59 protein-coding genes and 1 tRNA gene (1 of these 60 cut by a window edge) are annotated in these 54,874 nt (G+C 62.8%); 25 read left to right on the top strand and 35 right to left on the bottom strand.

Annotated features, from left to right (window positions below):
• The 3 genes in view from purB to AC0L2H_RS19430 are tightly spaced (at most 59 nt apart) and all read right to left on the bottom strand, a layout consistent with a single transcriptional unit that may run on beyond the window.
• On the bottom strand, window positions 1–617 hold the beginning of the coding sequence (purB, locus tag AC0L2H_RS19440; protein WP_473591725.1) for an adenylosuccinate lyase. The gene continues 691 nt to the left of window position 1, outside the view; the window shows 617 of its 1,308 coding nt (coding positions 1–617); it begins with the start codon at window positions 615–617; the stop codon falls past the left edge of the window.
• Window positions 618–676: 59 nt separating this feature from the next.
• Window positions 677–1,195, bottom strand: a complete 519-nt coding sequence (locus AC0L2H_RS19435; RefSeq protein ID WP_473591724.1) for a hypothetical protein — start codon at window positions 1,193–1,195, stop codon at window positions 677–679.
• Window positions 1,192–1,917: a DUF2259 domain-containing protein gene (locus AC0L2H_RS19430; protein ID WP_473591723.1), complete on the bottom strand. Its 726-nt coding sequence runs from the start codon at window positions 1,915–1,917 to the stop codon at window positions 1,192–1,194. Before AC0L2H_RS19430 ends, AC0L2H_RS19435 begins: the two co-directional genes overlap by 4 nt.
• Window positions 1,918–2,052: 135 nt before the next feature.
• On the opposite strand from AC0L2H_RS19430, the gene AC0L2H_RS19425 reads away from it, so the two are divergent.
• A complete protein-coding gene (locus tag AC0L2H_RS19425; protein WP_107647485.1) occupies window positions 2,053–2,307 on the top strand; it encodes a DUF2171 domain-containing protein in 255 nt (84 codons plus the stop codon).
• A gap of 16 nt (window positions 2,308–2,323) precedes the next feature.
• Here AC0L2H_RS19425 and AC0L2H_RS19420 read toward each other — a convergent pair whose 3' ends face one another.
• Window positions 2,324–3,331: a P1 family peptidase gene (locus AC0L2H_RS19420; RefSeq protein WP_473591722.1), complete on the bottom strand. Its 1,008-nt coding sequence runs from the start codon at window positions 3,329–3,331 to the stop codon at window positions 2,324–2,326.
• Window positions 3,331–4,404, bottom strand: a complete 1,074-nt coding sequence (locus tag AC0L2H_RS19415) for a branched-chain amino acid ABC transporter substrate-binding protein (protein ID WP_473591721.1) — start codon at window positions 4,402–4,404, stop codon at window positions 3,331–3,333. Before AC0L2H_RS19415 ends, AC0L2H_RS19420 begins: the two co-directional genes overlap by 1 nt.
• Window positions 4,405–4,581: 177 nt before the next feature.
• On the opposite strand from AC0L2H_RS19415, the gene AC0L2H_RS19410 reads away from it, so the two are divergent.
• The 7 genes from AC0L2H_RS19410 (at window position 4,582) to AC0L2H_RS19380 (ending at window position 10,968) form a co-directional block, all read left to right on the top strand.
• The gene (locus AC0L2H_RS19410) at window positions 4,582–5,076 is read left to right on the top strand and encodes a flavin reductase (RefSeq protein ID WP_473591720.1); all 495 of its coding nucleotides are present in this window, start codon (window positions 4,582–4,584) and stop codon (window positions 5,074–5,076) included.
• Between the two features lie 27 nt (window positions 5,077–5,103).
• A complete protein-coding gene (locus AC0L2H_RS19405; protein ID WP_473591719.1) occupies window positions 5,104–6,033 on the top strand; it encodes an AAA family ATPase in 930 nt (309 codons plus the stop codon).
• Window positions 6,034–6,036: 3 nt separating this feature from the next.
• A complete protein-coding gene (locus AC0L2H_RS19400; RefSeq protein ID WP_473591718.1) occupies window positions 6,037–7,284 on the top strand; it encodes a vWA domain-containing protein in 1,248 nt (415 codons plus the stop codon).
• Between the two features lie 59 nt (window positions 7,285–7,343).
• Window positions 7,344–7,682, top strand: a complete 339-nt coding sequence (locus tag AC0L2H_RS19395; RefSeq protein WP_006206050.1) for an XdhC family protein — start codon at window positions 7,344–7,346, stop codon at window positions 7,680–7,682.
• A gap of 6 nt (window positions 7,683–7,688) precedes the next feature.
• Window positions 7,689–8,393, top strand: a complete 705-nt coding sequence (locus AC0L2H_RS19390) for an XdhC family protein (RefSeq protein ID WP_473591717.1) — start codon at window positions 7,689–7,691, stop codon at window positions 8,391–8,393.
• On the top strand, window positions 8,390–10,000 hold the full coding sequence (locus AC0L2H_RS19385) for an NTP transferase domain-containing protein (RefSeq protein ID WP_473591716.1): 1,611 nt from the start codon (window positions 8,390–8,392) through the stop codon (window positions 9,998–10,000). The genes AC0L2H_RS19390 and AC0L2H_RS19385 overlap by 4 nt, the downstream gene beginning before the upstream one ends.
• A 116-nt stretch (window positions 10,001–10,116) precedes the next feature.
• Entirely contained in the window at window positions 10,117–10,968 is an 852-nt protein-coding gene (locus tag AC0L2H_RS19380) for an alpha/beta hydrolase (protein ID WP_473591715.1), read from the top strand.
• A 12-nt stretch (window positions 10,969–10,980) separates the two neighbouring features.
• On the opposite strand, the gene AC0L2H_RS19375 is transcribed toward AC0L2H_RS19380, so the two are convergent.
• On the bottom strand, window positions 10,981–12,030 hold the full coding sequence (locus tag AC0L2H_RS19375) for a DUF1176 domain-containing protein (RefSeq protein WP_473591714.1): 1,050 nt from the start codon (window positions 12,028–12,030) through the stop codon (window positions 10,981–10,983).
• A 125-nt stretch (window positions 12,031–12,155) separates the two neighbouring features.
• On the opposite strand from AC0L2H_RS19375, the gene AC0L2H_RS19370 reads away from it, so the two are divergent.
• Window positions 12,156–12,662, top strand: a complete 507-nt coding sequence (locus AC0L2H_RS19370; RefSeq protein ID WP_473591713.1) for a DUF1993 domain-containing protein — start codon at window positions 12,156–12,158, stop codon at window positions 12,660–12,662.
• Between the two features lie 48 nt (window positions 12,663–12,710).
• Here the strand turns inward: AC0L2H_RS19370 and AC0L2H_RS19365 are convergent, their stop codons facing one another.
• Window positions 12,711–12,875 carry a DUF1127 domain-containing protein gene (locus AC0L2H_RS19365; protein ID WP_097575216.1) on the bottom strand — a complete coding sequence of 55 codons (165 nt, stop codon included), beginning with the start codon at window positions 12,873–12,875 and terminating at the stop codon, window positions 12,711–12,713.
• A 165-nt stretch (window positions 12,876–13,040) separates the two neighbouring features.
• Window positions 13,041–13,223, bottom strand: coding sequence for a hypothetical protein (locus AC0L2H_RS19360; protein ID WP_473591712.1), 183 nt, complete (start codon window positions 13,221–13,223; stop codon window positions 13,041–13,043).
• Between AC0L2H_RS19360 and AC0L2H_RS19355 the strand changes: the two genes are divergently transcribed.
• Window positions 13,222–14,289: an aldo/keto reductase gene (locus AC0L2H_RS19355; protein ID WP_473591711.1), complete on the top strand. Its 1,068-nt coding sequence runs from the start codon at window positions 13,222–13,224 to the stop codon at window positions 14,287–14,289. The genes AC0L2H_RS19360 and AC0L2H_RS19355 overlap by 2 nt on opposite strands.
• A 48-nt stretch (window positions 14,290–14,337) precedes the next feature.
• The gene (locus AC0L2H_RS19350) at window positions 14,338–15,603 is read left to right on the top strand and encodes a cysteine desulfurase-like protein (RefSeq protein WP_473591710.1); all 1,266 of its coding nucleotides are present in this window, start codon (window positions 14,338–14,340) and stop codon (window positions 15,601–15,603) included.
• A gap of 12 nt (window positions 15,604–15,615) precedes the next feature.
• On the opposite strand, the gene AC0L2H_RS19345 is transcribed toward AC0L2H_RS19350, so the two are convergent.
• The 4 genes from AC0L2H_RS19345 to AC0L2H_RS19330 form a co-directional block, all read right to left on the bottom strand.
• Window positions 15,616–16,638: a histone deacetylase family protein gene (locus AC0L2H_RS19345; protein ID WP_473591709.1), complete on the bottom strand. Its 1,023-nt coding sequence runs from the start codon at window positions 16,636–16,638 to the stop codon at window positions 15,616–15,618.
• Window positions 16,635–17,150 carry a GNAT family N-acetyltransferase gene (locus AC0L2H_RS19340; protein WP_473591708.1) on the bottom strand — a complete coding sequence of 172 codons (516 nt, stop codon included), beginning with the start codon at window positions 17,148–17,150 and terminating at the stop codon, window positions 16,635–16,637. Before AC0L2H_RS19340 ends, AC0L2H_RS19345 begins: the two co-directional genes overlap by 4 nt.
• A 199-nt stretch (window positions 17,151–17,349) precedes the next feature.
• Window positions 17,350–18,729, bottom strand: a complete 1,380-nt coding sequence (locus AC0L2H_RS19335) for an aminotransferase family protein (protein WP_473591707.1) — start codon at window positions 18,727–18,729, stop codon at window positions 17,350–17,352.
• A gap of 1 nt (window position 18,730) precedes the next feature.
• Window positions 18,731–20,371 (bottom strand): N,N-dimethylformamidase beta subunit family domain-containing protein, encoded by a 1,641-nt coding sequence (locus tag AC0L2H_RS19330; RefSeq protein WP_473591706.1) that lies wholly within the window; start codon window positions 20,369–20,371, stop codon window positions 18,731–18,733.
• 156 nt (window positions 20,372–20,527) lie between these two features.
• Between AC0L2H_RS19330 and AC0L2H_RS19325 the strand changes: the two genes are divergently transcribed.
• Window positions 20,528–20,776, top strand: coding sequence for a ParB N-terminal domain-containing protein (locus tag AC0L2H_RS19325; protein WP_352481155.1), 249 nt, complete (start codon window positions 20,528–20,530; stop codon window positions 20,774–20,776).
• A gap of 247 nt (window positions 20,777–21,023) precedes the next feature.
• A complete protein-coding gene (locus AC0L2H_RS19320; RefSeq protein WP_473591705.1) occupies window positions 21,024–21,980 on the top strand; it encodes an alpha/beta fold hydrolase in 957 nt (318 codons plus the stop codon).
• 69 nt (window positions 21,981–22,049) lie between these two features.
• Here the strand turns inward: AC0L2H_RS19320 and AC0L2H_RS19315 are convergent, their stop codons facing one another.
• Complete coding sequence (locus tag AC0L2H_RS19315; protein WP_473591704.1) at window positions 22,050–23,078, bottom strand: isopenicillin N synthase family dioxygenase; 1,029 nt, start codon at window positions 23,076–23,078, stop codon at window positions 22,050–22,052.
• Window positions 23,079–23,264: 186 nt separating this feature from the next.
• Between AC0L2H_RS19315 and AC0L2H_RS19310 the strand changes: the two genes are divergently transcribed.
• From AC0L2H_RS19310 to AC0L2H_RS19300, 3 genes are all read left to right on the top strand, one after another.
• Entirely contained in the window at window positions 23,265–23,663 is a 399-nt protein-coding gene (locus AC0L2H_RS19310; RefSeq protein WP_473591703.1) for a GFA family protein, read from the top strand.
• A gap of 122 nt (window positions 23,664–23,785) precedes the next feature.
• Complete coding sequence (locus tag AC0L2H_RS19305; protein ID WP_473591702.1) at window positions 23,786–23,998, top strand: hypothetical protein; 213 nt, start codon at window positions 23,786–23,788, stop codon at window positions 23,996–23,998.
• Window positions 23,999–24,188: 190 nt separating this feature from the next.
• Window positions 24,189–25,268 (top strand): glycoside hydrolase family 25 protein, encoded by a 1,080-nt coding sequence (locus AC0L2H_RS19300; protein WP_473591701.1) that lies wholly within the window; start codon window positions 24,189–24,191, stop codon window positions 25,266–25,268.
• A 147-nt stretch (window positions 25,269–25,415) separates the two neighbouring features.
• Here the strand turns inward: AC0L2H_RS19300 and AC0L2H_RS19295 are convergent, their stop codons facing one another.
• The 8 genes from AC0L2H_RS19295 to AC0L2H_RS19260 form a co-directional block, all read right to left on the bottom strand.
• The gene (locus tag AC0L2H_RS19295) at window positions 25,416–25,868 is read right to left on the bottom strand and encodes a pyridoxamine 5'-phosphate oxidase family protein (RefSeq protein WP_473591700.1); all 453 of its coding nucleotides are present in this window, start codon (window positions 25,866–25,868) and stop codon (window positions 25,416–25,418) included.
• A 347-nt stretch (window positions 25,869–26,215) separates the two neighbouring features.
• On the bottom strand, window positions 26,216–26,422 hold the full coding sequence (locus AC0L2H_RS19290) for a type II toxin-antitoxin system HicB family antitoxin (RefSeq protein ID WP_024504399.1): 207 nt from the start codon (window positions 26,420–26,422) through the stop codon (window positions 26,216–26,218).
• A gap of 1 nt (window position 26,423) precedes the next feature.
• The gene (locus AC0L2H_RS19285; RefSeq protein WP_097575231.1) at window positions 26,424–26,627 is read right to left on the bottom strand and encodes a type II toxin-antitoxin system HicA family toxin; all 204 of its coding nucleotides are present in this window, start codon (window positions 26,625–26,627) and stop codon (window positions 26,424–26,426) included.
• Between the two features lie 6 nt (window positions 26,628–26,633).
• The gene (locus AC0L2H_RS19280; protein WP_473591699.1) at window positions 26,634–30,401 is read right to left on the bottom strand and encodes a vitamin B12-dependent ribonucleotide reductase; all 3,768 of its coding nucleotides are present in this window, start codon (window positions 30,399–30,401) and stop codon (window positions 26,634–26,636) included.
• A 623-nt stretch (window positions 30,402–31,024) separates the two neighbouring features.
• Entirely contained in the window at window positions 31,025–31,513 is a 489-nt protein-coding gene (locus AC0L2H_RS19275; RefSeq protein WP_473591698.1) for an NUDIX hydrolase, read from the bottom strand.
• 207 nt (window positions 31,514–31,720) lie between these two features.
• A complete protein-coding gene (gene gpt / locus AC0L2H_RS19270; RefSeq protein ID WP_006200882.1) occupies window positions 31,721–32,221 on the bottom strand; it encodes a xanthine phosphoribosyltransferase in 501 nt (166 codons plus the stop codon).
• A gap of 114 nt (window positions 32,222–32,335) precedes the next feature.
• Window positions 32,336–33,169, bottom strand: a complete 834-nt coding sequence (locus AC0L2H_RS19265; RefSeq protein WP_473591697.1) for a universal stress protein — start codon at window positions 33,167–33,169, stop codon at window positions 32,336–32,338.
• Between the two features lie 80 nt (window positions 33,170–33,249).
• Window positions 33,250–33,993, bottom strand: coding sequence for a competence/damage-inducible protein A (locus AC0L2H_RS19260; RefSeq protein ID WP_473591696.1), 744 nt, complete (start codon window positions 33,991–33,993; stop codon window positions 33,250–33,252).
• Between the two features lie 245 nt (window positions 33,994–34,238).
• Between AC0L2H_RS19260 and AC0L2H_RS19255 the strand changes: the two genes are divergently transcribed.
• Window positions 34,239–34,520: a hypothetical protein gene (locus tag AC0L2H_RS19255; RefSeq protein WP_473591695.1), complete on the top strand. Its 282-nt coding sequence runs from the start codon at window positions 34,239–34,241 to the stop codon at window positions 34,518–34,520.
• A 79-nt stretch (window positions 34,521–34,599) separates the two neighbouring features.
• Here the strand turns inward: AC0L2H_RS19255 and AC0L2H_RS19250 are convergent, their stop codons facing one another.
• From AC0L2H_RS19250 to AC0L2H_RS19220, 7 genes are all read right to left on the bottom strand, one after another.
• Window positions 34,600–35,508 (bottom strand): carbohydrate ABC transporter permease, encoded by a 909-nt coding sequence (locus AC0L2H_RS19250; RefSeq protein ID WP_473591694.1) that lies wholly within the window; start codon window positions 35,506–35,508, stop codon window positions 34,600–34,602.
• A 1-nt stretch (window position 35,509) separates the two neighbouring features.
• Window positions 35,510–36,361 carry a carbohydrate ABC transporter permease gene (locus AC0L2H_RS19245; RefSeq protein ID WP_425351625.1) on the bottom strand — a complete coding sequence of 284 codons (852 nt, stop codon included), beginning with the start codon at window positions 36,359–36,361 and terminating at the stop codon, window positions 35,510–35,512.
• Between the two features lie 205 nt (window positions 36,362–36,566).
• Window positions 36,567–37,892 (bottom strand): ABC transporter substrate-binding protein, encoded by a 1,326-nt coding sequence (locus AC0L2H_RS19240; protein WP_473591693.1) that lies wholly within the window; start codon window positions 37,890–37,892, stop codon window positions 36,567–36,569.
• A 34-nt stretch (window positions 37,893–37,926) separates the two neighbouring features.
• Window positions 37,927–39,012, bottom strand: coding sequence for an ABC transporter ATP-binding protein (locus AC0L2H_RS19235; RefSeq protein ID WP_473591692.1), 1,086 nt, complete (start codon window positions 39,010–39,012; stop codon window positions 37,927–37,929).
• Between the two features lie 284 nt (window positions 39,013–39,296).
• Complete coding sequence (locus AC0L2H_RS19230; protein WP_006333070.1) at window positions 39,297–39,536, bottom strand: DUF2188 domain-containing protein; 240 nt, start codon at window positions 39,534–39,536, stop codon at window positions 39,297–39,299.
• A gap of 30 nt (window positions 39,537–39,566) precedes the next feature.
• The gene (locus AC0L2H_RS19225; RefSeq protein WP_473591691.1) at window positions 39,567–40,052 is read right to left on the bottom strand and encodes a DUF982 domain-containing protein; all 486 of its coding nucleotides are present in this window, start codon (window positions 40,050–40,052) and stop codon (window positions 39,567–39,569) included.
• Between the two features lie 154 nt (window positions 40,053–40,206).
• Window positions 40,207–41,310: an NADH:flavin oxidoreductase/NADH oxidase gene (locus AC0L2H_RS19220; RefSeq protein ID WP_473591690.1), complete on the bottom strand. Its 1,104-nt coding sequence runs from the start codon at window positions 41,308–41,310 to the stop codon at window positions 40,207–40,209.
• 215 nt (window positions 41,311–41,525) lie between these two features.
• Here AC0L2H_RS19220 and AC0L2H_RS19215 point away from each other — a divergent pair, with 215 nt between their 5' ends.
• From AC0L2H_RS19215 to AC0L2H_RS19200, 4 genes are all read left to right on the top strand, one after another.
• A complete protein-coding gene (locus AC0L2H_RS19215) occupies window positions 41,526–42,104 on the top strand; it encodes an NUDIX domain-containing protein (protein ID WP_473591689.1) in 579 nt (192 codons plus the stop codon).
• A gap of 30 nt (window positions 42,105–42,134) precedes the next feature.
• Window positions 42,135–43,097, top strand: a complete 963-nt coding sequence (locus AC0L2H_RS19210; protein ID WP_473591688.1) for an ATP-grasp fold amidoligase family protein — start codon at window positions 42,135–42,137, stop codon at window positions 43,095–43,097.
• A gap of 136 nt (window positions 43,098–43,233) precedes the next feature.
• Window positions 43,234–43,512: a hypothetical protein gene (locus tag AC0L2H_RS19205; protein ID WP_473591687.1), complete on the top strand. Its 279-nt coding sequence runs from the start codon at window positions 43,234–43,236 to the stop codon at window positions 43,510–43,512.
• A gap of 221 nt (window positions 43,513–43,733) precedes the next feature.
• The gene (locus tag AC0L2H_RS19200; protein ID WP_473591686.1) at window positions 43,734–43,919 is read left to right on the top strand and encodes a hypothetical protein; all 186 of its coding nucleotides are present in this window, start codon (window positions 43,734–43,736) and stop codon (window positions 43,917–43,919) included.
• 127 nt (window positions 43,920–44,046) lie between these two features.
• On the opposite strand, the gene AC0L2H_RS19195 is transcribed toward AC0L2H_RS19200, so the two are convergent.
• A complete protein-coding gene (locus AC0L2H_RS19195; protein ID WP_473591685.1) occupies window positions 44,047–44,550 on the bottom strand; it encodes a DUF6790 family protein in 504 nt (167 codons plus the stop codon).
• A 288-nt stretch (window positions 44,551–44,838) separates the two neighbouring features.
• Window positions 44,839–44,924, bottom strand: a tRNA-Leu gene (locus AC0L2H_RS19190).
• A gap of 474 nt (window positions 44,925–45,398) precedes the next feature.
• On the opposite strand from AC0L2H_RS19190, the gene AC0L2H_RS19185 reads away from it, so the two are divergent.
• Window positions 45,399–45,719: a hypothetical protein gene (locus tag AC0L2H_RS19185; protein ID WP_473591684.1), complete on the top strand. Its 321-nt coding sequence runs from the start codon at window positions 45,399–45,401 to the stop codon at window positions 45,717–45,719.
• Between the two features lie 358 nt (window positions 45,720–46,077).
• Here the strand turns inward: AC0L2H_RS19185 and AC0L2H_RS19180 are convergent, their stop codons facing one another.
• On the bottom strand, window positions 46,078–46,743 hold the full coding sequence (locus AC0L2H_RS19180) for an outer membrane protein (protein ID WP_473591683.1): 666 nt from the start codon (window positions 46,741–46,743) through the stop codon (window positions 46,078–46,080).
• Window positions 46,744–46,869: 126 nt separating this feature from the next.
• Window positions 46,870–47,721, bottom strand: coding sequence for an alpha/beta fold hydrolase (locus tag AC0L2H_RS19175; protein WP_473591682.1), 852 nt, complete (start codon window positions 47,719–47,721; stop codon window positions 46,870–46,872).
• A gap of 300 nt (window positions 47,722–48,021) precedes the next feature.
• On the opposite strand from AC0L2H_RS19175, the gene ade reads away from it, so the two are divergent.
• Window positions 48,022–49,827 carry an adenine deaminase gene (ade, locus tag AC0L2H_RS19170; protein WP_473591681.1) on the top strand — a complete coding sequence of 602 codons (1,806 nt, stop codon included), beginning with the start codon at window positions 48,022–48,024 and terminating at the stop codon, window positions 49,825–49,827.
• Window positions 49,828–49,841: 14 nt separating this feature from the next.
• On the opposite strand, the gene AC0L2H_RS19165 is transcribed toward ade, so the two are convergent.
• Window positions 49,842–50,999 carry an alpha/beta hydrolase gene (locus AC0L2H_RS19165; RefSeq protein ID WP_473591680.1) on the bottom strand — a complete coding sequence of 386 codons (1,158 nt, stop codon included), beginning with the start codon at window positions 50,997–50,999 and terminating at the stop codon, window positions 49,842–49,844.
• A 120-nt stretch (window positions 51,000–51,119) separates the two neighbouring features.
• Entirely contained in the window at window positions 51,120–52,151 is a 1,032-nt protein-coding gene (locus AC0L2H_RS19160) for an alpha/beta hydrolase (protein WP_473591902.1), read from the bottom strand.
• Window positions 52,152–52,506: 355 nt separating this feature from the next.
• Between AC0L2H_RS19160 and ilvA the strand changes: the two genes are divergently transcribed.
• Complete coding sequence (gene ilvA, locus AC0L2H_RS19155; protein ID WP_473591679.1) at window positions 52,507–53,763, top strand: threonine ammonia-lyase IlvA; 1,257 nt, start codon at window positions 52,507–52,509, stop codon at window positions 53,761–53,763.
• Between the two features lie 13 nt (window positions 53,764–53,776).
• Window positions 53,777–54,337 (top strand): DUF1697 domain-containing protein, encoded by a 561-nt coding sequence (locus AC0L2H_RS19150; protein ID WP_473591678.1) that lies wholly within the window; start codon window positions 53,777–53,779, stop codon window positions 54,335–54,337.
• Between the two features lie 56 nt (window positions 54,338–54,393).
• Here AC0L2H_RS19150 and gloA read toward each other — a convergent pair whose 3' ends face one another.
• Window positions 54,394–54,834, bottom strand: a complete 441-nt coding sequence (gene gloA, locus AC0L2H_RS19145) for a lactoylglutathione lyase (RefSeq protein WP_473591677.1) — start codon at window positions 54,832–54,834, stop codon at window positions 54,394–54,396.
• Between the last annotated feature and the right edge of the window lie 40 nt (window positions 54,835–54,874).

The raw sequence follows: 54,874 nt of genomic DNA, 5'->3' as shown, positions 1-54,874 counted from the left end.
CCCAGCTTCTTCGCCACATGCTCTTCGACATAGGGGTCGATGTTGGCAAACGTGCCGACAGCACCGGAGATGGCGCATGTGGCAATGTCCTCACGCGCATGCACCAGGCGCTCGCGGCAGCGTGAGAATTCGGCATAGGCCTGCGCCAGCTTGACGCCGAAAGTGGTCGGCTCGGCATGGATGCCATGGCTGCGGCCGATGGTGACGGTGTCCTTGTGCTCGAAAGCGCGGCGCTTGAGCGCCGCGAGCAGGCCGTCGATGTCGGCGAGAAGAATGTCGCTGGCGCGGGTCAATTGCACGGCAAAGCAGGTGTCGAGAACGTCCGAGGAGGTCATGCCCTGGTGGATGAAGCGGGCGTCAGGCCCGACGAATTCACCGAGATGGGTCAGGAAGGCGATGACATCGTGCTTGGTGACGCGCTCGATCTCGTCGATGGCCTCGACGTCGAACTTAGCAGCCCCGCCCTTTTCCCAGATGGTCTTCGCGGCCTCTTTCGGGATCACGTCGAGTTCGGCCAGCGCGTCACAAGCGTAGGCCTCGATCTCGAACCAGATGCGGAACCGGGTCTCGGACGACCAGATGGCCACCATTTCCGGCCGGGAGTAGCGAGGGATCATCGGTCAGTCCTGAATTGCGAGAGCGTTTGCCCGCGTCCTAACAGAGGCCGACAGAATGCTCAACGCTGCTGCCGTGCAAACCAGAAGCTGGCGGCAAACAGCGCGATGAAACCGAGCGGAAAATAAAGCCGGATGCCCAGAACGATGAACTGGTAAAGCGCCGTCGCCATCGTGAACACGAACTGGATGGACCAGGCGATGGTCAATGCCTGTGCATGCCACTGGACATAGTAGGAGCGGTATTGCAGCGCAAAGAGCCCGCCGGTCAAGGCGATCGTCGCGGTAAGAAGGCAGATAAAGGCGGCGGCAAAGGCAACTTCCCAATGCCGGCCAAGCGAAACCAGCCGCGCCAGGAACAGGCCAGCCGGAAAGGCGAGCGCACCACCGGCGGCATAGAGCAGCGAGACGAAGCGGATCTTGCCCGGGGTCTCCCAGTCATCCAGCAACAGATTGACGAGTGCGCTGGCGCCCATCGCCACACCCCACAACAAAGCGCCGCAAAGAGCAGTGCCCGGCGACGGCAAGGCGCGCCGGACAAGACTCAAGACGCGGTTGCGGATGACGGGGAGCGGCGTCACAGGCGGCCGGTCACCGCGATCCAGCGATAGTCCGGCCCTTCGAAGCCGTATTGGCGTATCGCGATCAGTACGGCATAGGCGCTGAGGCCTTGCGGCGAAAACGTCTGCACCGCACCGATCCTATAACCATTCGGACAGCCTCTGCTTTTTGGGATCGACTTGTCTTCATGCAGCAGATGGGTCTGGCCGCCGGCTTTCGCCTCGATGCGCAGCAGGCGAAAGCCGTTGATCTCGCCCTGGCTCTCGCAACCTTCGGTACTATTCATGCCGATCTCGTCGAGCCGGAATTCGAGCGGATCGTCGACCGGAAAGAAGATCGGGCGCGGGTTCACCACCATGCGGAACGGATCGGCCGAAAGCTCCGTCACCGGATTGAACCCGGCGGTGATGCCGCGGTTGGCGGCCAACTCGTCCTGCTTGATGATGGCTTCGCCCTTTTGCCGAGCTTGCAGGCGCGCCGCTTCGAGCGTGGCGTTCTCGTCGTCGAGACGGACCTTGATCGGCGTGCCCTGGAGAAAGCTGTCGTCGGCGGTGTTGATGTAGTAGCGATTGGCATAGGGAAATCCCGATCCGTCCTGGACGCCATATTCCTCGAAGGCGAACACGCTTCCATCCCGGCTGAAGCCGAGGATTTCAAGCTCGGCGACGTCGCCAGCGTGAGCGGCGAGGGGCGCTGCCAATTGGGCGAGCAGGAGAAAGGCAGAAAGGACGAGAATTCGCATCATTTTTTCTCTTCAGCCGCCAAGGTCGAGTGGTTCCCTACCACGACGAGATCAAAACGTCGTGCAGTCTGAAGGCCGATGCATCCAATTCGGTCGGCGTTTGTTATTGTCCGCAGCTTTAAAAGGAGACCCACCATGACCGACGCCAGCAAAATTCGCGAGCATATGGAAGTGATCGGCGCCGATGGCGTTCATGTCGGCACGGTCGACAAAGTCGAGGGGCAGCGGATCAAGCTGACCAAGGCCGACAGCGGCATGGGCGCGCACAAGGGCCATCACCACTATATCCCGCTCAGCCTCGTCGCTGAAGTCGACGGCAAGAAGGTCTGGCTGTCGGCAAATTCGGACGTCGCGGTCACCTTCGAGGAAGAAAAATCCGATCCCACCTGATTACAACGTCGCGCATTCAGCGCGACGACCAGACCGGGAAGAGATCGCCCTCAGCCGGCGTCGCGGCAAAGACGCCGCGGCTGATGGCGCGCGCCATGGTGGCGCCGGCTGCGGCGTAGAGGTCGATCGCATCGTTGGGCGCAAGCGCGATGCCGCTTTTGCCTGTCGCCAACGCGAACACCAGATCGCCGTCGGCGGGCGTGTGCGTCGGCCAAATGGCGCGCACGAAGCCGTCGTGCGCTGCTATGGCAAGGCGTTTCGCGGCGGCCTTGGTAAGAACGGCATCGGTGGCGATGACGGCGATGGTGGTGTTGCCGCCGGGCTCTATGGTCTTGTCGCGGAATTTCAGCAGGATCCGTCTCGCGTCGGCCGGCATCGGCGAGGGATAGCCGAGCCCGCCAAACTCGTCGCCGATTTCGAACGGTGCCGCCCAGAAGTGCCTGCCGCGACCAACCGTCACCGAGCCGGTCGGGTTGACGGCGGCCAACGCGCCGATGGTGACGCCGCTGTCGAGCAGCGTCGAGGCCGACCCGAGGCCGCCCTTGAGGCCTGCACTCAGCGCGCCGGTGCCGGCGCCGACCGTACCGAGTGGAAAGTCGACGCCGGCTGCCTGCGCAGCCTCATGGCCGAGGTCGCGGTAAGGCGGATAGCGGCCCCAATCCTTGTCGCCGCCGTTGCGCAGGTCGAACAGGATCGCCGCCGGCACGATCGGCACGCGAAAGCCGCCGACCTCGACGCCGATATCCCTCTCGCGCAAGGCCGCCTGCACGCCCGACGCGGCGTCGAGGCCAAAGGCGGAGCCACCGGAAAGCACGACGGCGTGGATCGCTTCGATGGAATTATGCGGCTCCAGCAGGTCCGTTTCGCGCGTGCCCGGCGCGCCGCCCAGCACTTGGACGCCAGCCACCGCCGGTTCATCGCAAAGCAGCGCAGTCACGCCCGACTTCAGCCTGGCGTCGGCGGCGTTGCCGACGCGCAGGCCGACGACATCGGTGATCAGATTGCGCGGCCCGGTGCGAAACATCACTTCACCTCGAAAGGCGTGAAACGCACACCGTCGAAACGGAACGCGCGGTAGGGGTTCTGGCTGAGATCGCCCTTTTCGTCGAAACGGACCGGCCCGATCACGGTGGTGAAATCATGTGCTGTGAGCGCTTCGGCAAGCGGCTTGCCGGAGGTTGCCACGAGCGCCGCGGCCGCCTTGGCGGTCTCGACCGCCGCATAGGCCGGCAGCGCGTAGCCTTCCGGCGCGATCCCGCGTGCGGCAAAAGCCTCCAGCACCTTGGGGTCGGCGACATCGGACCATTCGGGCTGCGCGATCATCAGCGTGCCGGTGGCATAGGGCACGTCGCCGGGCGGCGTGCGCAGCGTTTCGCCGCCGGCAAAAATCATCCCGGCATCGAGCTGGCCGGCGTCGCGGCCCATGATGGCGATGTCGTCGCCGTCGCCGCCGGCGAAGATGTTCGTCGCGCCGGCTTTCTTCAGCCGCCCGATCAGGCCGATCTGGTTGTCGAGCTGTGGCCGGAACGTGTCGACGAACACCGGTTTCAACGCCGCCTGCTCGGCGGCTGCCCGAAACGTCTCGGCGATTTCGCGGCCATAGATCGTGCCGTCGTCGATGATGGCGAACAGCTCGTTCCGCCAGAGCCCTGTGAGGATGGTGGCGACGGCGTTGCGCTCGTCGTCGCCGCGCGGTCCGAGACGAAACACCGGCCAGCCGGTCTTGGCGCGCTGGTCGGTCAGGCTTTCGGTGCGCACGCCGACGGTGATGACCGGAATGTTGGCGTCCTTCAGGATGGGCAGTGCCGCTTCGATCGCTTCGGTGCAGAGAAAGCCGACGACCACGGTGACCTTTGCTGCCGCGAATTCCCTGGCTGCGGCGGTGCCGCCATCGGCCGTACAAGCGTCGTCGACCGTCTTGAACTCGATGCCGCTCGCCTCTGCCGCCAGCCCGGCGCCCGCCTCGATCTGCTTGCCGAGGATCGCCGACGGTCCGGACAAAGGTGCCGCGACGCCGACGAGCAGCGTCTCGGCACTCGCAGTGCCGCAGAGCGACAGCCAGGCCAGCAGCGCTATTGTCGTTGTCCCGAGTCGCATGCGTGCGAAGAATTCCTCCGTGCCGGCCAAGCGTTTCCCGGCACTATGTCCCACAAAGACCTAAAGGCTGCCTAGTCCCGGTGCAACACGCGAATTCAGGATGCAAGTCAAGCACTTCGCTTGTGGCAGGCACTATGTGGCCATATATAACGGTTGGGTTCCAAGGGAAAATCATCGGTGCTGAAGAAGAACGACATTGGGCCGCAGGCCTATCGCGACGCGATGAGCCATTTTGCCGGCCACGTCCATGTGGTCACCACCGATGGTCCCGGTGGCAAGCGCGGCGCGACCGTGATCGCGGCCTGTTCGGTGTCGGACACGCCGCCGACCATTCTGGTCTGCCTCAATCGTGAAAATCCCAAGAACGAGCCATTCGTGAAAAATGGCAAATTCGCCTTGAACACATTGGCTTCGCATCAGGAGGCGCTGTCGGTTGGCTTTTCCGGTCTCACCGGCCTGCCGGCTGCGGAGCGCTTTGCGCTGGGCGAATGGGATGTCATCTCGACCGGCGCACCGACACTGAAGGACGCGCTCGTGGTGTTCGACTGCGAGTTGATCGACACCAAGGATCTGGCCACCCATCGTGTGCTTTTTGGCAAGGTGACAGGCCTGCGCATCGGCGATAATTTGCGGCCGCTGATCTATCATGATCGCGGCTACCAAGCTTTGTAGCGCCATGGTTGCACCCACGGAGAGAGAATGACCGAGTTGAAACCGCGCCCGGCGCCGCGGACCATCGACGAGACCCTCGCTCTGCTGACCGGTGCGGACTATGTGGCGGACCGGTCGCTGGCGACCGTACTGTTTTTATCCCTGCGCATGCAGCGGCCGCTGTTCCTCGAAGGCGAGGCCGGCGTCGGCAAGACCGAGATCGCCAAGGTGCTGGCGCAGGCGCTCGGCCGCCGGCTGATCCGCCTGCAATGTTATGAAGGCCTCGATGTCTCTTCCGCGGTTTACGAGTGGAACTACGCCGCCCAGATGATCGAAATCCGCATGGAGGAGGCGGCTGGCAAAGTCGATCGCTCCGATATGGAGCGCAATGTCTTCTCCGAGAAATATCTGATCCGCCGCCCGGTGCTCGATGCGCTGACCGGCAAGGCCGGCGCCGCGCCGGTGTTCCTGATCGATGAGCTCGACCGCACCGACGAAGCCTTCGAAGCGTTCCTGCTCGAAATCTTGTCGGACTTCCAGGTGACAGTGCCCGAGCTCGGCACGATCAAGGCGGAAGAGCCGCCGATCGTCATCATCACCACCAACCGCACCCGCGAGATCCACGACGCACTGAAGCGGCGCTGCCTCTATCACTGGGTCGACTATCCCAATGCCGAGCGCGAGCTGGAGATCGTGCGCAGGAAAGTGCCGCAGGCCAACCGTCGGCTCTCGGCCGAAGTGGTTTCGTTCATCCAGAAGCTGCGCCGGATCGAGCTGTTCAAGGTGCCGGGCGTCGCCGAGACCATCGACTGGGCCGGCGCGCTGACCGAACTCGACAAGGTGGCGCTCGATCCGGAAACCGTTTCCGACACGATCGGCGTGCTGTTGAAATACCAGGACGACATTGCCCGCATCGGACAAGGCGAAAGCCGGCGCATCCTCGACGAGGTGAAAGCCGAGCTTTCGGCGGCGGAGTAGGGTATGGCGCCGCGTCCCGAACCGAAAGAGGCGACAGCGGACGGGCGCATCGCCGACAACATCGTCTATTTCGCCCGTACCTTGCGCAAGGCGGGCATGCGGGTCGGGCCGGCTTCGGTCAAGGATGCGATCGAGGCGGTGCTGGCCGCCGGCATCGGTTCCCGAGACGACTTTTATTGGACGCTGCACGCCGTTCTGGTGTCGCGGCACGAGGACCATCCCACCTTCGACGAGGCCTTCCGGCTGTTCTGGAAGTCGCACGAGCTGATCGAAAAGATGCTGGCGATGTTTTCGCCGGTGGCGCCCGACAACAGAGAGAAGCAAAAACCCCGCGCAGCCGAAAACCGCGTCAGCCGGGCGATGTTCGAGGGCCACGGCAAGAGCCAGCCGCCAAAGGAAATTCCCGAGATCGAGGTCGACGCCCGCTTCACCTTCTCCGGCAACGAGGTTCTGCGGGGCATGGATTTTGCTCAGATGGACGCTGCTGAGATTGCCGAGGCCAAGAAGGCGATTGCCCGGTTGCGGCTGCCCTTTGACATGGTCAGGACACGGCGCTTCAAGGCCGATGCGCATGGCCGCCGCATCGATCCGCGTGCCATGATGCGCTCGGCCGCGCGCACCGGCGGTGAATTGATCCTGCCGAAATTCCGCTCGGCCCGGGAGGTTCATCCGCCGCTGGTGGTGCTTGCCGACATTTCGGGCTCGATGAGCCAATATACGCGCATCTTCCTGCATTTCCTGCATTCGCTGGCGGAAAGCCGCCAGCGCGTGCATGCCTTCGTGTTCGGCACCAGGCTGACCAATTTGACGCGCCAGATGCGCCATCGCGACCCTGACGCCGCGCTTGCCGACTGCTCGGCGGCGGTGAAGGACTGGTCGGGCGGCACGCGCATCGGCGACGCGCTCTCCGAATTCAACCTTCTGTGGTCGCGACGCGTATTGGGGCAGGGCGCGGTGGTGCTTCTGATCACCGACGGGCTTGAGCGTGACGATGTCGCCGGCCTGTCGGAGGAGATGGAACGCCTGCACAAATCCTGCCGGCGGCTGATCTGGCTGAACCCGCTGCTGCGCTTCGACGGCTTCGAGCCTCGTGCGCGCGGCGTCAAGGCGATGCTGCCGCATGTCGACGAGTTCCGCCCGGTGCACAATCTAGAAGCGCTGGCCGATCTCTGCGCCTCGCTGGACAAGAAATCGGCACTGTCGGTCGATCCGCGCCGATGGCTGCAAGCTGGCGAGAGGCGCGCCGCGTAACCATATCGAGGGAGAACAGATGCCTCCCCGGGAAAAACAGGACTCTGAGAGAAGCGATCATGGAAAACAGCATCTATCTCGATGAAGCCCGCGATCCCCTGATTATCGCGGAAGGCTGGATGAAGGACGGCAAGGATGTCGCCATCGCAACCGTGGTGGAAACCTGGGGTTCGGCGCCGCGGCCTGTCGGCAGTCATCTGGTCATCGACGCCGACGGCAATTTCCACGGCTCGGTTTCGGGCGGCTGCGTCGAGGGCGCGGTGGTGACCGAGGCGATCGACGTCATCGGTTCGGGCAAGGCGAAAATGCTGGAGTTCGGCGTTGCCGACGAAACCGCTTGGCAGGTCGGCCTGTCCTGCGGTGGCCGGATAAAAGTCTATGTCGAAAGATTGGGCTGATCTCGAATGGATCCCTATGCACTGAAGACGCTCAACGCCGAACGCCGCGCCCGCCGCGCGGCGATCCTGGTCACCGACCTTGGTGACGGCCGCGATCGCATCGTGCGCGAAGGCGATCAAGTCGCCGGCGATCTTGGCGCGGCGATCGCCAAGGCGTTTCGCACGGGCAATTCGGGTTCGGTCGAAGCCGAAGGGCGCACCTTCTTCCTCAACGCCCATCTGCCGCAGCCGCGTCTGGTGGTGATCGGCGCCGTCCACATCAGCCAGGCCCTGGCGCCGATGGCGAAGATCGCCGGCTACCCCGTCGAGATCGTCGATCCGCGCACCGCCTTCGCCACGCCCGACCGTTTTCCCGATGTCGCGCTGCATGCCGAATGGCCGCAGGATGTGCTTTCGCGCCAGCCGCTGGACGGCTACACGGCGCTCGCTGCCGTCACCCATGATCCCAAGATTGACGATTTCGCGCTGAAGGCGGCACTCGACGCCAACTGCTTCTATGTCGGTGCGCTCGGCAGCCGCAAGACACACGCCAAGCGCGTCGAGCGCTTGCTGGCCCTGGGGGCGAGTGCCGACCAGATCGCCCGCATCCACGCGCCGATCGGCCTCGATATTGGCGCCGCAAGCCCGGCCGAGATCGCCGTCGCGGTGCTGGCGCAGGCAATCCACGCCTTCCGCTCGCGCGGCCTTGAAAGCAAGGGCGCGGCGGCGTGAAATTTGGCCCGGTTCCGATAGATCAGGCCGAAGGTGCGGTGCTGGCGCACGCCACCACGGCCGGCGACCGGCGTTTGCGCAAGGCGCACCGGCTGAGCGCTGATGATCTGTCGGTGCTGAAGGCGGCTGGGGTAACCCAGATAGTCGCCGCTGTCCTGGCGCCCGATGATCTCGGCGAGGACGCAGCGGCCGAAAAAATCGCGCAAAGCATGGTCCATCGCAACATCGAGGCGAAGCCTGCCGCGACCGGGAGGGTCAACCTTTACGCCAAGGCCGCCGGCATCTTCACCGTCGACGCGGCGATGATCGACGCCATCAACGCCGTCGACCCGACCATCACCATCGCCACGCTAGCAAGGCATGCGCCGGTCGAGAAGGGACAGATGGTCGCGACGGTAAAGATCATTCCCTTTGCCGTCGCCTCGGTCCTGGTCGATGCCGTGGCAGAAATCTGCGCCGGCGGCGAGATCTTTGCCGTCAACGCCTATCAGCCGGTGCGCGTCGGCGTCATCCAGACGGTGCTACCCGGCATCAAGCCGAGCGTGCTCGACAAGACGTTGCGGGTGACCGAAGCAAGGCTGGCGCGTTCAGGAGCCCGGCTGACGGCGGAGCGTCGCACGCCGCACGAAGTCGCGGCGGTGGCGGAAGCTGCGGTCTCGCTGGCGCGCGACAACGACATGGTGGTGATTTTTGGCGCTTCGGCGATGAGTGATTTCGGCGATGTTGTTCCAGCCGCGATCGAGAAAGCCGGCGGCGTCGTCATCCGTGCCGGTATGCCGGTCGATCCCGGCAACCTATTGGTGCTTGGCACACTTGCCGGCAAGCGCGTCATCGGCGCGCCCGGCTGCGCCCGCAGTCCCAAGGAGAACGGCTTCGACTGGGTTCTCGACAGGCTGATTGCCGGTCTCGACGTGACGGCGAAGGACATTGCCGGCATGGGCGTTGGCGGGCTGCTGATGGAAATCCCGACACGGCCGCAGCCACGTGAGCCGCTGCCGGCGAGGGCCGAGCCAAGGATCGATGTGGTGCTTCTGGCCGCCGGCCGCTCCAGCCGCATGGGCGGCCCTAACAAGCTGCTGGCGCTGTTCGATGGCAAGCCGCTGGTGCGCCGCGCTGCCGAGCGCGTGCTGGCGTCGAAAGCCTCAGGCACGATCGTCGTCACCGGGCATCAGCGCGAGCGTGTGCGGACGGCACTTTCGGGGCTCGATGTGACGTTCGCAGATAACCCGGATTTCGGCGAGGGCCTGTCTTCCTCGCTGAAGGCCGGCATCGCGCGGGTCAGCGATGACGCCGCCGGCGCCCTGATCGTTCTTGGCGACATGCCGGGCATCTCGTCGGGCGACCTCGACCGGCTTATCGAGGCGTTTCGCAAATCCGGGAGCAGGGCGGTCGTGCGCGCCTCGCACCAGGGAAAGCGCGGCAACCCGGTGCTGCTGCCGCGCGCACTGTTTCCGGCGATCGCGCATCTGGAAGGCGATACCGGCGCGCGCCATCTGGTCGAAGCCGAAGGGCTCGATGTCGTCGATATCGAGATCGGCGAGGGCGCGGCCGTCGATGTCGACACCCCAGAGGCGCTGGAGGGCGCCGGCGGCGTGCTGCAGGATTGACAAACCAAAGCCGAATTTCGCATGGCTGGGGCATGGCTATCAGCTCCCTTCCGCACGCGTCTGCGCTTGTACCCTCCTCTGGCCTGCCGGCGCCCACGCTCCATGCTATTCTAGTTTTGCTGTTTTTCGTTTCGTCTGCCGCTTACGCCGCCGCCCTCGAACTAAAGCCCTTCAAGGACGATCTCTTCGCCTATCCGGCCACGCTCTCATCCGCGAACAACGGCGCCTATACGGTCATCGACTATCGTGAGCTGCGCGATATCAACGCTCGCGACGAAGTGCCGGAGCGCCGGGTGCATGCTCAATATGTCGACACCAGCGTGCGCAAGGTGCAAAAGGATCTGTTGCTGAAGACCGACGCCGGCGATGTCCGCCACGTCGCCGTGGGCAAGACTGAAGGCGCCGGCATCATCGTGCTCTATTTGCACGGGCAAGGCGGCAGCCGGAAGCAAGGCGTCGACGACTTCACCTTCGGCGGCAATTTCAACCGCATCAAGAACCTGATGGCCGGCAATGGCGGCCTCTATCTCAGCCCGGATTTTTCCGATTTCGGCGACACCGGTGCGGCGCAGGTCGCAGCGTTGATCGACCATTACGCCGAGCAGTCGCCAGGTGCGAAAATCTTCGTCGCCTGCGGTTCGATGGGCGGCGCGCTGTGCTGGAAGCTGGCTGCCCGCAAGGACACTGGCGGTCGCATCGATGGGCTGCTGCTGCTCGGCTCGCTGTGGGACGAAAGCTTTTTCGCAGGCCCTGCCTACAAGCGCCGCGTGCCGGTCTTCTTCGGCCAGGGCAGCAAGGATCCGGTCTTTCCCATTGCAAACCAGGAAGCCTTCTTCCGTTCGATCCTGGCCAGATCGAAGACCTATCCGACCCGCTTCGTCCGCTTCGAAACCGGCACCCACGGCACGCCGATCCGCATGGCCGACTGGCGCGGCACACTCAACTGGATGCTGTCGAAAACGCCCTGATTCATAGGCCTATCAAGGCGGGGTGTTGTAGTCGAGCACGGTCTGCGGGTTGATCTCGCCGTCATAGGACGCGTCGACATCGTATTGCACCAGCGAGAAATTGCCGTTGCGAAACAGATAGGTGCTCGCCGATGAGGCATCGCCGACGCCGCGCCATTTGTTCATGGACGAAATCGTCTTGGTGGCGTCGTCATAGCCGGAATTGACCAGCTGGTCGTCGGTCTGGAAGCCGATGATGTTGATCGACTCGACCTTGCCTTCGCTGTTGTTGTTCTCATAACGGATATCGAGTTCCGGCGAAGCGAACTGCAGCTGCCTGACGCCCGATACGTCGTCGGTGATGTAGTAGACGGCACTCTCATTGTAGGCCGCCATCGAGCAGAAGAAGCGGAACAGCCGCGTCTCGCGTTCGGGTTCGTCGGCAGCGGCATTCGCATCCTTGTAATGGAGCGAGTGGACTTCCGGCTCGCCCACTGGCTTGCCGTCAGGCGTTTCCTTGTCGCACTGGTCGCTATAAGTGGCGGCGAAAGCCTTCCTGGCCTGCTCCAGCGCCGCGTCCTTTTTCGGCGGCGGCGGACCGTCGCCGCAGCTTTCCGGCACGGCATTCTCGAAATCGACTGTTGCCGGCTTCAGCGCACCCTTGTCGATGAAGATCGGGGTGAACGGCGGTTCCTGGATCGAGGCATTGACCTGGCGCAGCGTGTAGCAGCCGGCGAAGACCGTCTGCTTGCCACCCTTGTCGGTCGCGCGGATGGCGACTGGAACATTGTAGTAGATGCTGCCGGCCGCGCCATCTTCGGACACGGCGCCGGTCTGGACCTCGACCTTGTCGGTGCCGTCATAGCCCTTGACGAATGTGTCGAAATCCTTGGCCGGCTTGGTGTCGCCGAAATAGCCCCAGGCGCGCGCGAATTCATGCCGGCTGATGGCGCTGTAGAGCGAGCGGACGACCGCTTCGGCTGTGGACCGGTCGTCGGTATAGGGCGCTTCGGCGGCGAGCACTGGCTGGCCGGCGACGGCAAGGGAGAAGAAAGCGGTTGCTGCAACAAAGGCGCTTCTCATCGGGAATCTCCACCTGATGGAGAGATTCTATCATAATGATTGCGGCGGCGAGGTGACGCTTGAAGAATCGCCGGGGAAGGCGCTACCTCCCGCCGCCGGCGTTCCGCCGGACAGGAGAAACTCACGTGACCATATCGATGTACGAGGCATCCGTGCCGGTGTTTACGGCCAGGTTGAAAGCATTGTCCGACATACTGTCGGCGGCCGAACAGAATGCACATGACCGCAAGATCGATCCGCAGGTGTTTTTGACCTCGAGGCTTGCGCCCGACATGTTCGCCCTGACCAGGCAGGTGCAGATTGCCACCGATCATGCCAAGGGCGCGCCGTCACGGCTTGCCGGTCGCGAAGTGCCGAAATACGAGGACGATGAGGCGAGCTTTGCCGATTTGCAGGCGCGCATTGCCAAGACCCTGGATCTGTTGGCGACGTTCTCGGCTGCCGATTTCGAAGGCTCGGACAGCAAGATGATCGAATTGAAGCTTGGCCAGCGCGAAATCTCGATGGCCGGCATGCAATATCTGCTGCATCTGGCCATGCCCAACTTCTATTTCCACGTGACCACCGCCTACGGCATCCTGCGCCACAATGGCGTGCCGCTGAGCAAGGCGATCTTTTTGGGATCACGCTGAGACTTTCAGGTTTCCCGGTCCCGCGGGAAACCTGAGGCTACCAGATATTCAGCGCAGGGACATCTCGCGGGCGATACGCGGGAAGTCGGCCGGCTTGACGCCAATGTCGGCGCGGTCGGCATTGCTCATCGCGTTCAGCAGGGCAAGTGCCGCGCGATAGCGCAGATGCTCCTGCGGACGCGGCCGGGCGAACATTTCAGTGAAGAACCCCATGAATCATGGCCCCTTGTTGATCCTCCACGGCCCTCAATATAGGCAAATCATGACAATTGTGCAGTGCAGCATTTGCATGGCAGCCATGCCGCATCGATTTTTTTGATCACAATCGACGTGTCCGTTGAAACTTCTGGCGCGGTCGAACGTACGTATAGTGCCGGCTTAGGGCCGGTTTTCCTCGCCATTCCTGGCGAACTTCCGGACTGCACGAAAATGCAGTCCGGCTTTTTGTATCAGCGCAACGAGATCAATGGCGGCGGGCTTGGAGACGAGCGGTGCCTTCCTGTATGTTGCAGCTTCATCCCCGCGCAGCCGCGCAAATTTCCCGCCGGAGAAAAATTCCATGGATAAACGCCGCCTCGGTCGGACCGATCTTCTTGTTTCCCAGATATGTCTTGGGTCGATGACCTGGGGCCAGCAGAACACCGAGGCTGATGGCCACGCCCAGATGGACCTGGCCTTTTCGCGCGGCGTCAATTTCATCGATACGGCCGAGCTCTATCCGATCCCGCCCAAGGCCGAGACGCAAGGCCGGACCGAGAAGATCATCGGCAGTTGGATGAAGGCCAGAGGCAACCGCGACCAGGTGATCCTGGCCTCAAAAGTGGTCGGCCGCACCGCCAATGCATGGTTTCGCGGCGACCGCCCGTCGAAGCTGGTGCGCGCCGACATCTTCGATGCCGTCGAAAAGTCGCTGGCCAAGCTCGGTACCGACTATATCGATCTTTATCAGATCCATTGGCCAGAACGCGATATACCCTGGGGCGCCAACCCGAACCGCATCGGCGCCGTGCCACGGCGGGCCGACACTGTCGGCGCGCCGGTCGACGAGACGCCGATAGCCGAGACGCTCGCCGTCTTCGACGAGCTGGTGAAGGCAGGAAAAATCCGCCATTTCGGCCTGTCGAACGAGAGTTCCTGGGGTGTCATGCGCTTCATCGCCGAGGCCGACAAAGGCATCGGGCCGCGCGTGGTCTCGGTGCAGAACGCTTACAATCTCGTCAACCGCGGCTTCGAGGTGAACCTCGCCGAGGTCTGCGAGCGCGAGCAGATCTCGCTGCTTCCGTATTCGCCGCTGGCGCAGGGCTATTTGACCGGCAAATACGACCATGGGGCGCGGCCGCAGGGCTCGCGCTCGCAGCTCTTCAACCGCGGCCAGCGCTATGAGACGCCGAATGCCGCGGCAGTGCTGCTCGAATACAACGAGTTGGCGCGCTCCTTTGGCATGGAGCCGGCGCTGTTCGCCAATGCCTTTGTAGCGAGCCGGCCCTTCGTCACCTCGAACATCGTCGGCGCAACCGCCATCTGGCAGCTCGAAATGGCGCTGTCGTCGGTCGACGTGACCTGGACCGAGGAGATGCAGAAGGCGGTCGATGCCATCCACCAGCGCGTCGGCAACCCATGTCCCTAATGTGGTGGGGCGAAATTATCCAGCAATAACAAACGGAAGGCGGCAGAAATGAATTTTCCGATCGAGGCCGTGCGGGAACGATTTCCGGCGCTATCCCTGACCGACAAGGGCCGCCGTCGCATCTATCTCGACAACCCCGCCGGCACGCAGGTGCCGCGGACTGTTGCCGATGCGGTCGCGCGCTGTTTTTTGACCACCAACGCCAATCTCGGCGGGTTCTTCGAGACCACGGTGGCGGCGCAAGAAGTTGTCGACGCCGCCCATGCGGCCATGGCCGATTTTCTCGGCGCCGCGAGCCCTGAGGAAATCATCATCGGCGCCAACATGACGACGCTGACCTACCACATGTCGCGCACGCTCGGCCGCACGATGAAACCGGGCGACGAGATCATCCTCACCCGCATGGACCATGAGGGCAATGTCTCGCCCTGGCTGCAACTGGCCGAAGACCTTGGCCTCGCCGTGCGCTGGCTGCCTTTTGGCGAGCAGAGCTGGCAGGTCGAGGAGGCGGCGCTTGCCGGGCTGATCACCAACAGGACACGGCTCGTCGCCCTGAACTACGCCAGCAACCTCACCGGTTCGATCAACCGCGTGAAAGCCTTGACCCGCATCGCAAAACAAGCCGGCGCCCTGGTCTATGTCGACGCCGTGCAGTTCGCGCCGCACGGCCTGATCGACGTCAGGGATATCGACTGCGATTTCCTGATCTGCTCGGCCTATAAGTTCTTCGGCCCGCACATGGGCATTCTGTGGGGGCGCCGTGCGGTCATCGAGGCGCTGCAGCCGTACAAATGCCGCTGCTCGTCCAACGGTCTGCCGGAGCGGTTCGAACTCGGCACGCCGCAGATCGAATTGATGGCCGGCCTCTCGGCGGCTGTCGATTATTTTGCCGAACTGGGCGCTGCGGCGGGCGAGGGCGGGTCGCGACGACGCAAGATTGCCAGGGCATTCGAGCTATCCATCGCCTATGAGAATCCGCTGGCGCAAAGGCTGATCGACGGTCTGTCCGACATTTCAGGCTTGACCATCCACGGCATCACCGATCCGGCCCGCCTCGGAGAACGCGTGCCGACGGTGTCCTTCACCGTCGACGGCATGGACCCGGAGACGATCGCGCGGCAGATGAACGCCGAAAACATCTTCCTGTGGTCCGGCCACAACTATGCCTGGGAGATCGTCCACCAACTCGGCATTCCCGCCGAACAGGGCGTCGTGCGCATCGGCATTGCGCACTACAACACGGCGGCCGAAATTGACGAGACGCTGGAAAGCGTGCATCGCGTGATCGCCATGCTGAGGCAACAGCGATCCTAAGCGGCACGAAAACTACTTGCCGCCGAACCCGGTGAGGAACGCTGTGAGATTGTCGCCGAGTTCATCGCAGAGATAGCCGCCTTCCTGGACGATGACCGTCGGCAGGCCGAGCCCGGCAATGGCCTCGCCGATGCGCGAGAAGCCCGGTGTCGTCACCGACAGCCCACCGAACGGATCGCCTTCGAAGGCATCGAGCCCCAGCGCCACCACCAGCGCTTCCGGCGCAAAGGCGCGGATGCGCTGGAACGCCATATCAAGCGCTGCGAGAAACGCCGCATCGCCGGATTTGCGCTGTAACGGCAGATTGAGATTATAGCCGAGGCCGGCACCTTCACCGCGCTCGTCGGCATAGCCCCAGAAGAACGGATAGAAGCGCACCGGGTCGGCATGCAGCGAGATCGTCAGCACGTCTGGTCTTGTATAGAAAATGCCCTGCGTGCCATTGCCGTGATGCAGGTCGACATCGAGGATCGCCACCCGCACCGCTTGTTTGCGCAAGGTCTGTGCCGCCACCGCCGAATTGTTGACGAAGCAGAAGCCGCCGGCGACATCGGCAAAAGCGTGATGGCCGGGCGGACGGCAGAGCGCATAGGCTGAAGGCGCGCCTGCCATCACCGCCTCGGCGGCCTCAGCAGCGCTCCAGGCGCTCCATAGCGCGCTCTGCCATGTCTCGCTGGAGATCGGGCAAGCGGTGTCGGCCATATGGTAGCCGGCCTGGCCGACCGCCGAAGCCGGATAGGAGCCGCCGCGCGCGATCGGGTGGATGTTGGGGATGACTTCAGCCGAGGCGCCCTCGATGCGTTGCCAGCGGGTGTAGATATGCTCGAGGAAATCAAGATATTCGGGCGTGTGCACCGCAGCGATCGGGCCTAGTCCATGATCCCTAGGCCGCTTGATCGTGCAGCCGGCGGCCCTGGCTCCAGCCAACAATCGCTCGACGCGTTCGGGTTTCTCAGGGTTGGGCTGTGGTGCGCCACTTGAGAGGAAGGCCTTGGGGGCGTGGCGTTTCTGCTCCTCGGCATGGAAGGCTTTCACTCTCGCTCTCCATCGTCCGATGCATCGGCGAAGGCGAAGAAGGCATCGCCGACGATCTTCTGCACCTGCTCGTAGCTCGACCAGACAATGCCAAGCCTTTCGTAAAAGGCCTTGGCGGTTTCATTGTCGGTATCGACGGACAGCCGAAGATAGACGCCGCCGTCCTTCCGACATTCTCGCGCGACCTGGCGCAGCAGGCGCTCGCCGATCCTGCGGCCGCGAAAACGGTCGTCGACATAGAGGTCCTGCACGTAGACGCCGGGCCGCCCCATCCAGGTCGAGAAGATCGGGAAATGCAGGCAAAGGCCGGCGAATTCGCCGCCCACTTCCGCGATCAGGGTGGAGAAGGCGCGTTTTTCGCCAAAGCCGTAGCGGCGCAGATCGTCAGGCGTCGAGGTGATCTCCTCCGGCGCACCGATATGGACGCCAAGCCGCAGGATGGCGGCATGGATCGTCTCGACGTCCTCGACGGTACCGGGTCGGATGAGGACCTTGGGCGAGGGAGCCGTCACTGGAAGCTCAGCGCCAAGGCACCCCCCTCTGTCCTGCCGGACATCTCCCCCTCAAGGGGGGAGATCAGATGTCGCTTCGGCATTCGCCAAACTTCAACGTTGAAGAAAGGGAGCGGTCGGCGAAGCTGCCGATCTCCCCCCTTGAGGGGGAGATGGCCGGCAGGCCAGAGGGGGGTGCGACCGGTCGCCATGTCCGCCCTCAACCCTCGACCGGCAAATCAAGCTCGCTTGCCAGCACTTCCAGCGACTCGCCGATGATGGCGACGATTTCGCCGATCTGCTCGGCGGTGACGATCATCGGCGGCGCGACCATGAAATTGTCGCCGTCGACGCCGCCCTTGACCCGCCTGCCATAGATGATCAGGCCGCGCTCATAGGCGAGGTCGAGCAGTCGTTGCGTGGCCTTCTTCGCCGGCGCGATCGGCCGCAGCGTATCGGGATCGGCGACCATCTCGGCGCCCAAAAGCAGGCCCTTGCCGCGCACGTCGGCGATAAAGGGGAAGCGTTTGGCCAGTGCTTTCAACTCGCTGATCAGCAGCTCGCCCATGGCGGCCGCATTGGCGATCAGGTCGAGCCGGTCCATTTCGCTGAGCACAGCGAGGCCGGCAGCACAGGCCAGCGGATTGCCGGCATAGGTGTGGCCATGCTGGAATCCGCCGGAGGCGAGCAGCGGCTCGACCAGCCGCATCGGTGCCGCCAGCGCGCCGAGCGGCGCATAGCCAGAACCCAGCCCCTTCGACAGCGCAACGATATCCGGCTTGCAGTTCCAGTGGTCGCCGCCGAGGAACTTGCCGGTGCGCCCGGCGCCGCTCATCACTTCGTCATGGATGAGCAGGATGCCATGGCGATCGCAGATCTCGCGGATGCGCGGATAGTAGCTGTCGGGCGCCACAAGGGCTGCGGTTGCCGCACCGCCGACCGGCTCCATGATGAAGGCGAGCACGCTTTCCGGGCCTTCGGCGAGGATTTTCTCCTCCAGCATGTCGGCATAACGGATGCCGCGCTGCTCCATCGAAAGGTTGTCACGGTCGCGCCAGGCAGTTGGCGCCGGCACCGTCGGCATCACCTGCATCAATGGCGTGAAGGTTTCGGCCAGGGCATCGTCGCCGGTGACGGCTAGCGAACCGAGCGTGCCGCCATGATAGGACGGAAAGCGCGTGATCACCTTCCAGCGCTTGGGTTGGCCGGTAGCGACCGCCCATTGCCGGGCCAGCTTGATGCAGGCTTCCGTAGCCTCCGAGCCGCCCGAGACGAAGAAGATCCGGTCCATGCCTTCGGGCAGCTTACCGGCCAGTTCGCGTGCAAGCTCTTCGGCTGGTTCGTTCTCGAAATGCAGGCGATAGGCGAAGGTGGCGCGATCCATCTGCCGCTTCATGGCGTCGAGCACATTGCGGTTGGAGTGGCCGATATTGGCGACCATCGGCCCGCTCGATCCGTCGATGAAACGGCGGCCGTCCTGTGTCCAGATGTAGATGCCCTCGGCGCGGTCGACCAGCGCCCGGCGCAGGCTGGACAAATAGAACAGGTGCGATGGCGAACGGGCCGAGATATCTGGCGCTGAGGTCTGGGATTTCGGCATGTCAGGACTTTCCGAGATAGCGGTCGAGAACATTTTTCGTCACGCGCTCGACCATCGCATCCTGCCTTAGCAGGCCGGCGACCCATTCGCAGCTTCCGGCGTGGAAAACCTCGCCCTTGCCGCGCGCGAAATTGACGATCATGCCGTTGCCGCGCTTGACCTTGTCGAGATTGGCGTCGCTAGCCTCACCGAACAGCGTCTCCGCGGTGAAGCGGCCGTCCTCGTCGCCGAGAAACTGGTCCTTGAGCGGGATGTCGGCGCTTTCCTCGACCTGGCTCGCCATGCCGACGGCAAGCACTTGCAGGCCGTCAGGCGCGCCGCTTGTGGCTGTCGGATAGGGCAGGCCGCCGCGAATTTCGAAATCGAGCCCGTCGACCTCGTAACCATAGACATGGCTGTCGGCGCCGAGCAGGTCGCCATAGTAGATGCCGGTGCCAGCGAAGGCCCAGTGCTCGGGACGATAGACCGGGAAGCCACGCACGCCGCGTGGCGCGCAGCCGCCCCAGCCGGCATAGACGCCCCTGGTCGCATTGAGCCCGAAGGTCGCCGAACCCGGCCGGCCGATCTCCGGCGCTTCCCAGGAATTGGTGGCGCGGGTGACGTCGCCGCCGCGATAGGCCGGGTCCTCGGCGCGGGCGCGGTATTTGTAGCAGACCTGACGGCGGCCCTCGTCCTCCAGCCTGGTCTGCCACATGAAATTGCCGGCAAAGCGCGCCGCATGGCCACCACGCTCGACATAGGCGTCGACCGCGTCGCGCATCTCCCAGGTCCAGTATTCGTCATGGCCGACGAAGACGACGCAGTCGTAGCCATCGAGGATTTCTGGCGAAAAATGCAATTCGTGCTGGCTGGCGAGATCGACGGCATAGCCCGAGCGCTCGGCAAAGCGGAAGAAATGGCTGTCATAGCTCGCCCAGCCGGAGGAGGCGTATTTCTTCGAATGGCCGGTGGCGAAGGCCCATTCCATATGCGGATAGCGCGGCACGGTCCTGGGCGGCACAGCAACCTCGAGCGGCACGCGCGGCGCGCCCTTGGGCAGCACGACGAAGCCGCGGCACCATGGCCGCTGCGTCGACACCATGCGCGCATACTGGTCGCGGCCTGCGCCGGTGATGCCTTCATAATGATTGGAGCCACCCCAGGTGTTGTAGGCAAGCCATGTACCTGTCGCCGCGACCTGCAGCACGCGGCCGGGCTTTTGGCCGAGCTGCGGAGCGACGATGAAAAGATGGTGGCAGTGGATCGGCTGGCCGTCGCGTCCATCGGCCGTCAGCGTGACGCGATAGGCACCGGACGGCCAGTCGTCGCCGATCCCGAATTCGAACGATGCTTCCCAGCCGCAACCTTCGACCGAGCATTGGTCCGGCGCGTCCTGCCAGTGCGCTGCGATGCCGGCTTTCTCGAACAGCTTGGTCTCACTGCCGCCGTCACGGATAATGGCGATGCCAAAGATTGGGGCCGTCGAGCTGACATGCAGCGCCACCGTTTCGCCCGCGCGGTATGAGAAGCGGTCTGTGTAACACCAGATCTCGCCGCGCTCGCCATCCATGCCCGGCCGCTCCCAGTAGTGGGTGCGCACCGCCTGCCGGCGTTGCTCCGGCGTCAGTCCGAAATCGGGAAATTCGGTTGGCAGATGGGTCATGAACACCGCGAAAGTGGCAGGCCGCCATTTCGGCCATCCGCCAGCCGGGCGTCAAATGGAAACGATCGGGCCAGCATTCGGCCGCATCGCTCTTGGCCCCGTTCGTCAAACGGACTATCTCAGGGAGCAGCGGCAATCTCTGCCGCGGGAGACGTCATGCTGCGAGTGCAAAAGGTCAGGGTGAACGACATCTATGTGCCGACGGCGCGCAAGAAGACGCTGCATCCCGAAACCGTCCGGCATCTGGCCGAGGACATTCTGGAGAACGGCATGAAGACGCCCATCCAGGTCCGCCACGACGGCAAGCGCCATATCCTTGTCGAGGGCCTGCACCGGCTGGAAGCGGCGAAGTGGCTCGGCGAGACCGAGATCGACGCCTACCTCGTCCAGGCCAAGCGCCACTGAGACCCGTTTGGAAATTCTACTTTGGCGGCCATCTGATGGCGTTTTCTGCGCTTCCGGTGCACACGGACCCAAACGTCCGCTGCGCTCCGGTTCTCGAAACCACCACCATATGACTCGCCAGAACGAATTTCGAAACGGTCTCTAAGCTGAAATTTTTTCGCGAACCGTGTCGGCCAGCGCTTTGCCCGTCCGTCTTTCAAGCGGAACCGAAAGCAAGCGGCCTGAACGGCCATGACCGGAGATTGCAATGTCCAGATCGATGTTTTTCGCCATCCTCGCCTCGGCCGCGGCGCTCTTCGCCGCGCCGGGCGCCACCACCGCGCAGGAGACTAAACCCGCCATGACCACCGAGACGAACGCAATGCCCAAGCCGGAAAAGTCCGGCCTGCTGCCGATCGACGGCCTGGATTATTATTACGCCGTCTATGGCAAAGGCGAGCCGCTGCTTCTGTTGCATGGCGGGCTCGGCACATCGGACATGTTCGCGCCGCTCCTGCCCAAGCTCGCCGAGAACCGCACGATCATCGCGGTCGACCTGCAGGGGCATGGCCGCACCGCGCTAGGCGAACGTCCGTTCACCCTGGAGGCGATGGGCGACGACATGGCCGCTATCGTCAAGGCGCTCGGCTACGATCATGTCGACGTCATGGGCTATTCCCTGGGCGGCGGCGTCGCCTTCCGCATGGCCGTCCAGCATCCAGAAGCGGTGCGCCGGCTGGTTCTTGTCTCGACCGGCTATGCCGCCGACGGTTTCTATGCCGAGATGCGCGGCCAGCAGGCGCAGGTCAGCGCCGCCGCGGCCGATTTCATGAAGGATACGCCGATGTACAAATCCTATGTTGCGGTGGCGCCGCGCCCGCAGGATTTCCCGAAACTGCTCGACACGCTCGGCAACTTCATGCGCAACGACTATGATTATTCGGCCGACGTCGCCAAGCTGAAGATGCCGGTGATGCTGGCCTATGGCGACGGCGACATGTACCGGCCCGAGCACGAGATCAAGTTCTACCAGATGCTCGGCGGCGGGTTGAAGGACGCCGGCTGGATGCGCGAGAACCTGTCGCAGAACCGGCTGGCCATCCTGCCCAACCGCACCCACTACGACGTCTTCTTCGCCCCTGAACTGACAGCGGCAGCGCTGCCTTTCCTCAATGGCGAGACCAGGGTGAAGAGCTGGGACGAAGTCGTCAGCGAAACGAAATAACCGTCTGACATCTGCCTGCCGGCCGTCCCGGAGATGGCCGGCAGTTTTCGTGGCGCCTGCCGATCTTCTTCAGCAAGCCTTGGCGCGGCGCGGCTCTCTCAGATGTTTGATCCCCGCCATCTCGACGAAATTCGTCGCCGACTCCCAGAGATAGTCGCCATAGAGAAACGGCTCGAAGGGTTCAGCACCGGCAAGCGGCAGCGGCGCGATCTCGGCGTCGACGCGCGGCTCGTAGAAGAACGGGATCGAATATCGTGCGGTTTTCGGCGCGATCACCCGGTGCCGGGTCGCCCTGACCCGACCGCCTGTCCAGCGCTCCAGCAACTGGCCGAAATTGACCGCCAGCGTGCCGTTGGCCGGCGGCACGTCGATCCATTCGCCCGCCAGGTTTTTCGCTTGCAATCCCTCGACGCCGTCCTGCGCCAGCAGCGTGACGAAACCGGAATCGGCATGTTCGCGCCCGATGATGCTGCGCGTCTCGCCCTTGTGGACCACAGAAAACTCCGGCCCGCTGGTGTCGATGCCGGCATTCGCCTCGCGCAGGGGATAGCGGATCAGCCGCAAGGTCGAAATACCGCCGTGGAAATCGGCGTCGAAGATCGTTTCCGGCAGGCCGAGCCCGCGCGCGATCGAGCGCATCAGCGCGTTGCCCACCGCTTCCATGGCCCGGTAATAGCTCGCGGCCGCATCGCGCCAGCCGGGCAATGCTTCCTCGGCGGGTAGGGGCGTCCGCTCGCGCAGGGGATCGTCCGATTGGGGATCGTCGGCAGCCTGCCGATGCGCAAGGTCCGGCCCCATGTCGATGCCTTCCTTGTACGAGACGGCGGTGGGCTGCAGCGGGAACCAGCCGCGATAGACGTTCTTTTTCGTGCGGTCGAAATTCCAGCGCAGCAATTTCTGCTTCTCGGCATCGGGCAGGGCAAAGATGCGCAGCAGCTCCGCCCGCTTTTCGGGCGTCAGCCATGCATCGCCGGGAAAATCCTTGATTGCCATGAAGCCGATGCCCGAGGCGGCGGCCAGAATCCTGGCGTCGGTATGGTCGCGGACGGGCGAGGGCGGCTCGAACAGAGCCGCAATCCCGATGGTTTCGATATCCATGGCCTCTCTCCCAATCTGCCGACGTAAGCAGGCGCAATGGCCGGCATCCTGTCAATCCCGTGTCGTTGGGCCAAAACGGCTCGCGGTTGCATCACGGCGATAGATGGAGCCATCAGGGCTTTTCAATTGACCGGGCCATGCCCGTCGCTACCTTGCCCGCGAGTTTCCAGGCAATGGATCAGGGCGATGGCGAGATATCAGGGCGGATGCCTGTGCGGCGCGGTGCGCTACCGCGCCGAGGCCGCGCCGATCAATGAGCGCGTCTGCCATTGCGGTCTCTGCCAGAAGGCGATCGGAGCCGCCTTCAACGCACGCATCCTGTTCCGCATTGACGATGTGACGGTCGAGGGACCGGTGGCGACAGTGAATTCCTCGCCCGATCTCAAGCGCGGCTTCTGCGCGGGCTGCGGCACGACGATGTTTTCCCGGCGCGATTCAGCCGGCATCATCGGCATTACCACAGGCTCGCTCGACGATCCGTCTCTGTTCAGGCCGCAGATGCATATGTGGACCGCTTCGAAACAGCCCTGGGTGCGGCTCGATGACGGCCTGCCGCAATATGAAGGCGCGCCGCCGCCCGCTTGATCGTCTTCCTCCCTGCACAAAAAATTAATCCAGAACCACGAGATAGCCGGCAAAGCGTCATTGGTGGGCCATCATTGCCTGCCTATCTATCGCCTGCGGGCCGGCAGTCGAGGAGGCGATCGATGGACGATAGAATCAACACACTGGACGAGCTCTTGAGCGATCCGATGGTCCAGCTCGTGATGCAGCGTGACCGCGTGCGCCCCGAACAGGTGCGCATATTGCTCGAACGCGTCCGTGGCCGGGTGGCCGGGGAAGCGCCTGCCATCGGGCCTCAGCTGCCGCCGGCACATATGGTGGCCAGGGCCTGCCAGAAGCTGTGGCTGTGCCGGTAAGGTGCGTCGCCTGACTCCCATCGGGTTTGGTGTCCGCGACGTCGATTCGGTCCTGCTTCGCCCCGGCAGGTAAAAACGTCGTAAAAATTTGATTCAATCTTTGTTGGTAATTTCTCGTTAGTACTCCGGACTCGTTTGTCCGGCGGCGTGTGCTTGCCTTCGGTCTGTTGTGTTTTGCGTACAGGTCCAGATGCGGTTACCAGGCGTCGTCATTTTCTCGCTCGCATCGCTTTGGCTCGCCGGCTGTTCGTCGACGGCGGGCGTCGATGCCCTGCAGATACCGTCGAACGAGACGACGAGCTCGGTGCCGCGGCCGAGCGCGCCGGTCGCCTACGTGAAAGCAGCTGGGGCGCCGACCGCCGGCCTCGCGCCGATGAAATCCGAAGCCCCCATGAGATCCGAAGCGGTTGCCGAGAGCGATCGGCCCTTTGGCTTGGCGGAGGAGGAAACGGTGGCGTTTCCTGAATTGCCCGACAGCGCCGAACCTCCGGTCGAGCCAGCGGCCCTGATATCGCAGCCAAAACGCCTGTCACGCGCCGCGCCCGCCATGCTTGCCTCGCCGGTCACCCGCTATGGCTTTCGCGACGCCAAGCCGATCAATTTCGGCCGCGGGGCGTCGCCACGGCATCTTGCCGTCCACGGCGTGGACGTTTCGCGCTGGCAGGGCAACGTCAACTGGAACAAGCTGCGCGCCCAGGGCGCCAACTTCGCCTACATCAAGGCGACCGATGGTGGCGACCATCTCGATCCAATGTTCATGAAGAACTGGCGCAACGCCGACGCCGCCGGTTTGAAGCGCGGCGCCTATCACTTTTTCTACTGGTGCCGCACGGCAGGCGAACAGGCCGATTGGTTTATCCGCAACGTGCCGAGGGTCGAAGGCGCGCTGCCGCCGGTGATTGACGTCGAGTGGAACGGCGATTCTTCCTGCAAGCGGCGGCCGTCGCGCGCAACGGTGCTGGAGAAGATGCAGGTGTTCATGGACAAGCTCGAGCGCCATTACGGCCAGCGCCCCATCATCTACACCGCGCCCGACTTCTACCGCGACAATCTGCGTGGCGCCTTCCCTGATTACCCATTCTGGCTGCGCGCCGTGGCGCAGCACCCGTCAAAGGTCTATCCCGGCCGCAAATGGCTGTTCTGGCAATATTCCGGCTCCGGCCTGTCGCACGGCGTAAGAGGCCGCATCGACCTCAACGTTTTCCACGGCGACGAACGCGCCTGGCGGGCATGGGCCGGCGGCAGCCGGGAGATGGTGGCATTGGAATAGGCTGGTCCCGGCCGGCGGGTGTGCAAGCTGCTGTTCGTCCGCGTCGACCAAGATGAGCCGCTGTTCGACGAGCGGACGCTGCGTGTGCCGCTATCGAACCGAACGATCTTCTCCGGCCGGATAACCCGATCTACCGAGGGGAGACGCTCAGCAATTGACGAGATCGGTGTGGCCGAAACCCTTCGAGTAGTCGAGCACGGAGATGACGGAAGGCACCACGCGGAAGATGCGGACCTGGTCGGGGGACGGCATCGCGAAGGGCATCGAGGCCTGCGGCGGATATTTCGTCGGCAGCAGCCTCAGAACCTTCTCGGCCTCTTCCCTGTCGGTGACCGGCTGCGCGCGTCCGGCCATGGAAAGGCCGGTGATCTCCATCACCTGAGGCGCGTCGTGGTCGATTGTCAGCGACAAGCGGTCGTCCCGCGCCAGATTCGCCGCCTTCTGGCTGTCGAGGCCGCACAGGAAGTAGAGGGAAAGGCCGTCATTGGCGTAGCCAACGGTCGTCGCCTGCGGCCAGCCGTCCGGCCTCAGGGTGGCGACCGTCATGATCCGATGCCGGTCAAGAAGCGCCTGGATCTTGTCTTTGATCTCCGCGTTCATCGATTGTCTCCCGAGTCGTTGCTGGGGACGATAGGGAGGTCTGGATGGACTGGCCTTGACGCACATCAAATGGCGGAAAGAAGCGGCCGAGCGTCGCGCGCTGCCGTCCGCGTCAAGGGCTAAAACCTGCAGCCCGGAGGTCGACCATCACGGTCCGAGGTTCATGAAGAACTGGCGCGCTGCCGACACAAGCTGGAACGCCATTACGGCCAGTGGCCCATCATCTACACGTGTTCCATGGCGATGAACGCGCTTGGCGCGTGGGCGGGTGGCAGTCGGCAGATGGTGCTGAGGCGGAGCAGGGAGAGCGCTGCTTGCCTACAAGGGGAGAAGGGAAGGCGGGACCTTTACGCCTCTACATATTCCGCCAAGCTGACGCCTTTGGGCACATCCAGCCCGTCGGCGCGCAGGCCTTCGATATGAAAACGTATGGCGTCGCGAATTTCAGTTTCGACTTCAGGGACCGTCGCACCGGTCGCGATGCAGCCGGGTAGATCCGGCACGTAAGCAGAAAAATTGTTTCCGGCTTTTTCAATCACCACTGCGTAACGCATGTCATCGCTCCTTTAAACCGGACTGCTTGAGGATGCTGTTCAGTGTTCCCGGTGCAACCTCTTCAGACGGCTTGCCGGCCACGGTAACGCGGCCGGCTTTGATTTCATGCTTATATTGGCGATGGCTGCCCTTGGTTGCAACCAGATACCAGCCGTCGGCCTCCAGCAGGCGAATGACTTCGCGAACCGTAAGCCGAGGTGGCATCAGTCCTCAGCTGCACCCGCTCGTCGAGCCGCAGGTGTCGCACTTCTCGCAGGTGCCGTTCCGCACCATGGTGAAGTTGTGGCATTCCGAGCATTCGTTGCCGGTGTAGCCCTGCATCAGCGATTGCTGACGCCTGGTCGCGGCAAGCGCCTTCGCCTCGGCGGCTTCCTGCGCGGCGGCATCGGTGAACAGCTCGCCCGAAGCCTCTTCGGCCTGCTCCTCGTAGACGATGTCCTCAACCAGCTCCTTCGCCCGCTCCTCATAGTCGCGCTTGTAGGCGATGGCTTCGTCGCTGGCCGGCTTCAGCGCCAGCACGTTGGAGCCGGAGAAGGCGGTTGGTGCGGCACGGGCAGGGGTTCCGGACCCGCCTGAGGCAAAGCCTTTGGGCTGTTCGGTGCCCGATACCAGCTTCACCGGCGAAGCGCCGCGGTAGAGCCCCTTGGAGAAGGGCGTCGTCTTGCCTTCGGTGATGCCGCGCCCAAGTGCGGTCTTGTCGAAATCCGACTGGTCGACATGGGCGAGGTCGTGACGGCCGAGATAGGACACGGCAAGCTCGCGGAACACATAGTCGAGGATCGACGTGGCGTTCTTGATCGCGTCATTGCCCTGCACCATGCCGGCCGGCTCGAACTTGGTGAAGGTGAAGGCCTCGACATATTCGTCGAGCGGCACGCCATATTGCAGGCCGAGCGAAATGGCGATGGCGAAGTTGTTCATCATCGCGCGGAAGGCGGCGCCTTCCTTGTGCATGTCGATGAAGATCTCGCCGATGCGGCCGTCATCGAATTCGCCGGTCCTGAGATAGACCTTGTGGCCACCGACGACCGCCTTCTGGGTGTAGCCCTTGCGGCGGTTCGGCAGCTTTTCGCGGTCGCGGTAGAGACGCTCCACCACGCGCTCGACGATCTTTTCCGTCACCTGCACGGCGCGCTGCGCCGCCGGTGCGGCGATCAGCTGCTCGACTGCGTCGTCCTCGTCCTCCTCGCCATCGGCGAGCAGCGAGGCATTGAGCGGCTGCGACAGCTTCGAGCCGTCGCGATAGAGCGCGTTGGCCTTCAGCGCCAGCTTCCACGACAGCATGTAGGCGCCCTTGGCGTCTTCCACCGTCGCGTCGTTGGGCATATTGATGGTCTTGGAGATGGCGCCCGAGATGAAGGGCTGCGCCGCCGCCATCATCATGATGTGGCTGTTGATCGACAGCGAACGCTTGCCGATCTTGCCGCACGGGCTGGCGCAGTCGAACACCGCCAGGTGCTCCGCCTTCAGGAACGGCGCGCCTTCCAGCGTCATCGCGCCGCAGACATGGATGTTGGCGGCCTCGATGTCCTTCCTGGAGAAGCCCAGCGCCGGCAGGATCTCGAACGAGAAATCGTTGAGCTGCTCGTCGGTGAAGCCAAAATTCTCCTTCACCCAGTCGGCGCCCAGCGTCCACTGGTTGAAGACGAACTTGATGTCGAAGGCCGACTTCAAGGCGGCGTTGAGCGCGGCGATCTTGTCGTCGGTGAAGCCCTTCGCCTTGAGCGAGCCGGGGTTGATGCCGGGCGCCTGGTTGAGGTTGCCGTGGCCGACCGCATAGGCCTCGATCTCGGCGATCTGGCTTTCGGAATAGCCCAGCGTGCGCAGCGCTTCCGGCACGGCGCGGTTGATGATCTTGAAATAGCCGCCGCCGGCGAGCTTCTTGAACTTCACCAGCGCGAAATCGGGCTCGATGCCGGTGGTGTCGCAATCCATGACCAGGCCGATCGTGCCGGTCGGCGCGATCACGGTCGCCTGCGCATTGCGGTAGCCATGCTCCTCGCCGAGCTCGATGGCGCGGTCCCAGGCAGCCTTCGCATGCTCGGCAAGCGCCGGCTGCTTGAGGTCGGAGGCGACCAGCGGCACCGGATTGACGGCAAGCTTCTCGTAGCCGTCTCTGTCTCCGTAGGCAGCGCGGCGATGGTTGCGCATGACGCGCAGCATGTTCTGCGCGTTGCGGTCATAGTCGGGGAAGGCGCCGAGCTCGGATGCCATTTCGGCCGAGGTGGCATAGGCGGTGCCGGTCATGATTGCGGTGAGCGCGGCGCAGATGGCGCGGCCCTCGTCCGAGTCATAGGGAATGCCCGAGGTCATCAGCAGGCCGCCAATATTGGCGTAGCCGAGGCCGAGCGTGCGGTATTCGTAGGAAAGCTTGGCGATCTCCTTCGACGGGAACTGCGCCATCATGACAGAGATTTCCAGCACGATGGTCCACAGCCGAACCGTGTGCTCGTAAGCGGCGATGTCGATGGTGCCGTCGGCATTGCGGTAGGGCAGCAGGTTGATCGAAGCGAGGTTGCAGGCCGTGTCGTCGAGGAACATGTATTCCGAGCACGGATTGGACGCTCGGATCGCACCGGCCGAAGCGCAGGTGTGCCAGTCGTTCATCGTCGTGTTGAAATGCAGGCCCGGGTCGGCCGATGCCCAGGCGGCATAGCCGATCTTTTCCCAGAGATCCCTGGCCTTCAGCGTCTTCAGCACCTTGCCGTCCTTGCGGGCGGTGAGGTGCCAGTCGGCGTCCTGCTCTACGGCGCGCAGGAAATTGTCCTTCAGCGACACCGAATTGTTGGAGTTCTGGCCCGAAACGGTGAGATAGGCATCGGAATCCCAGTCGGTGTCGTAGGTCTTGAACGACATCGAGGTGTAGCCCTGCTTGGCGAACTGGATGACCCGGTAGATGTAGTTCTCCGGCACTGCGTCCTTCTTGGCCAGCTTGATCTCGCGCTTCAGCGCGGTGTTGATCGCCGGATCGAAGCAGTCGTCGTCCTGGCCTTCGCAGTTGATGCAGGCCTTCATGATCGCTTCGAGATGCTTCTTGACGATCTTGGAGCCGGTGACCAGCGAAGCGACCTTCTGCTCCTCATTGACCTTCCAGTCGATGAATTCCTCGATATCGGGATGGTCGGCGTCGACAATGACCATTTTCGCGGCGCGGCGCGTCGTGCCGCCCGACTTGATGGCGCCCGCCGCGCGGTCGCCGATCTTGAGGAAGCTCATCAGGCCGGACGAGCGGCCGCCGCCGGACAGTTTTTCGCCTTCGCCGCGCAGGAACGAGAAGTTGGAGCCGGTGCCGGAGCCGTATTTGAACAGGCGCGCCTCGCGCACCCACAGATCCATGATGCCGCCCTCATTGACGAGATCGTCCTGCACGCCCTGAATGAAGCAGGCATGCGGCTGCGGATGCTCGTAGGACGACTTCGACTTGGTCAGCTTGCCGGTGAAGGGGTCGACATAGAAGTGGCCCTGGCTCGGGCCGTCGATGCCATAGGCCCAGTGCAGGCCGGTGTTGAACCATTGCGGCGAGTTCGGTGCGACACGCTGGGTGGCCAGCATATAGGCAAGCTCGTCGCGGAAGGCGCGGGCGTCTTCCTCCGACTTGAAGTAGCCGCCCTTCCAGCCCCAATAGGTCCAGGTGCCGGCAAGCCGGTCGAAGACCTGGCGGGCGTCGATCTCGGAACCATAGCGCTCGGCCTCCGGCAGCTTGGCCATTTCCGCCTCGTCGGCGACGGAGCGCCACAGGAAGGAGGGGACGTCGTTCTCCTCGACCTTCTTCAGGCGCGCGGGCACGCCGGCCTTGCGGAAATACTTTTGCGCCAGGATATCGGCGGCAACCTGGCTGAACTGCGCCGGCACATCGATATTGTCGAGGCGAAACACCACCGAGCCATCCGGATTCTTGATCTCCGAAAGCGCCTTGCGGAATTCGATCTCCGCGTAAGCTGATTGACCCTGCTTGGTGAAACGACGCTCGATGCGCATTGGCCCTTTTCCTTTGTCTATATATAGCGCTTTTCCCGGGGATTTCTGCCCCCGATGCGAAACGCGCATGTCCGCCGTCTGCCGGCGTTCGAAAACGGCCGACCCCTTCTTTCACAGCCTCCGCCGCTCTGCTGGCCAAACTCCTTGCGAAGTCCCTGATCCAACGTGCCGGCGAACCCTGTGGGTCCCTCAAAACTGAAACTTTTTCGACTCCCTCAATCGAGGGGAAGTCCACAGTATCTAGCGTCGAACCTACCTGCAAACACTAAATATAGTGTTAACAGACAATTTATTCCAGTCCGACAATTCTCCCTTTCGTCTCCCCAAGCCCCATCAGTCCCAACGCTTCCGCCGGCCTCGTAAACGGGCGGAAATGCGGGCAAAACGCACAAAATCCGGGAAAAAGACCGGGCTCAGAACTTTCCGGTCGCGCTCTCAACAGGAACGCATGGCCTATAAAAGGCGACTCGTTTTGCGCCGTCAAGGATTCGTTTGCGTAGCTTTTGTGACCCCAACATCTTGTGTGTCACACATGTGGATAACGGGGATAGAAAGGGCCACCGGGGATTGGATTTGCCCTTGTGGAAGGCGCCGCGGCTTCGGCCTGCGAAACGCTGTCCCGCTCAGGAGGATCCGCGCGGGTTGGAGCAGAAATCAGCGATAATCTCGCAAAGGTCCGGCTCGTTGACCATGTGCACGGCCTCGGTGGAGGTGACCCATTTGCGGGTGCGCGCGCGTTTTTCCTTCCACCGGTCGGCGATCTTGTCTACCTGCAGCGGAAACACCAGGACTTCGCAAGGCACTTCCTCTCCGGAGGCCAGTGCCTTGGCATAGAAGTAGCGGCCGACCTCGATGTGGGAGATTGTGCCACGCAACCCGGCTTCCTCGCCGGCTTCGCGCGCCGCCGCCTCGCAAAGCGGCTCCTTGGCCTCGGGCCAGCCCTTGGGCAGTACCCAGCGGCCGGTGTCGCGGCTGGTGATCAGCATGATCTCGACACTGTCTCCGATGTCGCGCCACGGCAGCGCTGCAACCTGCAGGCGGCACGGCGCCGTGCCAAAAAGTCGCCGGACCCGTGTAGCCAGATGGTTATGCGTCGTTGGTCTCGTCAACATTGGAGAAGCTTGCCCCAGCCCCTAGAATCATTCGGTACCCCACGAATTCTACAGCCAATATAAGCAGATAAGAGTAAAAAACTTCATATGAATTGGCTAAAATACGACAATAAGCGCGGATTTCATACGTTAGAGCGACATGCGTCCGCTTGGACGCACAAAGTATGCTCCAAGATCTTGGTCTCTTCGCGTCGTGCTTTGCGGCAATCAGCCGGCGTGGTCGTCGGCAATAGGCTTCTGGTAGGTGAAGCCCATGTCCCAGGGAAAATAGATCCAGGTATCCTGGCTGACTTCGGTGACAAAGGTATCGACCAGCGGCCTGCCTTTCGGCTTGGCGTAGACGGTGGCGAAATGCGCCTTGGGCATCATGGCGCGCACGATGCCCGCCGTCTTGCCGGTATCGGTGAGGTCGTCGATGATCAGCACGCCGGCGCCGTCATCGGCGAGCAGCGCCGGCGTGATCTCCTTCAGCACCTGCAACTGCCCTTGACTGGTGTAGTCGTGATAAGAGGCGACGCAGACCGTCTCGATGACCCTTATGCCGAGTTCGCGCGAGATGATGGCGGCCGGAACCAGGCCGCCGCGCGTAATGCAGACGATCGCCTTCCACTGGCCTTTGTTGGCCCCGGCAAGCCGCCAGGCAAGGGCGCGCGCGTCGCGATGGAACTGATCCCAGGAGACAGGGAAGGCCTTTTCGGGAAGGGACATTTTTCGCGCACTCCGCAGCGCGCGAAATCGCGCGCAGACACTTGAGGGAATGCGCGCGGAATTAACTGGAAAGCCTTGGCCTTGGCAAGGGTGGCGGCAAGCCTGCCTGTGGACTTACCGCGACAGGAAGGCGGCCACCTGCGCTGTTCGCAGCACCGTGCGGGTAACGCCGCCGAACAGAAGCTGGCGCAGCCAGGAGTGGCTGTAGGCGCCGAGCACGACCAGATCCGCGCCGGTTTCGGCAATCCTGGTCTGGATCACGTCATCGACCGAGGTGCCGCCCGACTGCAGCACCGATACGCTGACGGTGGCGCCGTGCCTGGACAGCGCCGCGGCGATTTCGGCGCCGGCGGCTTCCGGGTTTTCCTCGAGCGTGTCCGGCGGATCGATGACCACGATATCCGTCTTTTCGGCCTCGATGATGAAGGGCAAGGCGTCGAAGGCGGCGCGCGCGGCCTCCTTGCTGCCGTTCCAGGCGAGCAGCACATGCTTGAAGCTGGTGACGAGCGGGCCTGAATGCGGCACGACCAGCACCGGCCGTCCGGCGTCATAGACCAGCGTATCGACATCGGCGCTTGCATCGCCGTCCGACTCGCGTTGCGCGGCAATGACCAGATCGCAGGTGCGCACGCTGGAAATCCCGGTCAGCGCGCTGTCGCCTGAAAAACTCTCGAGACTGTGCCACTCGAACGACAGGCCGGAATCCTCGATGCGCTTGAGGAACAGCGCCTGCAACTTGTCGGCGCGTTCCTTGTTCATGTCGGCAGAAACCTGCAGGAACTCCGTGTCGGGAAACCCGGTGGCCGATGTGTAGGGGACGGGAAGCGCTTCGGCATGAATGCCGATGAGATGGCTCTGGAACCTGGCTGAGAGCGGAATGGCGCAATCGAGCACGCGCTCCGCGTCCTGCTCGTTCTGCAGTATCGCGACGATGGTCTTGAATCGCATGGTAATCCCTCATTTTACGGCGATTGGAACCCGCCGGCGGGAAACGTTATAGCACCATGCTTGGTTCCGATCCTGGCTGATCAACTGGCTGTGCTGGCAAAGCCCGCGACCATTGCCTCGACATCGGCGCGGGCGGCGTCCAATGCCTCCTGGCTGCGGGCGCGAACGACCAGTTCGGTCCAGAACTTGCCGTCGCCATATTTCGGGTAGGAGCCGATGATCGTATCGGGATGGGCCTTTTGGATGTCGGCGAGCGGTCCGCCGATCAGGCCTTCGCCGAACGGACAATGCACGGTGGCCGACAGCATTTTCGTGCCGGCTTTCAGCGTCGGCACGACATTGTCGAGCATCGCTTGGAAAATCGCCGGCACGCCGGCCATGACATGGACATTGCCGATGCGAAATCCCGGCGCGATGGAGACAGGATTGTCGATATGGTCGGCGCCGCGCGGCATGCGCGCCATGCGCTTGCGCGCCTCGGTGTATTCGATGCCGCGCGCGGCATAGCTCGCTTCCAGCATGGCATAGGCCTTGGCGTCGTATTCGCACGGCACGCCGAAGGCCTTGGAGATCGAGTCCGCGGTGATGTCGTCATGCGTCGGGCCGATGCCGCCGGTCGTGAAGACGTAGGTGTAGCGCACCCGCACGGCATTCACCGCCGCGACGATCTCTTCTTCCTCGTCGGGCACGATGCGCACTTCCTTCAGGTCGATGCCGATTGCAGTCATGATGTCGGCGAGGTGGCCGATGTTCCTGTCCTTGGTGCGGCCGGACAGAATCTCGTCGCCGATGACGAGCATGGCGGCGGTGACGATTTCAGGCATGGGAAGGCTCCGGGGGTCGCGTAGGGCGGTCAGCGCGCCTTGGACGAATGGGGTCGCCTGAAATAGCGCGCTCGACGGCCGGCGGCAATGGTCCGCCATCTGCCGGACCTCACGCTTGCCTCACGCAAAGGTGTCCAAACCTGCACACCTTAACGTTTTGTAATGGAACCCTCCATCCGGCCCATGGGTTTTAGCCCCGTCGCGGATCCGCGACGTCTGAAATCCCCCTAAATGGAGAACCCTCAATGATTACGAAAATTCTTGCTGCCTCGGTTTTTGCGGTTGGCATCGCCAGTTCGGCGATGGCGCAATCCTCTGACGTATACACCTCCGACACCCGTCATCGTCCAATCTACGGCAATGAACGGACGACCGTCGATCCCAATACCACCGGCAGCATCTCTAGCGGAACCTCGGGCCTCAGCACCCAAGGCAATCCCGGGCCGGTTGGACCTTGCGCTTCGAATACGCCCGGACCCGACGCCAATGCCGGGCAGAATGTCAACGATCAGTACTGCGGCAAATAACTGCTGCCGGCCGGCAGGGTGCCCTCCATGGGCGCCCCGGCCGCCGGGAGATGCCCCATGATTTGAAGGGATATAGCCGCTATTCCTTGACCGCGCCGGTCATCGAGGAAACGTAGTGCTCGACAAAGAACGAATAAAGCACAACGACCGGCAGCGAGCCGATCAGCGCCCCCGCCATCAGCGCCCCCCATTCATAGACGTCGGAGCGTACCAACTCGGTGAGCACGCCGACCGGCACGGTCTTGTTTTCCGACGACTGGATGAAGGTCAAGGCGTAGATGAATTCGTTCCACGACAGGGTGAAGGCGAATATGCCGGCCGAAATCAGGCCGGGCACCGACAGCGGCAGCACGATCTTGGTGAGGATCTGCCACCGGCTCGCGCCGTCGATCAGCGCGCATTCCTCGAGCTCGAACGGGATGGAGCGGAAGTAGCCCATCAGCAGCCACGTGCAGAAGGGGACCAGGAAGGTCGGATAGGTGAGGATCAGCGCGAAAGGCGTGTCGTAAAGGCCAAGGTTGAACACCATCACCGACAGCGGGATGAACAGGATCGAGGGCGGCACGAGATAGGCGAGGAACACCGCCAGGCCGACCTGCCGCGCCCCGGAAAACCGCAGCCGTTCGATCGCATAGGCCGCAAACACCGCAGCCAGCAGCGACAGGAAAGTGGCGGCGGTCGAGATGATGATCGTGTTGAGCAGCCAGCCCGGATACGACGTGTCGAACAAGAGATAGCGGATGTGCTCGAATGTCGGATGCACGACCCAGAACGGGTTGAAATTGGCGTAGTCGGTCATCTCGAGATTGGGTTTAACCGCGGTGATCGTCATCCAGTAGAACGGGAACAGCAGCACGATGACGAACACCAGCAGCGGCAGATAGACCGTCACCACGCGCCGCGGCAGGCTCTGAAGGTAGCCCATGCCGCCTTCGTCGAGTTCGGGACGTTTCGTCTTCCTGATCGCGGCGCTCTTGATCTCAGCCATGTCAGTCTCCGCCGCCCTGCTGCCATTTGCGGCGTTGCAGGCCGAAATAGCTGAACAGGATCGCCGCCAGCAGGAACGGGATCATGGCGACCGCGATTGCGGCGCCCTCGCCAAGCTGGCCGCCGGAAATGCCGCGCTGAAAGGACAGCGTCGCCATCAGATGGGTGGCATTCACCGGTCCGCCGCGGGTCAGCACATAGATCAGCTGGAAATCGGTGAAGGTGAACAGCACCGAAAACGTCATGGTGATGGCGATGATCGGCGTCAGCAGCGGCAGCGTCACATAGCGGAACAATTGCCAGCGGCTGGCGCCGTCGAGCGTGGCGGCCTCGTAGAGCGACTGGGGGATCGTCTGCAGGCCGGCAAGCAGCGTGATGGCCACGAAAGGAATGCCGCGCCAGACATTGGCCGCGATGACCGAGGCGCGCGCATTCTCCGGATCGCCGAGGAAATTGATGCGATGGTCGATCAGTCCCATTTCCATAAGCGCCCAGGACAGAATGGAGAACTGCGAATCGTAGATCCACCAGAAGGCGATGGCCGACAGCACTGTCGGCACCACCCACGGCAGCAGGACGATCGCGCGGAAGAACGATTTGAAAGGCAGGTTCTGGTTGAGGATGAGCGCCAGCCACAGGCCGAGCACGAACTTCAGGATCGAGGCGCTGATCGTGTAGAGCAAGGTGTTGAAAACGGAGAGCCAGAAGACGGCGTCATCCCACAGATATTGATAGTTTTCGATGCCTATGAAGATACCGGGGCGGCCGATGCGGGTATCGGTGAAGCCGAGCCAGACGCCGAGCCCGAGCGGATAAGTCAGGAAGACCAGCAGCAATGCCGCCGCCGGCAGCATGAAGCCGAAGCCAAGCGCGTTCCGGCTTTCAGCCAAGGCCGAAAGGCTCCGCGACAGGAGCGAAGAACGCGGCTGAACGGCAGCGGACGGCACGGCCATGGGACGGCTCCTCATGAAGTCTGGTGGCATCGCGGCCCGAGCGGCCGCCACGCGATTGCGGAACCAGACCGGGCAGCGCGGTTGCGGCTGCCCGGCTGCGCTGCGATCAAACGCGATAGTAGCGGTTTGCGCGCTTCTCTGCCTCTTCCATCGCCTCCTGCGGCGTGGCCTGGCCGGTCACGGCCTTGGCGAACATGTCGACCAGGACATAGTCGGCCATGGTCGCCGCCGAGGCATAGCCGAGCGGCCCGGCAAAGCCATTGGGACGCAGCGTCGCCGAGGCCTTGGCGTAAGCGGCATTGTTCGGGTCGGCCGTCCAAACAGGATTGTTGTCGAAGGCTTTGAGTGTCTGGCAGCAGTAGCCGGCCGAGGAGGTGACCCACTGCGCCATTTGCTGTTCCTCGAACATGAACTGCAGGTAAGCCTTGGCCGCATTGGGGTAGGGCGTGTAGTCGAAAATGACGGCCGTGGTCACCTGGAACAACTCGACGGATTTCCCGACAGGGCCGATCGGCAGGTTGGTCGTGCGTATATCCTTCGCCATTTCAGCCAGTTTGGGATCATTGTCCTTGTTGATCTTGGCCGTGTTGTAGGCGGAAATGCCGTTGGCGATGACGCTGAGTTCGCCGGCCAGGAAGGCGCGGTTGTTGTTCACGTCGAGCCAGCTCTCGGTCCCGGGAATGAAGGTCTTGTAGAGCTCCTGTGCATATTCGATCGCCTTCAGCGTCTCCGGGCTGTTGATCGTCACCTTGCCGCTCTCGTCGACCATCTGGCCGCCATGGCTCCACAGCAGCCAGTGAGCGTAGTTGTTGCCGTCGCCGACGCCGTGGCCGTGCGTGAAGCCGGCCGGATGTCCCTTCGCCTGCAACGCCTTGCAAAGCTCGAGGAGGCCTGCCGTGTCCTTCGGAAACTCAGAGAAGCCGGCCTCCTTCACCCAGCTTTCCCGATAGACGATGGCATTGCCGATGGTTGCCAGCGGCAGGCCGAGGAATTTTCCCTCCCGCGTCGCATATTGCTTTGGTCCGTCGTGCCAGCCGCCATATTTCGAGCCGAGATACTCGCCCAGTTCCGTCACGTCGTGCAGCTTGTCGGGATACTGATGCGGGTCGTCGAACCAGACCAGCATGAGATCTGGACCGGAGCCGACATTGGCGGCAACCGCCGCCTTGGGGCGAATGTCCTCCCAGCTTTCCTTGTCGACGCGAACCTCGACGCCTGTCGCCTCGGTGAACCGCTTGGTGTTGGCCAGCCATTGGTCCTCATCGCCCTGTACGAAGGGCGACCAACGCAGCATCCGCAGCTTGGCGCCGTCCTCGGGCTTGTATGTCAAGCCCTCCTGGGCAAAGGCGGGAGTGCCGACGAAGCGGCTTCCCAGGACTCCCGCCGCGGCGCCGGCGGTGGTGCGGATCACGTCACGTCTGGTGAATTTCATGCTCGTTTCCTCCTGTTATTCGTTGCCGTGGTTCTTACTGTTCGCTGCGCGTCTTGAATCGCTTTCCGGTTTCGCCGTGGAAGAGATGAATGAGGCCAGGCTCGGCCGTGAGCCGTATGGTCTCGCCCGGCGTGAAGGAATGGCGCTCGCGGAAATTCGCGACGATCTCTTCGCCCCCTTCCGTCCGGCCGATGACCTGCACTTCCGATCCGCTTGGCTCGACCACCACGACGGTGACCGGAATCCCCTGGTCGGACAGTCGTAAATGTTCGGGCCGTATTCCCAGCACCACCGGTTCGCCATTGCCGATGGACAGTGCTGTGGCCAACGGGACTGAAACACCGCCGGAGCCGCGAAACGACGGCGAGCCACCATCGGTCGTGACTTCGCCCCGCAGCATGTTCATGGCGGGCGAGCCGATGAAACTGGCGACAAAGAGGTTATCCGGCCTGTCATAGAGTTCCAGCGGCGGCCCGATCTGCTCGACCAGGCCGTCATGCATGACCACGATCTTGTCGGCCATGGTCATCGCCTCGATCTGGTCGTGGGTGACATAGACCGTCGTGGTTTTCAGGCGCTGGTGCAGTTCCTTGATCTCGGCGCGCATCTGCACCCTGAGCTTGGCGTCGAGATTGGACAGCGGCTCGTCGAACAGGAAGACCGCCGGATCGCGCACGATCGCCCGGCCCATGGCGACACGCTGTCGCTGGCCGCCGGAAAGCTGGCGAGGATAGCGCGCCAGCAACGGCACCAGCCCGAGGATTTCGGCGGCGCGCTGGACGCTGGCGCCGCTTTCGGCTTTCGAAACGCCCTTGAGCATCAGCGAAAACGCCATGTTCTCGGCGACGGTCATATGCGGGTAGAGCGCGTAGTTCTGGAAGACCATCGCGACGTCGCGTTCTTTTGGCGCTACGTTGTTGACGACACGCTCGCCGATCGCGATCTGGCCACGCGAAATCTTTTCCAGGCCGGCGATCATCCTGAGAAGGGTCGATTTTCCGCAGCCCGACGGTCCGACCAGCGTGACGAACTCGCCGTCGTCTATGTCCACGCTGACACCGTGGAGAATCTCGACGGTCCCGAATGATTTGTAGACATCGCCGATCGCGACAGACGCCATCGATTTCCTCCCCGATTGCTTTCCTGCGATGCCTATGAAGGAAACCGCTGCCTGTCTGGCCGCGATATCCCAAGCTCCTCCCTGGTCACGCGGCAACAGACGGTAGCGCTACCAAACCGGCCTGTAAAGCGGCGGCGGCAAACGCCTTTCTTCGTTGGTCCTGGTCGTGGACGGCGCCGTCTAATGCATGTCGCGCAAAAGTGTGCAGCGGTTTTGGGATAACGACATGCATAAAAACAAAAACCTAAAGCGCGTCGCATGAGGCCGGCCGAACGCGACGCGCTTTAGTCGGAAACTTCCGTTTGCGGCCGGTCACGGCCATCTGCCAGTTCGTCGTGCCATTTGCCGTCGGCGTCCTCGTACTGGATACCGTCCGTGGTGCCGGCGACCTGCTGCTCGGCCGAGGCGATCTCGGCGGCGCGCAGCGCGTCCTGGTGATTGGGAAACGTCTCGGAGAATGTCGAGCCGACCTTGTAGGCCCAGCCCCCATCATGCTCGACGATCTTGTAAGTCAGCTTCGCCATAAAGTCCTCCGGTTGAAAATCCTCATCTGCTCAATGCAGCCTGCCATCGGGCAATCTCTCGTCGGGAACCAGTACGTCCGATTCCTTCGCCGCTTCGATCAGTGCCCGACGCGCATCCGCGGTCGAACGATAACCTTCCAGCACTTTGAGGCAAGTGTCGAGAGCATCGCGATGCCGAGGGCCGCGATTGAGCGGCCAGGTCGTCATCAGACACTCGGCCGCCTCCCGGGTGCTGCGGATCTCGCGATATTTGCCGACATGGCCAAGTTCGACCACCACTGGCTTTTCAAACGGCTTGTTGTCCACCATCGCCGCCAACGCGGAGCGGCCGATTTGGTTGCAACGCCCTCGGCGTAAAGGTCTCAAAGCTGCGGTCCAGAGCAATCGCTTCGGGTCTGCGCCGCCCCTCATCGCCCTGCCGGGCACTTCTCCCCGTATGTGACGGGGAGAAGGAGCCTTCGCTGAGTATTTCGCCAATCTCCAGCGCTGCGGAAAGAACACCGAAGTTGCGGCCAAGTCCCTTCTCCCCGTCACATACGGGGAGAAGGTGCCGGCAGGCGGATGAGGGGCGGCGCCGACATCGACAATTGGCCGGTCGAGCGCCCGCTTTTGCTGAAGCGATTGCCCTGGGCAGCGGTCATTGAGGCCGCAGCCATTGGAAACGGGCCGGTCAGCCCGCTGCCTTCATCCAGTGCTGCATGGTCGTCACCGAGCGCGCAAGCTGTGGCGCCGGATGGATTTTCTCGCCGAAGGTCGCCGCGGCGCGCCACGCCCAGCGCGGGTCGGCGAGAAAGGCGCGGGCCAGCGCCACCATGTCGGCGCGGCCGTCGGCGACGATCGCCTCGGCCTGCCTGGGATCGTCTATCAGGCCGACGGCCCGCGTCGGGATGCCGGCGCCCTTGCGCACCGCCTCCGCCAGATGCACCTGGTAGCCCGGGCCTGTCGGCAGCTTCTGCAAGGGCGAATTGCCGCCGCTCGAGCAGCAGAGATAGGCCACGCCCGCCGCCTTCAACGCCTTCGCCACCTCGATCGCCTCCTCGACATCGAAGCCGCCATCGACCCATTCCTTGACCGACAGGCGGGCGCCGAGCATCAGCTTCGGCACGGCCTTTTTCACCGCCTTGGCAATCTCGACGGCAAACCGCATGCGGTTTTCCAGCGAGCCGCCCCAGCGGTCGGTGCGCTGGTTGGAAAGCGGCGACAGGAACTGGAAGATCAGATAGCCGTGCGCGGCGTGCAGCTCGATGAAGTCGAAGCCGGCGCGTTCGGCACGCCTGGCCGCCTCGGCGAAGCGTTCGATGATTTGCAGGATCTCCTCGTCTTCCAGCGCCCGCGGCACCTGCCAGCCCGTGTCGTAGGCGATTGCCGAGGCGGATACGATCGGCCACGGGTCCTGATCCGGATTCAGCGGTCCGCCGCCTTCCCATGGTTTCTGGTTGGAGGCCTTGCGGCCGGCATGGGCAAGCTGGGTGCCGAATTTCGTGCCGGGGGCGGCGACGCGCTTTGCGGCGTCCAGCGTGCGCCGGGCGGCTGCCTCGTTGTCGTCGGAATAAAGGCCGAGGCAGCCATGCGAGATGCGGCCGCGGCGCTCGACGTCGGTCATCTCGACCGTGACCATGCCGGCGCCGGACATGGCGAGATTCATCCAGTGATACAGATGCCAGTCGCCGGCCGAACCGTCATCGGCGGAATACTGGCACATCGGCGCCACCGCTATGCGGTTCGGGAAAGTGAGGCCGTCGAGCGTGATCGGCTGGAAAAGGGATGTGGTCATCAAAATGGGCTCCGGGAGGGGTTGTCGCTATTTAGGCAAAGGATTGCGCCGGCGCCAGACACGAGGCGGTGAAACGCGCTCTGGACCAATGACTATCAGGATTGCGCAAAAATCGGTTCGAGGCTAACGCATGGCCGAAATCCGCCGCCGCAGCCTTTCTGCATCCAGGCGGCACGCGGCGCCGTAGTCCTCGCGCCGGCAGCAGGAGCCCGTTCATGGAAGATCGCATTCGCATCCGTTCGGAGGAAATTCTCTCCGACGACTGGGCAGTCCTGAAAAAGACCATCCTCGATTATCGCCGGCGCGACGGGCAATGGGAGACGCAGATCCGCCAGACCTACGATCGCGGCGACGGCGCGGTGATCCTGCCTTACGACCCGCAGCGCTCGACGGTGCTCCTGGTGCGGCAGTTCCGCTATCCGGCCTATGTCACCGGCCACCGCGAGCCATTGATCGAGGCCTGCGCCGGACTGCTCGACGAGAACGATCCGGAAACCTGCATCCGCAAGGAGGCCGAGGAGGAACTCGGCTATCTCCTGAAGGATATGGAGCGGCTGTTTGCGCCTTACATGAGCCCCGGCAGCGTGACCGAGCGGCTCTGGTTCTTCACCGCGCGCTATTCGCCCGCCGACCGCATCTCGGCCGGTGGCGGCGCGCCGGATGAAGGCGAGGACATCGAAGTGCTGGAGATGCCGCTGGACGAAGCCCTGGCCGGCATCGCTGACGGCCGCATCGTCGATGCCAAGACGATCATCCTGATCCAGCACCTGAAGCTGAACCCGATCCGGGCTTGATCCATGCATGGGCCTGGAGATCGCGAGGGAGTGCGCCGGCGACCGGGCCGGCTGCAACGCTTTGGCGCGAAGGCGTTTCTCCTGGTCTTGAATGTTGCGCTGCTGGTCCGTTACCGGCGCCTGACCCAGCGCTTCTTCGAAAGGATGCGGCATCTGCCGAACTTCGCTGCCCCGGCGACCTTCACGGAGAAGATACATTGGCGCAAGATTTTCGATGACGACCCGCGTTTCGCGATCGTCCTCGACAAGCTGCAAGCCAAGGAGTTCGTCAGGGGTCGGCTCCCCTGGCTGCATGTCCCGGCAGTGCTGTGGCAAGGCGACAATCCGCGCGACATTCCCTTCGGCGGATTGAAAGTCCCCTACATCGTCAAATGCAATCACGGCTGTGCCATGAATGCCGTCGTTGCGGATCCCGCTCAGGCCGACAGCGGCGCAATCATTGCCGACATGAGCCGGCATCTCGGCGAGACCTATGGCGACCGCAAGCTGGAACGCGGCTATGCCCATATCACGCGCAAGGTCTTCGTCGAGGCGCTGATCGGCAAGGATCAGGGCTATCAGCCCATCGACTACAAATTCAATGTGGTCGCCGGCCGTGTCGCTCTTGTCGTGGTCACCGCCTTCCGCTCGAGCGTCCGCAAGACGGCGCTTTTCGATCGCGACTGGCGGCGGCTGGCGGTTGCCCAGGGCGGCATCGACGCGACGCTGGAGATTGCCAGGCCGCAAAGCTTTTCGCGCATGGTCGAGGCGGCCGAGGCGCTGGGCGGCGAATTCGACATGATACGGGTCGATTTCTACGAAGATGCGGGCGAACCGGTCTTTGGAGAATTCACGATCTATCCCCGCAGCGGCCTGCAGCAATTCGACCCGCCGGCCTTCGATCGTGAGCTGGGCGCGCGTTGGAACATTGCCGCGTCCCGCTATCTGAATTTCCCACCGGGCCTGTTTGCACGCTGGCACCGGGCAGCCCTTGCCGCCGCCGGCCACATCTGACCACGAACTGCCGCCATTGTTGCCGGTGCGGGCAGAAATCAAACCCATATAGTTAGCAGGAGCTAATTTAGCTCCGTTGTGACTGTTCCTCATTCCTGCTAGGCTCGATGAGCGTCAGCAGGGAAAGGGGACATCCATGATCAATCGCGGTTCGTTCGGCCGCGTAGCGGCCGTTTGCGGCATGCTCGCAATATTCTCGTTTGCCGGCAACGGTTTGGATGGCATCTCGGGAACCCGCTTTGTCGGCACGGCAGAGGCAAAGACGGTCGTCATCCAGAGAACGACCGTCTACATCAACACTCTGCCCAAAGGATGCGTGAAGACCACCTACAGCGGCGGGATCGTCGTCTGGAAATGCGGTACGAAATACTACCAGCCCTATAACAACCGCTACGTGCTCGTTTACATCAAGTAAGCGCGGCGGACTCTGGGAGAGGCCATCAGGCCGAGGACGTCAAAACAATCGGTGCTCGCGAGACATGGCGCGCCGGCCGCTGCAATCGGACGATTATGTGCCATAGCGATTTGCTTCGATCGTTTTGACGAACCTTAAGAACGCGGTCACTGTCATAGACAAACCGCGCCTCAGCCTTGTCGAGCAGTTCATTGTCATGCGCTAGACTGATTGTTTCGCACGTGATTGTACTTCTCAAAAACGCCGATAGCGTTTTTGATGATCTGGCGCGTCACATCGTGCAAATCGCGCGTTTGCTCCAAGGCTTTCACGTATTTTCCGACGCGGCAATGCAGGGGTTCGCCCCGATCCCGGGCGATACCGTTGCTATCGAGCAGGTGCCCGAACTTCTTCTGCAGTATGTATGAAGACGGTCGAGCGCGGCACTAATGCATGTCGCGCAAAAGTGTGCAGCGGTTTTGCGGTAACGACTTGCATAAAAACAAGTTGTGGCAATTGTAACGACAGCGACCAACCGCACGATACCGCCGCGTCTCAACGTTCTCGGCGCAACAAGCCCTCAAGGCCGCCGCTGCGATAATAGGCATAGAGCAGTCCGAGCAGCCATAACGGGATGAACGTATCGGTAAATGCCGGCATGAGATTGTATGGAGCGAAATCGCCCTCGACGAGCAGCTGGTGCACATGCCCGTAGGCTGCGCCCAGCATGAAGAACGACCAACCGAGCGCGGTCGCCAGCCAGAACCCACCGCCGATGAAGACGCACAGAAAGCCAAGGATGCCCCAGGCGCCGTCGTGCAGCCCGACCTCGAATTGGAATGGATTGCCGGGCGGCCAGCCAATCAGCTTTGCCGCCGCGTCGGCGAAGAAGACGTGCGGGATGAAGCCGAAGATGAAGCCGACGGCGCCAACGTCAAACACGAATGCATAGACGAGGAACAGGCGCAGGATATTTCGGTGCGTCCAGGGCCCTTTGGTGAATGTCAGATGCAGCAATGGTAGCAGCATGCTCAGAAGCACCAGGACGACGTTGACCATGCGTTTCCTTTTCGGCAGCGGCGGTAACGCGCGGCCGCATGGATAACAACACAAAGCTGAGAGGTTATCAACGTACACTGAGCGGCTTGGCGTGCGCTGGAATTGCCGAACCCTGCCGTGCTTTGTGGAGCAGGTGGCACCACAAGCTCGCGTCCAGCTTCCTTAGCTTCGTGCAACTCGCAACGATCCGCATCTGGATCAGGTTTGTCCACACGACCTAGGCTTGTTGGCGGCGATGTCCATGCGGTCATCGCGATATTCCTGTGCTCGCCCTGTCGAGCTCGATACTGGTGCGGACGACGGGAATCGAACCCGTACGATCAGAGATCGAGGGATTTTAAGTCCCTTGCGTCTACCAATTCCGCCACGTCCGCAGGCTCTTTCGTTTCAACTACTTAGGCGATTTCGTCAATTGCCGTTGTGCAGCCCCGGAAAAGCGCTGTGCAAAAAAGCTCTCTCTTTTCATGCATCAGTGGCCTTTCGGCCGTCCTTTGCCTTCCATGCACGCTACCAAAATCTGGTTCAAGAGAGGCCTCGATCCAGGGTTGGTCTGCTCCGATCGGCCGGCATTTCCTGCAAGGATGGAGTCTTTTCATCTGTTCGGCTGATGTGCCGGAGCATGGAAGAGACATGGATGTACGCTGGTCCCTACCGACCTCAACAGACCCGGCTCGCTGGCTGTCCCCGCCGGCGCGCCTTTCAAGCGCTGTTGTAGATCGGGCAGGGGGCTTGGTCTGCCCGCGCCTCTCCCGGAGGCGCGGGTTTTTTGTGTTGTGGATATCTTGCCGTACAATGATTGACTCTCGCCTCGTGCCGAAAAGAATGAGGGCTCCAACCGGACAGGTCCAATGCAGTCCACGATCGATATCTCGCCGTCATCCGCAAGCGCCGAAGTCAACAGCTTCGTTGTCCTGGCGCCGTCCGGTACGGAATTCCGCTCCCAGGCAGCCTTGCGCGAGGTCGAATCGTTCTTGAAGGGGTGTTTCCCGAATCTCGATTTCTACGCTAATGGCGACGGTTTGCCATTCGAGGGCGACTACAAGGTCCTGCCAATCTGCGGCGTCGCGGACAATGACCCCATCCTTGTCCTTCCCGATCGCGTCTTGATGCGTGGCATAGCCGCCGCGTTGAAAGGTTTCCGTCCCGGCCATTCGCCAACGCTTCACTAAGGTGTGTTGAGATTCAGGCCTACTTAGACCTTTTCGAGCGTTAGCGCTGCCCCTCACCTGCCTGCCGGCATCCTCTGCCCGTATAGTGACGGGGAGAGGGGCGCTCCCATCGATGATTTCGCCAATCTCCAACGTTCCAGGAATGGTGCCGAGGCTGCGGCCAGCCCCCTTCTCCCCGTCACTATACGGGGAGAAGTGCCCGGCAGGGCGATGAGGGGCGGCGCTAAGATCAACAATTGGCGGGCCGCAAACGCAGGGAACTACATGCAGGCTGGAACCACTTGAATCTCAACACCCCTGATGCATTTCGCGTAAGCGCGACGGCTGGTTATCCCGGCGATCCTGGCGAAGCAAACGATCAGAACTTGTAGTTCAGGTTGACGCCCAGCGTATGCAGCTTCACGTCCTGGTCGCGGTTGAGAAAATCGTCCGGCGCGTCGTAATGTTCCTTGCCGAAATCGTAGTAGCGGTACTGCGCGCCGACGACGAATTTGTCGGTCAGGGCAAAGTCGACGCCGGCGCCGATCGTCCAGCCGGCGGTCGTTTCCGTTTTGGCAAAAGCCGTGCCGGCATTTTGTGACGTTTCGATGCCGGCAAAGGCGACGCCGCCAACGCCGTAGACCAGCACACGGTCCATGGCATAACCGGCCTTGGCGTTCACGGAGCCGAACCACTTGACGTCGGTGCCTAATGAATTTCCCGGCTCTGCCTCGGCGCTGCCGTCGATCGCGGAATAGTTGAGCTCGGCCACAGCGCCGATCACCGCGTGATCGAATTGCCAGAGGCCGGCGACATGGCCGCCGATGAAGCCGCCATCAAGGTCCGGCGCGCCGGAAAATGGCTCGCCTTCCGTTCCCCTTATGTCGGAGCTGCCCCATCCATATCCGGCCTGCAGACCGGCATAATAGCCGGTCCAGTCGAATCCGGGCGCGGTCATCGGCAGATTGCTCGTCGGGTCGGCGGCAAAAGCCGGCCCGGCCAGAGCGATCAGAAATCCAGCGCTTGCGAGCGTGAGGCGACGCATCGATCTCCCCGAACCTCGGTCCAGAACAATCCTTCAACTGAAGGTAGCGTGATTTGCCGCAAAACGGAATCGCATTTGTTGCAGGCCGACAGTGGACGCTTCGTTGGGCTTGAAAAAGGCGTGCCCCTATTTGGCGTCGATGAAATCGAGCACCGACTGGCTGTATTCGTCCGGCGCCTGCAGCATGGCGAAATGGCTGGCATTGGGCAGGATGATCTCCTTGGCGCCAGGGATGACCGAGGCCATGTAGTCGGTGTGCATGCGCTTGATCGCTTCGTCATGATCGCCGGCGACTATGGCCGTCGGCGTCGTGATCTTGCCGAGCTGTTCTTTGGTCCAGGCCGGTTGCGTCTCCCACATGTGGCTGATCTGCGCGACGAAGGCGTCGTATTCGCCAGGCGTCTTGGAAAGCCGGGCATAATCCTTGCCGGAACGCACGATGTAGGCGCCGAAAATCTTGTCTGTCATCACGCCGGGATCGAGGCCATCGGTGGTGACGTTGGCCGCCTGCGCATACAGCCTCGTCAGCCGCTCGGGATGGTGAAGCGCGATGTCGAGGCCGATAATGCCGCCGTCGCTCCAGCCGACCAGCGCCGTCTTGTCGATCTTCAGATAGTCCAGCAGCGCCAGATAGTCCGATGCCATCAAATCGTAACCGAAGGGCTGATCCGTACGGGTCGAACGGCCGTGGCCGCGGCTGTCGGCGACGATCACCTTGTGGGTCTTGGACAGGGTGGCCACCTGGCTCGCCCAGATATCGGCATGGCCGAGGCCGCCATGGATCAGCAGCACCGGGTCGCCCGCGCCGAAAACGGCGTAGTACATCTCGATGCCGTTGACCGGTGCGTAGCCGCTTTGCTCGGACTTGGGCATGGCAACTGGCTCCGGCAAGGTCTGCCAGCGTTCCTCGGCGGATGCATGGCCGGCCGCGATCAGGAACAGGGTAACGAAGGCGAGCGCTTTCAGGTGCCGGATCATGGCTTTCCTCACGGAGATTTCGGACTGTTGATTGAACGTCTTTTTAAGGTGGCAAGTCAACGAAGGGGCGGCGCCCGACCTGAAACGAAACCTGCTTCGGCGGGCGGGGGCTGGTGCAAATCAGTTCTAGGTATAAAATCCTAGCATGACTACCGTCACAATGCAACGGGTTTCGACTGGCGACAGGGGCAATCGCCTTGCTCTCTCTCGGGGGGAAGGGAAGGCCTCACGCGCGATCCGCTGATCTCGCTGGTCAAAACGCCAGCGGCTTGGCACAGTCGAACAAACAGGAGTCCCTCCATGCCGAAGACCGGGACCAAACCCAGGCCCTGGGCCGAAATGGCGACGCATCTGGTCGATGTCGCGATGGGCCGCAAGCCCGCCGATCTCGTCATCCGCAACGGGCGCTGGGTCAACGTCCATTCCGGCGAGATCATCGCCGGCACCGATATCGCCATCGCCGGTGGCCGCTTTGCCTATTGCGGCCCGAATGCCGGCCATGCCATCGGCCAGGGCACGAAAGTGGTCGATGCCGGCGGGCGCTATCTGGTGCCGGGCCTTTGCGACGCGCATATGCATGTCGAGAGCGGCATGGTGACGGTGACGGAGTTCTGCCGCGCCGTCATCCCGCACGGCACCACTTCGATGTTCATCGATCCGCATGAAATCGCCAATGTACTGGGCTTGCCGGGCGTACGGCTGATGCATGACGAGGCGGTCGCCATGCCGGTCAACGTCCATGTGCAGATGCCGTCCTGCGTGCCCTCCGCGCCGGGGCTGGAGCATGCCGGCGCCGAGCTGACGGTCGCCGATGTCACTGAAGCGATGACGTGGGAAAACATCATCGGTCTCGGCGAGGTGATGAATTTTCCCGGCGTCGCCGCCAACGATCCGGTGATGGCGGGCGAGATCGCCGCCACGGTGAGGGCGGGCAAGACAGTCGGCGGGCATTACGCCTCTCGCGATCTCGGCCTGCCGTTCCACGGCTATGTCGCCGGCGGCCCCGAGGACGATCACGAGGGCACGCGCGCCGAGGACGCCATCGCCCGCGTCCGCCAGGGCATGAAGGCGATGCTGCGGCTGGGCTCCGCCTGGTACGACGTTGCCTCGCAGATCAAGGCGGTGACGGAGAGCGGGCTCGATCCGCGCAACTTCATCCTGTGCACCGACGACAGCCATTCCGGCACGCTTGTTCACGAAGGCCATATGGACCGGGTGGTCCGCCACGCCATTCGACAAGGCTTGAAGCCGGTGACGGCGATCCAGATGGCGACGCTCAACACCGCCCAGCATTTCAGGCTGGAGCGCGAGATCGGTTCGATCGCGCCGGGCCGGCTCGCCGACATCCTCATCGTTTCCGATCTGGCGGCAATGACCATCGACGAGGTCTATGCCCGCGGCGTCAGGCTGGCCAAGGGCGGCAAGCTCGAAATCGACATTCCGGCCTATGACTATCCCGGAACGGCCAGGAACACCGTCAAGCTCGGCAAGAAGCTGAAGGCCGGGGATTTCGACATCGCCGCCCCCAAGGGCGCCAACGAGGTGCGGGTGCGCGTCATCGGCGTGATCGAGAACCAGGCGCCGACGCGCGCGCTGGAAGCCGACCTTCCGGTCGAGGATGGGCTGGTTGCCATGGACCGCCGCAACGATGTCTGCCAGATCGCGCTGGTCGAGCGCCACAGGGGCACGGGCGGCGTCACCAACGCTTTCGTCTCCGGCTTCGGCTATATCGGCGATTGCGCCATGGCCTCCAGCGTGGCGCATGATGCGCACCACATCATCGTCGTCGGCACCAACAAGCAGGACATGGCGCTGGCGGTCAACCGGCTGGGCGAGGTCGGCGGCGGCGTGGTGCTGTTCTCCGGGGGTAAGGAACTGGCGCTGGTCGAAATGCCGATTGCCGGGCTGATGTCGGACGAACGCGCTGAAATCGTCGCCGCCAAGGCGGACAAGCTCACCGACGCCATGCGCAAGATGGGCTGTTCGCTCAACAACGCCTACATGCAGCATTCGCTGCTGGCGCTGGTCGTCATCCCGGAACTGAGGATTTCCGATGTCGGCCTGATCGACGTGACGACCTTCCGGAAAGTCGACCTGTTCGTCTGAACACCCGACGGCGGTTATCCCCCAGTGGCGATGGTCAGCACCTTGAACGGCGTCGTGATGACGATCTCGGCAACCGAGCCGACGGCCTTGCCGAGGCCTTCGCCGAGATTGTTGAGCTGTGCCGGATCCGGTTCGTCCGAAGCCAGGCCGGCCGGTGCGCGCAGGCGATCACCCAGCAATTGCACCAGGATCGGGTTGTCCGCGAACTTGGCATGGTTCAACCGGTCGCCGCCCTTGGTCTGGCTGAGGTCGACCACGGACACGCCATAGCTGGCCAGGTCGGCCGCATCGCCATAGTCGCCGACGCGCGGCTTGTCGCCCGAGATCAGCGACGACAGCTTGAGCGCCCGATCGTCGGCGGAAAGCAGGATGGCGAACGGCTTGTCGGGTTTGCCGTAGCGGATCATCTGTTTCTTGAACACGTCGACATCGATGTCCGGCGAGGCCAGGACGACATAGCCCAACTTCCCGCCAAGATCGCGATCGCCGGTGATGGCGAGCTGGCGCAGCGCCTCCATCGTCACCCAGTTTCCCATCGAATGGGCGATGATGTCGATGCTTTTGGCCCGTGTTTTTGCGAGCATTCGCAGCGTCGCTTCGAGATCGTCGCGCGCGGCGTTGGCGCTTTCCTTGTCGTAGATGTAGCCGGTGGTCTTGCCGCTCGACGCCCAGGAGAACAACACCGGAGTGCCGGGATATTTGGTGTCATGCGCAATCTGCGTCAGCCGGTAGATGCCGTCGTCGAAGCCATTGTTGAAACCATGCACGAAAACCAGGGCCCGATCGCCGCGCATGGCGATGTCGGCGCCGACCGCCTTGGCGAATTGCGGCGCGCCCTCGTAATAAGTGACGCCGGTGGCGGTGAAATCCTTCACCGGGTTGCTGTTGGCGGAGCCCCTGGCACGCTCGATGGCGCCGACCTGATGAACCTTGGGAACGGTCACATCGACGCTGGCATAGCTGGTGGTCAGCGAGCGATCGCCGTTGAACACCTGTCGCGGATCTTTGGTCGCCTTCTGGCGGGTGGTAGCCACGAAAATCTCATGTGTGGCTGCGATGTCGGAGGCCGGGGCCGCGACTGTCGTCTTGTTGAGAAGGTCGTGTGTATTGCGGCCGGCGCAGCCGGTGACGGCGAGCGCGAACGCAACGACGATGAAAATCTTCGAACGCACGGTCGCGCCGGCTCCCGCTGGGGGGTCACTATGTCTTGAACTGTTTCGATAAAGGCAGTGTCCGGCCCGGTCCAGTTGAAAGTGATGGTGCGGCAATCGTGAACACCCCACGACGGGGGCTTACTGCGTCAGCAGGTTGATGCGATCGGTCACTTCCCGGTCGCTGGCAAAGCCGTCATCCTCGCGCAGCCGCTGGCCAATCATCTTTACCAGCTCCGGATTGTCGGCGAACTTGTTGTGGTTGAAGCGATCCGATCCCTTGACGCTGGAAAGGTCGACGACGGTCACGCCGTAGGAGGCAAGGTCGGCGGCGTCCTTGTAGTCGCCGACGCGTGGCCGCGCGCCGGCAATCAGGCCGGAGAGTCTCAGCGCCCGGTCGTCATCGGACAGCAGCAGGATGAACGGCTTGTCCGGCTTGCCGTAGCGGCGCATCTGGCTCTTGAACACGTCGACATCGATATCGGGCGAGGCCAGCACCACGTCGCCGAGCTTGCCGCCGAGATCGCGGTCGCCGGTAATGGCGAGCTGGCGCAGCGCTTCCATGGTCACCCAGGTTCCCAGCGAATGGGCGACGACGTCGATGCGGCGCGCCCCGGTCTGGGCAAGCATCCTCAGCGTCACCTCCAGCTGGTCGCGGGCGGCACTTGCGCTTTCCTTGTCGTAGACATAGTCCGTGGTCTTGGCGCCCGACGCCCAGGAAAACAGCACCGGCGTGCCGGGATAACCGGAATCGTGGACGATCTGGGTGAGGCGGTAGACGGCGCTGTCGAAGCCGGTGTTGTAGCCATGCACGAAGACCATGACGCGGCCGCCGCGCGCCGCGATATCGGCGTTGAGCGCGCTGGAGAATTGCGGCTGGGTGTCGTAGCCGACGACCTCGGAGGCCATGAAATACTTCGCCGGGTCGTTCGACTTGCCGCGCGAGCGCCGTTCGATCTGGCCGGCCTGATGGATTCCCGGCACCGTGACATTGACGCGGGCGTAATTCAGCGTGGCCGAACGCTCGCCGTCGAAAACCTTGTTGGGGTCGTCGGAGCGCTTGCGCGTCGTGGCGATGAAGATCGAGTGGTTGCCGGCAATTTCCGTCACCGGCGCGGACACGATGGCGCTGCCGAGCAGTTCCTCGGTTTGCCGGCCACCGCAGCCTGCCATCAGCAAGGCAAGCGCAAAAATGCAAATCGTCTTCAAACGCACTTAGAAATTCCAACTCCGGCCGAAAGGCCCATCTACCCCCGCGACACCTCCCGGACAGGCGAAGTGCGGCGGAAGTAAGTCGTGTCCAGCGGAAATCCGATCAGCGTCCGGCGACAGCCATCGCACTGTTGCGCGAAAGCCAGAGCGGCGGCAGGAAGGCCGCCTGGCATGAACAAACGCCTGCAAGCGCTTGCAAGGATTCCGAGAATGCCTTTGGCGGGCATGCAGGATGGCCGGACAATGGCTTTGCCAGGCCGGATGTGTAATAGGCGGAGATCAAACGCGCGCACAGGCGATCCCGGATGATCCTGCCATGAACAGTTTTTCTTCTCGCGTCGCCATCGCCGCCGCCGCGATCCGGCAGATCTTCCCGCAGACGCCGCTGCAGGAAAACGACTATCTGTCGAAGAAGACCGGCGCGCGCGTACTGTTGAAACGTGAAGACCTGTCGCCGGTCCGCTCCTACAAGATCAGGGGCGCCTTCAACTTCTTCCGCAAGACGCTCGCCGCCGGCAACGATGCCGAGCTGTTCGTCTGCGCTTCAGCCGGCAACCATGCGCAGGGCTTTGCCTTCGTCTGCCGCCATTTCGGCAAACGAGGCGTGGTCTTCATGCCGGTGACGACGCCACAGCAAAAGATCGACAAGACGCGGCTGTTCGGCGGTGAATTCGTCGAGATCAGACTGGTCGGCGATTTCTTCGACGACTGCTACCGCGCCGCCCTGGAATTCACCGAAAGCTCACGCGCGCACATGGTGCCGCCTTTCGACCACAGGGACATCATCGAAGGACAGGCGACTGTCGCCTACGAGATATCGGACCAGATGCCGGGCGCGCGCATGCCTGATATCATCATGCTGCCGGTCGGCGGTGGCGGTCTGGCCGCTGGCGTCACGCATTATTTCGCCGACCAGCGCCGCGAGGCGCGCTTTGTTTTCTGCGAGCCGGCCGGCGCGCCGAGCCTGAAGGAAAGCCTCGCCAGCGGCAAACGCATCAGGCTCGCCAAGGTCGACAATTTCGTCGACGGCGCGGCGGTGGCCGAGATCGGCCGCGAGCCGCTGCGCCATCTCAAGGAATTTCCCGCCGATGCGGTGCGGCTCATTCCGGAAAACCGGCTCTGCGCGACCATGATCGAGATGCTCAACGTCGAAGGCGTGGTGCTTGAGCCGGCCGGCGCGTTGGCGATCGACGCACTGAAGGATTTTTCGAAGAAGGAAATCAGGGGCAAGACCATCGTCGCCGTGGTTTCAGGCGGCAATTTCGACTTCGAGCGGCTGCCGGATGTGAAGGAAAGGGCGCTGCGCTTCGAAGGGTTGAAGAAATACTTCATCATCCGTTTTCCGCAACGGCCGGGCGCATTGCGCGACTTCCTCGAAATGCTCGGACCCGACGACGACATCGCCCGCTTCGAATATCTGAAGAAATCGGCGCGCAATTTCGGCTCGGTGCTGATCGGCATCGAGACCAGGGACCGCCGCAATTTCGATCTGCTCAAGGCGAACTTCGACACCGAGGGCGTTCAGTATCAGGACATTACCGACAACGAGACGCTGGCGGGATTCATCATATGAGCGGCCAGGTCGGATGAGCGACCGGGGAAAGGTCTTCGTCGCGCTGTTTTCCGGCATCAATGTCGGCGGCAATCGCATCGTCAAAATGGCGGAGCTGAAATCGTTCCTTGGAGAACTCGGCTTTGCCGATGTCGCCACCTACGTGCAAAGCGGCAACGCAGTTTTTCGGGCGCGAAAGGGCGACGCCGCCAGTCTGACCAAACAGCTGGAAGCCGCCTTCGAGAAGAAGTGGGGGTTCCATTCCCGCATCATGGTGCGCGATCTCGGCTGGTTCGAGCGGCTGGTGAAGGAAAATCCCTACCCGGATGTCGCGGCAGAGCCGACAAAGCTGCACGCCTATGTGCTCGAGCGCCAGCCAACCGCCGACGAGATCGCGCGGCTGGCCGAAAAATGCACAGGTCCCGAGAGTTTTGAGATCAAAGGCGACGTGCTTTACCTGCACGCCCCGCACGGGCTCGGCAAATCGGTTTTCGCCAATCTTATTCCACGCACCCTCAAAGTGCCTGGCACCGCCCGCAACTGGCGCACGGTCCTGACGCTGCTGGAAATGGCCGGCAAGGCCGGCGACAACTGAGCTCAGGCCATTTACGCGGCCTGGGCGCCCATAGCCGCTCCCGACGAGGTGATCGCTTACCAGGCTCCGGTGTTCGCCATCGAGGCCCAAGGCTCGGCTTTGGCCTTGGCCGGACCTTTCTGTAAAAGCTCGATCGAGATGCCGTCCGGCGACCTGACGAAGGCCATGTTGCCGTCGCGCGGCGGCCGGTTGATGGTGACGCCCTTGTCCATCAGGCGCTGGCAGGTCGCGTATATGTCGTCGACCTCATAGGCGAGGTGGCCGAAATTGCGGCCGCCCTTGTAATCTTCCGGATCCCAATTGTAGGTCAGCTCGATCAGCGGCGCCTTGTCGGCAATGCCGCTTTGCTCGTCTTCGGACGCGGCGAGGAAGATCAGCGTGAAGCGCCCCTGTTCGTTTTCATGGCGGCGCACTTCCTTGAGCCCGAGCTTGTTGCAGTAAAAATCGAGTGAGGCATCGATGTCGGCGACGCGGACCATGGTGTGGAGGTAGCGCATGTGATTTCCTCGAATTGTTGCGTTGCGGGGGAACATAGGG

The sequence above is a fragment of the Mesorhizobium sp. WSM4871 genome (assembly GCF_055811295.1).
This window is presented reverse-complemented; position numbering and strand designations above follow the sequence as displayed.

Coding starts and splice junctions, on each gene's coding strand:
- AC0L2H_RS19240 (WP_473591693.1), bottom strand. CDS start 37,892: ATGAAATTCACCAGACGTGACGTGATCCGCACCACCGCCGGCGCCGCG.
- ilvA (WP_473591679.1), top strand. CDS start 52,507: ATGAACAGTTTTTCTTCTCGCGTCGCCATCGCCGCCGCCGCGATCCGG.
- AC0L2H_RS19285 (WP_097575231.1), bottom strand. CDS start 26,627: ATGCCACCTCGGCTTACGGTTCGCGAAGTCATTCGCCTGCTGGAGGCC.
- AC0L2H_RS19405 (WP_473591719.1), top strand. CDS start 5,104: ATGACCGAGTTGAAACCGCGCCCGGCGCCGCGGACCATCGACGAGACC.
- AC0L2H_RS19185 (WP_473591684.1), top strand. CDS start 45,399: ATGCAGTCCACGATCGATATCTCGCCGTCATCCGCAAGCGCCGAAGTC.
- AC0L2H_RS19180 (WP_473591683.1), bottom strand. CDS start 46,743: ATGCGTCGCCTCACGCTCGCAAGCGCTGGATTTCTGATCGCTCTGGCC.
- AC0L2H_RS19230 (WP_006333070.1), bottom strand. CDS start 39,536: ATGGCGAAGCTGACTTACAAGATCGTCGAGCATGATGGGGGCTGGGCC.
- AC0L2H_RS19280 (WP_473591699.1), bottom strand. CDS start 30,401: ATGCGCATCGAGCGTCGTTTCACCAAGCAGGGTCAATCAGCTTACGCG.
- AC0L2H_RS19315 (WP_473591704.1), bottom strand. CDS start 23,078: ATGGATATCGAAACCATCGGGATTGCGGCTCTGTTCGAGCCGCCCTCG.
- AC0L2H_RS19275 (WP_473591698.1), bottom strand. CDS start 31,513: ATGTTGACGAGACCAACGACGCATAACCATCTGGCTACACGGGTCCGG.
- AC0L2H_RS19415 (WP_473591721.1), bottom strand. CDS start 4,404: ATGCGACTCGGGACAACGACAATAGCGCTGCTGGCCTGGCTGTCGCTC.
- AC0L2H_RS19365 (WP_097575216.1), bottom strand. CDS start 12,875: ATGGGGTTCTTCACTGAAATGTTCGCCCGGCCGCGTCCGCAGGAGCAT.
- AC0L2H_RS19310 (WP_473591703.1), top strand. CDS start 23,265: ATGGCGAGATATCAGGGCGGATGCCTGTGCGGCGCGGTGCGCTACCGC.
- AC0L2H_RS19255 (WP_473591695.1), top strand. CDS start 34,239: ATGATTACGAAAATTCTTGCTGCCTCGGTTTTTGCGGTTGGCATCGCC.
- AC0L2H_RS19400 (WP_473591718.1), top strand. CDS start 6,037: ATGGCGCCGCGTCCCGAACCGAAAGAGGCGACAGCGGACGGGCGCATC.
- AC0L2H_RS19235 (WP_473591692.1), bottom strand. CDS start 39,012: ATGGCGTCTGTCGCGATCGGCGATGTCTACAAATCATTCGGGACCGTC.
- AC0L2H_RS19195 (WP_473591685.1), bottom strand. CDS start 44,550: ATGGTCAACGTCGTCCTGGTGCTTCTGAGCATGCTGCTACCATTGCTG.
- AC0L2H_RS19360 (WP_473591712.1), bottom strand. CDS start 13,223: ATGGAATTTTTCTCCGGCGGGAAATTTGCGCGGCTGCGCGGGGATGAA.
- AC0L2H_RS19295 (WP_473591700.1), bottom strand. CDS start 25,868: ATGAACGCGGAGATCAAAGACAAGATCCAGGCGCTTCTTGACCGGCAT.
- gpt (WP_006200882.1), bottom strand. CDS start 32,221: ATGTCCCTTCCCGAAAAGGCCTTCCCTGTCTCCTGGGATCAGTTCCAT.
- AC0L2H_RS19320 (WP_473591705.1), top strand. CDS start 21,024: ATGTCCAGATCGATGTTTTTCGCCATCCTCGCCTCGGCCGCGGCGCTC.
- AC0L2H_RS19245 (WP_425351625.1), bottom strand. CDS start 36,361: ATGCTGCCGGCGGCGGCATTGCTGCTGGTCTTCCTGACTTATCCGCTC.
- AC0L2H_RS19330 (WP_473591706.1), bottom strand. CDS start 20,371: ATGACCCATCTGCCAACCGAATTTCCCGATTTCGGACTGACGCCGGAG.
- AC0L2H_RS19375 (WP_473591714.1), bottom strand. CDS start 12,030: ATGAGAAGCGCCTTTGTTGCAGCAACCGCTTTCTTCTCCCTTGCCGTC.
- AC0L2H_RS19150 (WP_473591678.1), top strand. CDS start 53,777: ATGAGCGACCGGGGAAAGGTCTTCGTCGCGCTGTTTTCCGGCATCAAT.
- AC0L2H_RS19355 (WP_473591711.1), top strand. CDS start 13,222: ATGGATAAACGCCGCCTCGGTCGGACCGATCTTCTTGTTTCCCAGATA.
- ade (WP_473591681.1), top strand. CDS start 48,022: ATGCCGAAGACCGGGACCAAACCCAGGCCCTGGGCCGAAATGGCGACG.
- AC0L2H_RS19220 (WP_473591690.1), bottom strand. CDS start 41,310: ATGACCACATCCCTTTTCCAGCCGATCACGCTCGACGGCCTCACTTTC.
- AC0L2H_RS19250 (WP_473591694.1), bottom strand. CDS start 35,508: ATGGCTGAGATCAAGAGCGCCGCGATCAGGAAGACGAAACGTCCCGAA.
- AC0L2H_RS19350 (WP_473591710.1), top strand. CDS start 14,338: ATGAATTTTCCGATCGAGGCCGTGCGGGAACGATTTCCGGCGCTATCC.
- AC0L2H_RS19420 (WP_473591722.1), bottom strand. CDS start 3,331: ATGTTTCGCACCGGGCCGCGCAATCTGATCACCGATGTCGTCGGCCTG.
- AC0L2H_RS19265 (WP_473591697.1), bottom strand. CDS start 33,169: ATGCGATTCAAGACCATCGTCGCGATACTGCAGAACGAGCAGGACGCG.
- AC0L2H_RS19425 (WP_107647485.1), top strand. CDS start 2,053: ATGACCGACGCCAGCAAAATTCGCGAGCATATGGAAGTGATCGGCGCC.
- AC0L2H_RS19260 (WP_473591696.1), bottom strand. CDS start 33,993: ATGCCTGAAATCGTCACCGCCGCCATGCTCGTCATCGGCGACGAGATT.
- AC0L2H_RS19325 (WP_352481155.1), top strand. CDS start 20,528: ATGCTGCGAGTGCAAAAGGTCAGGGTGAACGACATCTATGTGCCGACG.
- AC0L2H_RS19430 (WP_473591723.1), bottom strand. CDS start 1,917: ATGCGAATTCTCGTCCTTTCTGCCTTTCTCCTGCTCGCCCAATTGGCA.
- AC0L2H_RS19305 (WP_473591702.1), top strand. CDS start 23,786: ATGGACGATAGAATCAACACACTGGACGAGCTCTTGAGCGATCCGATG.
- AC0L2H_RS19300 (WP_473591701.1), top strand. CDS start 24,189: ATGCGGTTACCAGGCGTCGTCATTTTCTCGCTCGCATCGCTTTGGCTC.
- AC0L2H_RS19215 (WP_473591689.1), top strand. CDS start 41,526: ATGGAAGATCGCATTCGCATCCGTTCGGAGGAAATTCTCTCCGACGAC.
- gloA (WP_473591677.1), bottom strand. CDS start 54,834: ATGCGCTACCTCCACACCATGGTCCGCGTCGCCGACATCGATGCCTCA.
- AC0L2H_RS19205 (WP_473591687.1), top strand. CDS start 43,234: ATGATCAATCGCGGTTCGTTCGGCCGCGTAGCGGCCGTTTGCGGCATG.
- AC0L2H_RS19160 (WP_473591902.1), bottom strand. CDS start 52,151: ATGGCAGGCTGCGGTGGCCGGCAAACCGAGGAACTGCTCGGCAGCGCC.
- AC0L2H_RS19290 (WP_024504399.1), bottom strand. CDS start 26,422: ATGCGTTACGCAGTGGTGATTGAAAAAGCCGGAAACAATTTTTCTGCT.
- AC0L2H_RS19335 (WP_473591707.1), bottom strand. CDS start 18,729: ATGCCGAAATCCCAGACCTCAGCGCCAGATATCTCGGCCCGTTCGCCA.
- AC0L2H_RS19175 (WP_473591682.1), bottom strand. CDS start 47,721: ATGATCCGGCACCTGAAAGCGCTCGCCTTCGTTACCCTGTTCCTGATC.
- AC0L2H_RS19395 (WP_006206050.1), top strand. CDS start 7,344: ATGGAAAACAGCATCTATCTCGATGAAGCCCGCGATCCCCTGATTATC.
- AC0L2H_RS19390 (WP_473591717.1), top strand. CDS start 7,689: ATGGATCCCTATGCACTGAAGACGCTCAACGCCGAACGCCGCGCCCGC.